General features: G+C 45.9%; 32 protein-coding genes and 3 pseudogenes. 25 read left to right on the forward strand and 10 right to left on the reverse strand.

Annotation, left to right across the window (positions count from 1 at the left end):
• The 3 genes from RIM23_RS01235 to RIM23_RS01245 form a co-directional block, all read right to left on the reverse strand.
• Positions 1-236 (reverse strand): hypothetical protein (locus RIM23_RS01235; RefSeq protein ID WP_446363754.1); only part of this gene is annotated, 236 nt, incomplete at its 3' end.
• A 314-nt stretch (positions 237-550) separates the two neighbouring features.
• Entirely contained in the window at positions 551-4,636 is a 4,086-nt protein-coding gene (cobN, locus tag RIM23_RS01240) for a cobaltochelatase subunit CobN (protein WP_446363756.1), read from the reverse strand.
• 85 nt (positions 4,637-4,721) lie between these two features.
• Positions 4,722-6,092 (reverse strand): RNA-guided endonuclease InsQ/TnpB family protein, encoded by a 1,371-nt coding sequence (locus RIM23_RS01245; RefSeq protein WP_446363758.1) that lies wholly within the window; start codon positions 6,090-6,092, stop codon positions 4,722-4,724.
• A gap of 261 nt (positions 6,093-6,353) precedes the next feature.
• On the opposite strand from RIM23_RS01245, the gene RIM23_RS01250 reads away from it, so the two are divergent.
• The 3 genes and pseudogenes from RIM23_RS01250 to RIM23_RS01260 form a co-directional block, all read left to right on the forward strand.
• A complete protein-coding gene (locus tag RIM23_RS01250) occupies positions 6,354-8,723 on the forward strand; it encodes a hybrid sensor histidine kinase/response regulator (RefSeq protein ID WP_446363760.1) in 2,370 nt (789 codons plus the stop codon).
• Positions 8,724-8,793: 70 nt separating this feature from the next.
• Positions 8,794-9,132, forward strand: coding sequence for an antibiotic biosynthesis monooxygenase (locus RIM23_RS01255; protein WP_446335019.1), 339 nt, complete (start codon positions 8,794-8,796; stop codon positions 9,130-9,132).
• 2 nt (positions 9,133-9,134) lie between these two features.
• Positions 9,135-9,395, forward strand: a pseudogene (locus RIM23_RS01260) (AAA family ATPase); the annotation flags it as partial.
• Between the two features lie 783 nt (positions 9,396-10,178).
• Here the strand turns inward: RIM23_RS01260 and RIM23_RS01265 are convergent.
• The gene (locus RIM23_RS01265) at positions 10,179-11,528 is read right to left on the reverse strand and encodes a proton extrusion protein PcxA (protein WP_446363762.1); all 1,350 of its coding nucleotides are present in this window, start codon (positions 11,526-11,528) and stop codon (positions 10,179-10,181) included.
• A 64-nt stretch (positions 11,529-11,592) separates the two neighbouring features.
• Between RIM23_RS01265 and RIM23_RS01270 the strand changes: the two genes are divergently transcribed.
• The 5 genes from RIM23_RS01270 to RIM23_RS01290 all read left to right on the forward strand — a co-directional run bounded on the left by RIM23_RS01270 (position 11,593) and on the right by RIM23_RS01290 (position 20,637).
• Complete coding sequence (locus RIM23_RS01270) at positions 11,593-13,836, forward strand: recombinase family protein (RefSeq protein ID WP_446363764.1); 2,244 nt, start codon at positions 11,593-11,595, stop codon at positions 13,834-13,836.
• Between the two features lie 26 nt (positions 13,837-13,862).
• Positions 13,863-15,002 (forward strand): tRNA (guanine-N1)-methyltransferase, encoded by a 1,140-nt coding sequence (locus tag RIM23_RS01275; protein WP_446363766.1) that lies wholly within the window; start codon positions 13,863-13,865, stop codon positions 15,000-15,002.
• Between the two features lie 125 nt (positions 15,003-15,127).
• Positions 15,128-15,865 (forward strand): peptidylprolyl isomerase, encoded by a 738-nt coding sequence (locus RIM23_RS01280; protein ID WP_446363768.1) that lies wholly within the window; start codon positions 15,128-15,130, stop codon positions 15,863-15,865.
• A gap of 57 nt (positions 15,866-15,922) precedes the next feature.
• Complete coding sequence (locus tag RIM23_RS01285) at positions 15,923-18,973, forward strand: peptidase domain-containing ABC transporter (RefSeq protein WP_446363770.1); 3,051 nt, start codon at positions 15,923-15,925, stop codon at positions 18,971-18,973.
• Positions 18,974-19,095: 122 nt separating this feature from the next.
• Complete coding sequence (locus RIM23_RS01290) at positions 19,096-20,637, forward strand: HlyD family efflux transporter periplasmic adaptor subunit (protein WP_446363772.1); 1,542 nt, start codon at positions 19,096-19,098, stop codon at positions 20,635-20,637.
• 169 nt (positions 20,638-20,806) lie between these two features.
• On the opposite strand, the gene RIM23_RS01295 is transcribed toward RIM23_RS01290, so the two are convergent.
• Positions 20,807-21,163, reverse strand: coding sequence for an element excision factor XisI family protein (locus tag RIM23_RS01295; protein WP_446359917.1), 357 nt, complete (start codon positions 21,161-21,163; stop codon positions 20,807-20,809).
• Complete coding sequence (locus tag RIM23_RS01300) at positions 21,154-21,564, reverse strand: XisH family protein (protein WP_446359918.1); 411 nt, start codon at positions 21,562-21,564, stop codon at positions 21,154-21,156. Before RIM23_RS01300 ends, RIM23_RS01295 begins: the two co-directional genes overlap by 10 nt.
• A 388-nt stretch (positions 21,565-21,952) precedes the next feature.
• Here RIM23_RS01300 and RIM23_RS01305 point away from each other — a divergent pair, with 388 nt between their 5' ends.
• Entirely contained in the window at positions 21,953-23,779 is a 1,827-nt protein-coding gene (locus RIM23_RS01305; protein ID WP_446363774.1) for a protein kinase domain-containing protein, read from the forward strand.
• A 173-nt stretch (positions 23,780-23,952) separates the two neighbouring features.
• Here RIM23_RS01305 and RIM23_RS01310 read toward each other — a convergent pair whose 3' ends face one another.
• The 3 genes from RIM23_RS01310 to RIM23_RS01320 all read right to left on the reverse strand — a co-directional run bounded on the left by RIM23_RS01310 (position 23,953) and on the right by RIM23_RS01320 (position 26,273).
• Entirely contained in the window at positions 23,953-24,189 is a 237-nt protein-coding gene (locus RIM23_RS01310) for a hypothetical protein (protein WP_446363776.1), read from the reverse strand.
• A gap of 483 nt (positions 24,190-24,672) precedes the next feature.
• Positions 24,673-25,080, reverse strand: coding sequence for a hypothetical protein (locus RIM23_RS01315; protein WP_446363778.1), 408 nt, complete (start codon positions 25,078-25,080; stop codon positions 24,673-24,675).
• A gap of 542 nt (positions 25,081-25,622) precedes the next feature.
• Positions 25,623-26,273: a calcium-binding protein gene (locus RIM23_RS01320; RefSeq protein WP_446363780.1), complete on the reverse strand. Its 651-nt coding sequence runs from the start codon at positions 26,271-26,273 to the stop codon at positions 25,623-25,625.
• Positions 26,274-27,019: 746 nt separating this feature from the next.
• On the opposite strand from RIM23_RS01320, the gene RIM23_RS01325 reads away from it, so the two are divergent.
• The 7 genes from RIM23_RS01325 to RIM23_RS01355 all read left to right on the forward strand — a co-directional run bounded on the left by RIM23_RS01325 (position 27,020) and on the right by RIM23_RS01355 (position 33,873).
• A complete protein-coding gene (locus tag RIM23_RS01325; protein ID WP_446363782.1) occupies positions 27,020-28,300 on the forward strand; it encodes a hypothetical protein in 1,281 nt (426 codons plus the stop codon).
• Between the two features lie 159 nt (positions 28,301-28,459).
• Positions 28,460-30,733, forward strand: a complete 2,274-nt coding sequence (locus RIM23_RS01330; RefSeq protein ID WP_446363784.1) for a heavy metal translocating P-type ATPase — start codon at positions 28,460-28,462, stop codon at positions 30,731-30,733.
• A gap of 219 nt (positions 30,734-30,952) precedes the next feature.
• The gene (locus tag RIM23_RS01335; RefSeq protein WP_446359925.1) at positions 30,953-31,249 is read left to right on the forward strand and encodes a DUF5132 domain-containing protein; all 297 of its coding nucleotides are present in this window, start codon (positions 30,953-30,955) and stop codon (positions 31,247-31,249) included.
• An 86-nt stretch (positions 31,250-31,335) separates the two neighbouring features.
• The gene (locus tag RIM23_RS01340; RefSeq protein WP_446363786.1) at positions 31,336-31,626 is read left to right on the forward strand and encodes a DUF5132 domain-containing protein; all 291 of its coding nucleotides are present in this window, start codon (positions 31,336-31,338) and stop codon (positions 31,624-31,626) included.
• A gap of 78 nt (positions 31,627-31,704) precedes the next feature.
• Positions 31,705-32,283, forward strand: a complete 579-nt coding sequence (locus RIM23_RS01345) for an HMA2 domain-containing protein (RefSeq protein ID WP_446363788.1) — start codon at positions 31,705-31,707, stop codon at positions 32,281-32,283.
• A 223-nt stretch (positions 32,284-32,506) separates the two neighbouring features.
• Positions 32,507-32,926: a hypothetical protein gene (locus RIM23_RS01350; protein ID WP_446363790.1), complete on the forward strand. Its 420-nt coding sequence runs from the start codon at positions 32,507-32,509 to the stop codon at positions 32,924-32,926.
• On the forward strand, positions 32,923-33,873 hold the full coding sequence (locus tag RIM23_RS01355) for a pentapeptide repeat-containing protein (protein WP_446363792.1): 951 nt from the start codon (positions 32,923-32,925) through the stop codon (positions 33,871-33,873). Before RIM23_RS01350 ends, RIM23_RS01355 begins: the two co-directional genes overlap by 4 nt.
• A 99-nt stretch (positions 33,874-33,972) precedes the next feature.
• Here RIM23_RS01355 and RIM23_RS01360 read toward each other — a convergent pair whose 3' ends face one another.
• The gene (locus RIM23_RS01360) at positions 33,973-34,938 is read right to left on the reverse strand and encodes a glycine betaine ABC transporter substrate-binding protein (protein WP_446363794.1); all 966 of its coding nucleotides are present in this window, start codon (positions 34,936-34,938) and stop codon (positions 33,973-33,975) included.
• A gap of 244 nt (positions 34,939-35,182) precedes the next feature.
• Here RIM23_RS01360 and RIM23_RS01365 point away from each other — a divergent pair, with 244 nt between their 5' ends.
• From RIM23_RS01365 to RIM23_RS01405, 9 genes and pseudogenes are all read left to right on the forward strand, one after another.
• Entirely contained in the window at positions 35,183-36,064 is an 882-nt protein-coding gene (locus RIM23_RS01365; RefSeq protein ID WP_446363796.1) for a DUF928 domain-containing protein, read from the forward strand.
• 89 nt (positions 36,065-36,153) lie between these two features.
• Positions 36,154-36,984: a metallophosphoesterase gene (locus RIM23_RS01370; protein WP_446363798.1), complete on the forward strand. Its 831-nt coding sequence runs from the start codon at positions 36,154-36,156 to the stop codon at positions 36,982-36,984.
• A gap of 47 nt (positions 36,985-37,031) precedes the next feature.
• Complete coding sequence (locus tag RIM23_RS01375; protein ID WP_446363800.1) at positions 37,032-38,153, forward strand: histidinol-phosphate transaminase; 1,122 nt, start codon at positions 37,032-37,034, stop codon at positions 38,151-38,153.
• A 395-nt stretch (positions 38,154-38,548) separates the two neighbouring features.
• Positions 38,549-38,833 (forward strand): hypothetical protein, encoded by a 285-nt coding sequence (locus RIM23_RS01380; RefSeq protein WP_446363802.1) that lies wholly within the window; start codon positions 38,549-38,551, stop codon positions 38,831-38,833.
• A 66-nt stretch (positions 38,834-38,899) separates the two neighbouring features.
• Positions 38,900-39,421, forward strand: coding sequence for a hypothetical protein (locus tag RIM23_RS01385; RefSeq protein WP_446347008.1), 522 nt, complete (start codon positions 38,900-38,902; stop codon positions 39,419-39,421).
• The gene (locus RIM23_RS01390) at positions 39,421-39,951 is read left to right on the forward strand and encodes a hypothetical protein (protein ID WP_446351698.1); all 531 of its coding nucleotides are present in this window, start codon (positions 39,421-39,423) and stop codon (positions 39,949-39,951) included. Before RIM23_RS01385 ends, RIM23_RS01390 begins: the two co-directional genes overlap by 1 nt.
• Positions 39,951-40,085 carry a hypothetical protein gene (locus RIM23_RS01395; RefSeq protein ID WP_446363805.1) on the forward strand — a complete coding sequence of 45 codons (135 nt, stop codon included), beginning with the start codon at positions 39,951-39,953 and terminating at the stop codon, positions 40,083-40,085. The genes RIM23_RS01390 and RIM23_RS01395 overlap by 1 nt, the downstream gene beginning before the upstream one ends.
• Positions 40,086-40,189: 104 nt before the next feature.
• Positions 40,190-40,318, forward strand: a pseudogene (locus RIM23_RS01400) (IS607 family transposase); the annotation flags it as partial.
• Positions 40,315-40,718: pseudogene (locus RIM23_RS01405) on the forward strand (hypothetical protein); the annotation flags it as partial. The pseudogenes RIM23_RS01400 and RIM23_RS01405, both read left to right, overlap by 4 nt.

Consider the following 40,718-nt stretch of genomic DNA (forward strand, 5'->3'; position numbering starts at 1 on the left):
GCCTCACGTACTAGCATCACTTTACGTGATAAGTATCGATTACTCGATTGGCAATACTCACGAATTTTTGCCTGTGCTAGACTACCTTTATACTGTAGCACAATAAATACCACAATGCCAAGGGAAAAGATACTAAGGGTAAGGCTTTCAAATAGAGAGTTTGAGACACTTAAACAATATGCATTGCAGACGGATAGGATGATTTCAGAGGTGGTTCGAGATTGGATAAAGGACATAAAAAAGCCGTCCTTCCAGGACGGGGCTTGAGACCCACTAATTCCGGTCACACCGATAGATTGGGCAAAAAAGACAACTCTTCAAGTGAAATTAGAAACAAAAAGACGCTGCTGTGATTCAGTCCATTCAGCAACGCCTCAGCAATTGAGTTTTCTAATCCTGGATACATCCTAACCCCGTAAGCTGAGACTGTTGTCAATCCGCATTCCACCCATTGAAGTGTCACATCAGCTACTTCTGGAGAAAGAAACGTATGTTTTAGAATGGGCGTATTGTCTCATCATCACTCAAAAATCACTCAAAAGTCAGTCACTCAAGTTAAACCTTCAATCACGGCTTCTGCTTGCAGGGTGATCGCTCTTAATTGCTCCAGTATCTCAGGTTTAGCGGATTGCCACAACGATCGCTGATGCGCCTCTAGTAACCGTTCTGCCATATCCCGCATCGCCCAGGGGTTCTTTTGCTGGATAAACTCTTGTACCTTATCATCCAACAGATAAGCCTCCGTCACCCCTTGATACATATAATCTGCCACACAATTGGCTGTCGCATCATAAGCAAACAAATAATCCACAGTCGCCGCCATTTCAAACGCGCCCTTATATCCGTGGCGCATTACCCCTTCAATCCATTTGGGATTCACCACACGGGAACGGTAAACGCGGGCAATTTCTTCCTGTAGCCGTCGCACCTGGGGATTTTCAGGAATCGAATTATCGCCAAAATAGGTTTGCGGATTCTTACCCGTCAGCGCCCGTACCGATGCAGTTAATCCCCCTTGAAACTGATAATAATCATCAGAATCGAGTAAATCGTGTTCCCGATTATCCTGATTATGTAAAACAACTTGCAATTGCTTCAGGCGTTGTGCAAAGGCTTCTGGTGCTGCAACCCCCTCCTGATTTTGGGAAGACGTACCACAGTAAGCATAACTACTCCAATTCATATACGCCCGCGCCAAATCTTGTTCATCACGCCAGTTTTGCGCCTCAATCAATCCCTGTAACCCTGCACCATACGCCCCCGGTTTCGAGCCAAATATCCGATAGCGCGATCGCGCCTGGGCTTGTTCTTCACTCAATCCCGCCTGACACCAAAACTCTGTCTCCTGTTTCACTTGCGCCGCCAAGGGATTGTCCTCCGGGGATTCATCCAATGCGGCAACAGCGACCACGGCACTGTAAAATAAATCAATTAAATTGGGAAAAGCATCGCGAAAAAAGCCCGATATCCGCAGCGTCACATCCACACGCGGACGCCCTAACACAGACAGGGGAAGAATTTCAAAATCCACAACCCGACGTGACGGACGATCCCAAATCGGTTGCACACCCAACAACGCCAGCGCCTGAGCCATATCATCGCCCCCGGTTCTCATCGCTGACGTTCCCCATACGGATAATGCCAGTGTTTTGGGATACTCCCCATTATCCTGGGTATAGCGTTCAACCACCGCTTCCGCCGCCTTTCGTCCCACATCCCACGCCGTTTCGGTAGGAATCGCCCGGATATCAACGGAGTAAAAATTGCGCCCTGTGGGTAATACCTCCGGGCGTCCCCTCGTTGGCGCACCCGCCGCCCCACTCTCGACATAGCGCCCATCTAATCCCTGCAACAGATTAGTGAGTTCTTGGGATGTTTGGGTTAAGGCGGGTAAAAGGCGATCGCGAATCCAGTCTAATTCCTGTTGCGTTCGTTGTCCGATTCGGGCATTAAGTGTAGAGACGCGCCATGGCGCGTCTGTAGGGGCGGGTTTAGGAACATTCTTGTCGCTATTGAGAGTAACATTTGTACAAAACCCGCCCTGACTAAGTGTTGACTTCTCCAACCCTTGTGCCTTTGAGATCAGGGATTCCACCAATTCAGCAGCTTGGGCTTCTAATTGTGCGATCGCGTCTCTGTTATTGTCACCCTCCCGAATCAGGGGATCAAAGTCCCATCCCCAGTCTTGGGCGATCGCACGAGTTAACCCTAAGCGCCCCCTCCCCGGATGACGGGCAATTGCCACAATTAAGTCTCGCAATAGTCGTCCCTGGGGACACTGTCCTAATATATGCAACCCATCCCGAATTTGAGCTTCTTTTAATTCACACAGGTAGCTATCGATTTGAGTTAAAAGATTCGCTTCCCCAGCTTTCCCTAGAAGGGCGGGTTTAGTCAAGCTATCTGACATCGACACAATGTTATCGGTAAAACCCGCCCCTACAGCCCCTGCTTCCCCATCCTCAAATCCCAAATCCTGGTGCAGGTTTTCTTGGATAACCAATTGAGTAATGCGATCGCGGATCATCGGTAAGCGAGAGGGATCTAAGCTTTGCGCTTCGTAATATTCATCCACTAACCCTTCAAGCTGTTGCAAAGAACCATAGAGTTCAGCGCGAGTCATCGGTGGCGTCAGGTGGTCAATAATCACAGCCTGCGATCGCCGTTTGGCTTGCGAGCCTTCCCCCGGATCATTGACAATAAACGGATAGAAATGGGGCATTGTCCCTAAGGCGACTTCTGGATAACAGGTTTCAGAGAGTGCCAAACTTTTCCCCGGTAACCATTCCAAATTTCCATGTTTTCCCACATGTACTACCGCATGCGCCCCCAATTTCTGTCGCAGCCAATAATAAAAGGCTAAATAAGCGGGTGTTGGTTCTAAATCCGGCGCGTGATAATTTAAAGCTGGGTCACTATCATAACCCCGCGACGGTTGAATTCCGACAAAAATATTACCCAATTGGATTCCTGGAATGGGAATTGTTGAGTGTTGAGTGTTGATTGTTGATTGTGTAGGGGCGGGTTTAGGAACTTCCTTGTCGCTATTGATAATAACGTTCATCCAAAACCCGCCCTGACTGAGTTTTGACTCTTCGCTTCGCTCATCTGGAATCTGGTTTTGAGTTTCTTGATCCCAACGGTTACAGATGCCTTGCTGTACCGTTAATGGTAACGTATCAAAATAATCTCGATAATCTTGTTCAGATAACCCCTGTTGAACCGGACGTAATTCCCATCCTTCGGGATCATTTGTTACCCCCGTAGTTAAGCGTTGAATTAGTTCATCCCCTGTTTCTGGACTATCGTCTACCTGATACCCCGCCCCTTGCAACGCCTGAAGAATTTCCACACAGCTTGCCGGCGTATCGAGCCCCACACCATTGGCGAGGCGTCCATCTCGGTTAGGATAATTGGCTAAGATGAGGGCAATACGCCGTTGTGATGGGGGGGTTTGGCGCAATTTCACCCAATTCGCCGCTAACTCAGCGACAAAATTAATGCGATCGCGCACCGATTCATAAACCACTACATCCGTTTCCAGCAGCGGATTCCAGATTTGTACCGCCTTAAATGAAACCGCACGAGTGATAATGCGTCCATCCACTTCTGGCAATGCTACATTCATTGCCGTATCTCTAGGAGTTAATCCCTGAAATTGTTCCTCCCATTGTTCCTTTGTACCGCCACTAAAAATGACTTGTAGTACGGGTACATCCAAACGTTGCCATAACTCTAATCCGGATATTTCATTATCTATACTATTAAGTTTTGGGTGAGATAAATTTTCGTCCTTAGTTATCAGAGATAGTTCCTGAGAATCTAATTTAGCAACAGAGAAACTCGTCGTATTCAGCAAAACCTCAATTCCCGCACCATCTTTTGGTTGGAAATAGGATAATACCTCCGCTTGTACCTCCGGATCACGTAACGACGAGACAAATAGTGGCACAGGATGCAACTGTTGTTCAACTAACGCTTGACAAAGTGCATCAATAGGTGATGTATTTCCCGCCAAATAATGAGCGCGATAAAACAAAATCCCCACTTTAGAGTTAGTAGTCAGCGCTTTAGCGCTTTCGTCTCCCCACCCATAAACCCCCACACGCGGTATCGGTTTAGGAGGTAGAGGCTCATAGCTTCTTCCCAAGCACAAATCTGCTACAAATTTCAGGGCGTTTGTACAATTCTCTACACCTCCTTCAATAAAGTAGCGCCATAGCTGGTGAACGGCGGTTAACGGAATGGTAGAATGACTAATTAAATTGGGATCTGGGCGATCATCCCCTGGCAATAGGATTAAGTTAGCTCCTGTTTGTTGCACCATTGTTTGCACGACTTCTAATCCATAAGACCAGTAGGCAGATCCACCCAAAAGCCGAATAATAATAACATCTGCCTTCTCTAAAACCTGGTCTGAATAGGTATCAATCGTTAATTCCTGCTGCAATTGTAAGAGGTTAACGGCTCGAATCGCGGGAAAATCTGGGGGTAAATGAGCCATTGACGCCGCCAAGGTTTGAATATCAGTGTCAGCGGCTGTGATTAAAATAATCGGCGCAGGTGTCTGTTCAATAAAGATGACTCCTTCTGCTTGTGGGTTCCATCCTCCCGGTGTCGCAGCAATCCGATGCATAGTCTTTTTAGAGATCCTGTGGTATTTTATCTGTATTCATTTAGGTTGGGAGTGTATTGATTGTATGAGATTACGTGACATCCTCCTACACTGACCCTGCGGGTAAAGTGTAGGCTTCCCTAGTCGCAGCCTTACGATTGCGCTTCCGGCGTTTTATAGTTGGGAATATGCCCAGCCCAACTCTCTTGATATTGATCGCCGCGTTCCAGTCTCTATCCAAGATTAACCCACATAAACAGTGGTGAATTCGTACTGACAAATCTTTTTGAACTAGGCGATTACAACAAGAGCATATCTGGCTTGTGTTATGAGGCTTTACTTTCACCACCGACTTACCAGCTTTTGCAGCTTTGTAAGTGAGAATTGACAAGAATTGACTCCAGCCAGCATCATTTATTGATTTGTTTAAACCTGACTTGGCGCTTTGCCCATTGGCTACATACCTCCCTTGTTCATCCTGTTTAGGTTTGTTTTTCCGGGACAAGTTTCCTGGTTTTATGTCCTCCACAAAGAACACCTTCTCGTCCCGGCTCACCAGTCGTGTAGCTGATTCATAATGGAATTGTTTCCGCTTCCGTTGCAACTTTTGGTGATGCTTGGATATCTTTTTGGCTAGCTTCCGCCGTGATGCCGACTTATGCGGCTTCCCCTCTTTGCGGTTAGCTAATTTTGCCAATTTAACCTCGGACTTGCGGTAATGTTGTTGAATAGGATCAATCTCTCCATCCGATGCCGTCCAGAATTTTTCCAAGCCCACATCCAACCCCAAGGAGTTTTCTTCTGTTGCTTCTATCTCTGGTGGCTTCAGACTAGGGACGGATTTGTCTTCCAATGTTAGGGTTATGTACCATCCGTCAGCACGACGCGATATCAGTGCCGCCTTAATTGTGAATCCTTCCGGGATGGGGCGATGGTAGATTAGTTTCATCTGACCTACCTTGGGTAGGCTGATATAAGCAATATCTCGCCGTGTGCCGCCGTTTCTGCGCCGATGAGGATTAGCGGTAACACTCAGGCACTCCGGCTTCAACTGCGGGATTGAAAGCGTCCGGTATCGCCTCACTGACTTGAAGCGCGGTTTTCCGCTTCGCTTCCCGGTTGAATCGCCTTTGATCAACCGATTAAACGCATCTTCTACCCGCTTAACCGCTTCCTGTATTACCTGAGAGTGAACCCCTTTGTATAAGTCCTTATGGGATTCTCTTGACCAATGAGTAGCGCGTTTTTGACTGTAGTATGTTGGTTGGTCTTTGAGTTCTGGCAAATGGGTGATAAAAATTGGACAAGCATTGACTGGAGAGCGATTAAACTCCCACCAGTTAAACCGTTCTTCCAGCATTAGATTGTGTATCCTGCACAACTTGTACAGCCAGTCGTTTAGCTGTTTTGACTGTTGCTTATCCGGCACAATCCTATACTGGTAATTCAGTTTAAACGTGTCTTTAGTTCGCTTCAATTTCTATCACCTCCCTATTGCAATTATATATCAACCTCAGCCAAATACTATCCGGAAACATAAAAACAAGTTTTCTTTCAATGGCGATTCATCTCGACGCTGACCCTACTGGTACAGCGCGAGGCTTCTCGCCGATCAAGCTAAAAATTTTAAGAAAGATGTTATAAATAAACCGCTATATCTTGGATAGCATCGAATAGAGGCTCAGCTTACACCAAATCAGGGGTGAAGCATTGTCACTTGCTCAAACTAACCAAACTCATGGCGATATTGGGGAATCCAAGATTTAGCCGAACGTTGCCATTGTCAATGTTCGAGCGGCTGCAAGAGTTATTGCAGCAGATGCAGGTAAAAGTTGGTAGGAAAGCTGTACTCTTGCGATCGCAGGACTTACCCATTGTATCCGTGGGTCTAGATCAACAGGTGCAACGATTTACGGTGCTGGTGTCTCCAGTGTTCCGCGCCTTGCTCATCGCGGCTGCAATCGAGTCACCGGCGGAAACTGAGACAAATGCCCATTCAAGCCTGTATCAGGTTGGGTTAACCTTTGAGTCAGACGCGATCGCAGATTTTCTCGACGGGCTCACTCAACGCTTCACCAACTCCCCCCAGATTTTCCCTCTTTTCCAACTTGCCCAAACCTATCCAGAACCGAACCAAGGGGATATCCAGAGTGAATTTACCCTGTTGTTGATGGATGTACTCAGTGCTAATCCGATTAGCAACGAACCCATCTATCCTTACTGTGAGGTGGGTCAACCCATTGAAGCAGCACTACGCCAACAGGTGGAACAGGAACGGCTGATCAATCAGGTTACTACTCACATCCGTCAAAGTCCAGAATTACCCGTTATCCTCTCCACGGCTGTCGATGAGGTGCGTCATTTTTTGAACGTGGATCGCCTATTAATATATCAATTTGACGGTGATTTGGCTAACGTGAGCGAGGAGGGTAATAAAACCGAGGTTGACAATTCCACGGATATTGCCGATCAATTCGAGAACGCCAAATCTCTAGATTCACCACCCCTCTCTCAACAGGATGAGGGTTGTGTCACTTATGAAGCCCGCTGTTCTGATAAAATTGGTTCTGTCCTCAATTGGCGAGAGGAAAAGGACTGCGCCCTGCATATTCCTAACTGTCGCACCCGATATCACCAAGGATTTACTGGGGCGATTGATGATATTGAAGTCGCCTACAGCGATTCTCCCTGCTTACTCCAACTGCTGCGACAAACCCAAGTTAAAGCCAAGTTAGTCGCGCCGATTATCGTTCAAAATCGCCTGTGGGGATTACTGATTGCCCACCAATGTTTTGCACCCCGACACTGGCAAGAAAGCGAAAAACTATTTCTCAAGCAAATTGCCGAACACCTGGCTGTTGCTATTTATCAGGCTCAACTGTATGCCCAACTGCACCAGCAAAAAAGTAACCTAGAACAGCGAGTGATTGAGCGCACCCAAGAACTTCGGGATGCGCTGCAAGCGACACAAGCCGCTAACCATGCCAAAAGTGAATTTCTAGCGGCGATGAGTCATGAGTTGCGAACGCCCTTGACTTGTGTGATTGGACTATCGGCAACATTATTGCGTTGGTGCTGGGGAGATGGAAGTAGCAAAACTGTATCCCTTGAGAAGCAACGGCATTATTTACAAACGATCCAAGAGAATGGGGAACACCTACTGGAACTGATTAACGATATTCTCGATTTTTCCCAATTAGAGGCGGGGAAAGCCGTTTTAAATATCAGCGAGTTTTCCCTGTGGTATCTTGCCCAGCAAACCTTACAATCCTTAAAGGAAAAAGCCCGGAGTAGCCAGATAGAATTAACCCTGGATTGGCAAGTCCCCACCCAAAAGGATCGCTTTCAGGCTGATCCACGCCGACTCCGGCAAATTTTGTTTAATTTATTGGGAAATGCGATAAAATTTACTCCGGCTGGTGGTCAAGTCATTTTAAGAGGGTGGCGAGAACATAATCTAGCTGTATTTCAAATCGAAGACACGGGGATTGGTATTCCCCAAGAACAGATTCCCCTGATGTTTCAAAAGTTTCAGCAGTTAGAGACAACCTATCAGCGTACCTACGAAGGTACAGGTTTAGGGCTAGCTCTGACCAAACAATTGGTCGAACTCCATGGCGGTACGATTGAAGTTGAATCCACTGTGGGAAAAGGCTCTATCTTTACCGTTTGCTTGCCCATCCAATCCGTTGTTTCAGGCGCAACCAAATCAGCCGCCTCATCGGGAAAGGGAGCTCCGGTGCCAGGGAGTATCGTTTTAATCGAAAATAATGAAGCCAGTGCGACAGCCATTTGCGAAATTCTCACGGCGGCGGGTTATCATCTAGTTTGGCTGATCGAAAGTTCGACTGCCGTCAGGCAAATTGAACTGCTGCAACCCCATGCTGTGATTGTGGATTGGCAGTTATCAGCAATGGACGGATATGAGATCAGCTATTATCTCCACCATAAGACTACGACAGCACACATCAAAGTTTTGGCTTTGATTACATCCTCACTTTCAGCCGATGAACAGCAAGATCTTAACGCCCTCGTTGACGATTACTTACCCAAACCCGTAGAACCTGCCCAACTTTTGCACAAAGTTGCCACATTGATGGCAATATAAAGTTGTCATTTGTCATTTGTCATTTGTCATTGATACTTAGTTGTTGACTTAATCAATAAGGAGTGTAATAATGAGCGAATTTCTAGATTTTCTCAAACACAAGTATGCCTATGTGGCGATCGGGGAATTTAAGCCCGGTAAATTTGAAGAAGCCCAACAGCTTTATGAAGAAGCAGTCTCGACCTACACTCACGGATTCCAAGGGGCATACATGCTGCGAGAACCTGGAACGGATAAAGGAATTGCCGTTATCTTTTGGGATCATATCGAAGACATGGATGAAAATCAAAATGAGGCTTATCAACAGATTTTGGAGAAGATGTCTCATTTATTTATCAAGCCACCCACGACTACATTTTATGAAGTTTCTAGTCAAATACCGCCTTCTGTGAAAACAGCAGCAGAATAATCATGCTGCAACGAATCATTCTCAACGGCTTCAAGTCCATTAAAACGATGGATCTTGAGTTGCGCTCCTTAAATGTCTTGATTGGAGCCAACGGAGCAGGTAAAAGCAACCTGGTTGCGTTTTTTAAGCTGCTGAATGAGATGATGGCAGGACGACTTCAACAGTACATCGCCACGTCGGGACGCGCTCAATCTCTGTTGCACTTTGGCCCCAAGATCACACCGCAAATAGAGGCGCAACTAGAGTTTGAGGTTGAGAATGGAATGGATACCTATACCCTGCTGACATTAAACAAAGATGGAAAAATAACGAATAATAGCGATAATACGATAGAATACACCCTAAAAAAAGTGAATTAGGGCGATCGCTGCTCTTGTCGTGTCGTGGCACACCTAATTGGATGGATTAGAAGGACGTAAAAGAAACGGCAGGGGGGGTGTAGGGGCGCCAGGCGTGCGCCCAAATAAAATATATCAGTGCCCAGCCACTAAAGGGAGGACCCCACAAAAAATTGGGGGTAGATTTAATTTTTTATAAGGACGAAAACTAAACGGCAGGGGGGGTGTAGGGGCGCAAGGCTTGCGCCCAATTCAATTTTAGCTGTGCCACGCCACTACTGGACTGACACAGCTAAAATGGTGGGATAGATTTATGGTTAGATCGGGACACACAACCTGCGCCCCTACAATTCTAATCCACCAATTACAGCGGTTGGCAACCGGGTGAGGTACAGGCGTGAGGGCGCAAGCCTTGCGCCCCTACATTTGGGTGTACCATCAGCACTTGGGAACTGCTATAAGAAATTGGGAAAGCTCATTGTTGTTACTGTACCTCATAGCAGCGCGAAGCGCTGTAAGGTGTGCCACGTCACTACATTTGATTCCACATTTAGGCACAGAGAAATTCAGAGGTTTCTGGTAACCACTCAATAAACTCGTCAAACGTAATCGGTGGTTGAAATGCTTGAATCATGGATTCACCTCATTTTATTTGAACTAGTACAAGAAAGGAGGACGAATGACTAAGGACAAATGATATAAACAAAATTATTCATTCATATTTCGGTAAGTTGCTACCGCTGACGGTGAAATCCGGTTTAGATAGCGGAAAATCCAATATTTAATCACCGAATCGAGAATAACCGGAAACGTGGCAATGAACAAAAAGATAAAATCATGATTTTCGGGAATACCAAAATGTCGCGAAATTCCGGCTAGAATCACTTCCCAACCGTGGGGAGAGTGAAATCCGACAAACATATCGGTAAACAAAATAATGATAAAGGCTTTGGCGCTATCACTGAGTCCGTAGACAATATCATCAATAAAGGATTTTAGAACCACAAAATCTGCTTGACTGGTCACAATAACTCCCGCAAAACAAAGTAGAGAAATTAAGTCAGAAAAAATATTCTTAATCGCATCAGAACTGCGATATCGATAAGCTTCAGCTAGCTCTTCGGCTTTTGTCCTTAGCTGTTCTTCCATTTCTTTCGATGATAACTGAGGCGCCATTCCCAATAAGCTTTTAAAGTGCAGTTCCTCTTCAAACCGCTGGAGTTCTATGAAGGCTTCTTCCTTCATGTCGATGTTTAAGAAAATACCGGGTTCATTTTCTGGGCGAAATGAGTCAACAATGGGTCCAACGACGAAAGTTTTAGCCACCTGATGGGCTAAAATGGGAACAATGATCAGTGTTAAAATAAACTTGATCGAAATTAAGGTTTTGTCTCGAGACGTGCGAAACTTTTTGACAACTTCCTCTTCGGCTTTGGGATCAAGTTCCCGCTGAAGTCGATTGACCGTTCGCAGAATTGACCGAGGCACAACACCGGTTTTATCCGATACAGTTTCTAATGCATCATTTGGGGGATTAACGCTAACCTGCTTCAAGTTTGATAGGTTTTTGGCATTGGCTGTAGTTCTGGCATTGCCGTTGGGTTGAGCAACTTGATTGGTGGAGAGTGGAATTAATGAAAGGGAGGATGGATCGGGTTCTGAATATCGTTTTAAAATCTCATCAATAAAGTTGAGTTTTTCGATTATAATGGCTTGCCTTTCAGTTAATTCTAGGGAATCATACCGATATAATTTGTCTGGAGAACCGAGTAATTCATTCATTTTGGTCGGCTCAGAAACCCGAAAAATTGACCGACTGGTTCTAAATTCTTGTAAGCGAACTCTAATGGTATTTAAATATTTCTTTAAGTCAGCTTCAAAATAGGAAATAACACTATCACTATGTTGACTGGAGCGAGAATCAATTTTTTGCCCATTAAAATGCTCATCTTCAATCGATTTAATGGTTAACGCGGCTTTGTAAGCTTGATCTAAGGCTCTTTCGGGTGTATCCGAGAACCATTGGTTAGCCAGACGTAAAATAGAGGGTAGTTTCATCGAAATGGCTAAAAATCTCAATAAAAAATATTCTGGAGCAATCCTGGCTCTCAATTGAGTCAGAATGAATATAGTCTACTGTAGGTGGTATAGTAGCAGACTCACCCTAGGAGAACTCGTGGTTTCCGATTCAATTTGGATTAGTGGTGGCACTCGCACGGGCAAAACAACTCGCTTGGTGACTCTGTTTCGCCAATGGGTGGAAGCAGGATGGGGTAGATCGCGTCAGTTATCTTCTCCCATTGTCCGCAAAAAGCGGCGCGATCGCTATCAGACGCCAGCTCTTTTAATTTTGGCAGCAAATGCTGATAATCGTCGAGAGTTGACAGATCGCCTCACCACTACATTACAGGGGCGTTATCCAGTGCGTTGTCAGACACCCTTGGGATTCTTTCAGGACGAAGTGATTCTATTTTGGCCCCTTTTGATCCAACGGTTAAATCTCAGAGCCCAGTTTCCCCTGCGCTTGCGCCCAGAAACGGAACAGGATTTAGCTATGCAGTTGTGGCGCCCCCAACTCGAGTCAGGATTGATTCAGATACCGGGAAATAATGAGTCGGTTCGGGTGCGACGTCTGTTGGATTTGTTACAATTAGCCGCCCTGAGTGGGACTCGGATTGAAGAGATTCCCAGAATTCTAGAACAGGGAGTGGTGGAACTCGAAGCAACCCCGGATCAATGGGAATTGATTGGTAAACTGCTGTTGGATTGGCGGCGCTGGTGTCTAGATAAGGGGTTGTTGACATACAGTCTGATTTGTGATCTCTATTGGCGGGAAATGTTAGCCGATTCCACTTATCAGCAGTATTTGACCCAGCGTTATCGGGCGATACTGGCAGATGATGTAGATGAGTATCCCGCGATCGCGCGTGATTTGTTTGATGTACTCTTAGATCAAGGCGTTGTGGGGGCGTTTACCTATAATCCCCAAGGTCAAGTGCGCTTAGGCTTAAACGCTGATCCGGATTATTTGTCAGGATTAGCCTCCCGATGTCAAGTGGAATCCTTACCGCCACACCCGAATGATTCCTTAGCTGATGGGTTATCGCCGATGGCGGTAGACCTGCTCAACGACCCAATGGTATTGTCAGACTTACCTGAGTCTTTGCAGTCACTGCAAACTACGTCCCGCGCTCAGTTGTTGCGCCTAACCGCCGAGGTAATTGTAGATGCGGTGAAGTCGGGACAAGTGGAACCAGGAGATATTGCGATAATTGCACCCGGATTAGACGCGATCGCACGGTATACTCTGACGGATATTCTCACCAAACAGGGAATTCCTATAGAGCCTCTGAATGAACAGCGCCCTCTGATTAGTTCCCCCTTAATTCAGGCATTATTAACCCTGTTAACCCTTGTGTATCCAGGATTAGGGCGCTTAGTAGATCGAGAGGCTATAGCACAAATGCTAGTGGTTCTCAGTCGCCCACCTGAACCCGTGGCTACGACTGAAGCCGACTCCCCCCTTCCCCATCCCCATATTGACCCCGTGCGGGCGGGTTTACTGGCGGATTACTGCTATTCCCCTGATCCCGAATCCCCCCGCTTATTACCCGTCGAAGCCTTTGCTCGTTGGGATCGCTTAGGACATCGGGCGACTACAGCTTATACCCAGATTCAGCAATGGTTAGAGGGACAACGAGAACAACAACAACAGCGCCTGATTCCCTCCTGTGTGGTGATTCTCGATCGCGCCATCCAGAAATTCCTGTGGAATGGCTCTAATCTACCTTACGACCAAATTTCCGCTTTACGGGAACTCATGGAAACCGCCCAACATTATTGGGAAGTGGATGGACGATTGCGGAAAATCCCCGCCAACACTACTGATGAGGAAATAGCCAGGGGGGGAACACCACCACAGGCGACAATTTCCCAATTTATTCAATTATTGCGTCGGGGGACAGTCACAGCCAATTCCTTTCCCGTTCGTCGTCTCTCAGCTACAGCGAATTCGGCTGTTACCCTAGCCACCATTTTCCAATATCGAGCCGCCCGTGGCTATCACCGTTGGCATTTTTGGTTAGATGCGGGATCTCATCTTTGGAGTCAGGGAGGCGCCGCGACATTATTTGCAGCGCCCTTATTTCTCAAGGATTGGTTTGGACAGCCTTGGACAGAAGCCGATAAAATCAAAGCGGATGAAGAACGCCTGCAGCGAATTTTACAGGATTTGTTAGGGCGAGTTCGCGATCGCTTGTATTTGTGCCATAGTGATTTAGCTGTCAATGGGACAGAACAAACCGGTCCGTTGTTAACCTTAGTTCATTCCTCAATCGAGTTAACGGCACAGTCAGTGAGTCATTAGGGACACCTTTTGGTGAACCGCAAACGATGAACCAAAATTTAACTGAACATACCGAAGGCGAAGCCACATTTAAAGTTGGTCATGCATTCTATCGCCCCTCAACGCAAGTAGTGCGAGATTTAGGCGTTTTAGCGGCGGCGATTTATAAGTCCCAAATGGGTGGTTTGCGAGTGATTGATGCGATGAGTGGCTGTGGGGTGCGTTCCCTGCGCTATCGGTTGGAAAGTCTTGCCGATTGGATATGGGTGAATGAAGCAAACCCAGAGCTGAACCCGATTCTACAGCAAAATTTAGCCGGCGCGATCGCAACCCATACTGCCACCCTAACCCATCTCGACGCCAATCAAGTCTTTTTTGAATGCTATAACCGCCGAGACTACTACGATTTCATCGATGTCGATTGCTTTGGTTCCCCTACCCCCTATCTAGATACCAGCCTCTGGGCGCTGAAACTGGGGGGACTCCTCTATCTCACCAGTACCGATGGGCGCAAGTTGACAGGTCATGCTTCAGAAAGTAGTTTAGGCATTTATGGGGCGTATCCCCGCAACCATCCCGCCGCCCAGGAACAAGGATTGCGACTGGTAATTGGTAAACTCCAGCAGCAAGCCATCGCCAAGGGTTTGGGGATTACGCCGATATTCTCCCTGTTTACAGGTCAAACCTATCGCCTGATGGTGCGTTTGGTCAAATCTCAGCCGTTGACGTTGCAAAATTACGGTTTTCTGGGTTACTGTCATCACTGCGGTAATTATCAAACTGTGTCCTGGCGTCAGTTAGGGCGATCCTTTTGTGATCATGACCAAAAATCCCTCACCCTGAGTGGTCCACTGTGGCTGGGTGTGTTGCATAATAAATCTTGGTTAAAGCAAATGAGAGTATTAGCACATCACTGGCAATGGTCCAAACGGGTACAACTCCTCACTCTCATGGAAGCTGAAGCCGATTTCCCGCCCTACTTTTATACCTTGGCAGAAATTGGACGCCGAGGACGCGGGGATATCCCTAAACGAGATTATCTGATGCAAGCATTGCGCGATCGGGGATATCAGGCGAGTGCCACTCATATTACACCGGGAGCGATTAAAACCAACGCGGATATTCACACTTGTATTACCGCAGGGCAAAAAAATGATCAAAATCCTCCCCCTAAGGAAAAATCTTAACTTTCCTAAACTTTTAATTAATAGTGGCGCTGGAGTATAACACTCCCTTGAAGCAAGATGTTATCTTGGAAATCACCTGATCTATAAGTTCTTGAAAACACTACCTTGAGAGGCTTCTCACCACGATGACTGCCATTTTAAAGGTTGGCGACCAAACCATCACGGCTGAAGAAGTAATTCCCCTGTTAGCCAAATATCAATTACTCCCTCAGTTATTGCGAGAAATCATTATTGATCAAGCCATTGCCACCATAGATTGTACCGACGAAGAAAAAACGGCTGCCTGCGAGCAGTTCTATACTAAAAATCAGCTAACTTCCGAGGAAGAGCGTCAAGCTTGGCGTGACCGTCAAGGCGTAAGTCCTGAACAAGTTGAAGAGTTAGCGGTTCGGGGACTAAAACTGGAAAAATTTAAACAGGAGACTTGGGGACATAAGATCGAGTCCTATTTCCTCAAGCGCAAAGGACGATTAGATCGGGTAATTTATTCCCTGATTCGGACAAAGGAGGCGGCTATTGCCCAAGAACTCTATTTTCGTATCCAAGAAGGAGAACAGTCGTTTAATGAACTAGCGCGAGATTATTCCCAAGGACCAGAGGCGCAAACGGGCGGATTAGTAGGACCTGTGGAACTGAGTACACCCCACCCCACCTTGGCGCAAATGTTAACCGTTAGCCAACCCGGTCAACTTTTGCCCCCCACCCGCTTGGGCGACTGGTTTATTGTAATTCGTTTAGAAAAGTTTTTACCCGTTCAACTAGATGATGCGATGCGTCAGCGACTCCTGGAGGAAATGTTTACCACCTGGTTACAAGAACAACTGCGACAACAGATATCCTTTGGCACACCCGTTCAATCCTAAACCCTGTAAAGACGCGCCATGGCGCGTCTCTACAATGCTATTCCCTGAGGCTTGCCCATGACCTACACTAAGACAACAATTCAGGATTTTCTAGCGGATATATTTCCCTTCAATCAACTTGAAGCCTCGACGCTAACTAAGTTGTCAGAAAAAAGTCAACTGTTGCGCTATCGTATGGGTCAACCCATCCTGGTGCGAGAAAAAATGCCCTCTCAGATATCAATTATCTATGAGGGAAAAGCACGTCTTTTGAGTTACGAACAGACCACCCAAAAACCGGTCACCCTGGACTTGTTGAAACCGGGCGCGATTCTGGGTTGGGTGAGTCTGATGCGGGGTATCCCTTGTGAAACCGCAATTGCCTCCACGGAGTCGGTCTGCTTAACTATACCCACGGGTCAGTTTTTAGCCCTGATGGCACAGGAACCCACCGCTACCGCTGCGTTCCAAAACCATTGCAATATCATTGAAGCCTTTGAGTTAATCGGTGCAGAGCTAGTCCGCCAAGCCAGTGGGATCACAAATCTTAAAGAACTTGCCCAAAACGCTTACCAGGATGCCCAGGTGCGTTACCTCTATCCCATGACCGACGCCAGCGAACTCCTGACGCCTGACCGGGTGTGGTTTGTCAGTGGGGGGAGTGTCGTCCGAGATTTTCCCGTGGGGAGTCGTCTCTCTCAAGAGGCAATTTCTCAGGGGCTAGATATCCAAGGGTCTACCCCAGCCAGAATTATTGGGTTTCGCGAATCGGATTTAGTCGGGGAAACTCAAACCGAACCCCCCACCACCCCAGTTACGGTAATTGACACACAGACTCCCCTAACCACCGACGATGACCCGTGGCTGGATGATGATCACGACAGCATCCCTTATGCGCCCGATAAACCACCCGAACCGACAGAGGATGCAGACCAAACCTCCCAAAAACACCGCAAATATCCCCATGTCCGAGGTAAGGGACTTCTGGATAGTACCGTAGCCTGTTTCCAAATGCTGAGTAAGCATTTAGAGATGCCCTTTCGCCGTGATGTGATTCGTCGGGTACTCAATGATCAGATGCAGCGAACTGGGGGTCTTTCCTTACCCCTGTGTGGTGCGGTGGCGGATTTAATCGGCTTACATGCCCAATTGGTGAATGTACCGCCCCAATCGCTCAATCGCCTGCAAACCCCCGCTCTCGTCCCTTGGTATGAAGGCTTTGCTGTTCTCTATGAAGCCAAACCCCGGGAACTGGTGCTGGGTGTGCCGGAACTAGGGATTGTCCGCCGCAAACCTGCCGATTTACTCGATAGTTTACCGCAACCAGAAACTGAAGACGGGGAGTCGCCCGCCGCGATTCCGGTGCTGCTGGTACAACGGACGAAGCACACCCAGCAGCAACGCTTTGGCTTGCAATGGTTTCTCCCGTCTCTGGTGCGCTACCGCCAGGTCTTAATCTTGGTGTTTATCGCCTCCTTTTTTGTGCAGCTATTTGGACTGGCGAATCCGTTGATGATCCAGGTGATCATCGATAAGGTTATTGTGCAGAACAGTATTGATACACTGCATGTGCTGGGGTTTTTCCTGGTAATTATTGCCATTTTTGAGGCATTATTAACCAGTTTCCGTACCTATCTATTTGTGGATACCACGAACCGGATTGACATGCATCTGGGTTCGGAGATTATTGACCACTTAGTCCGCTTACCGTTGCGGTATTTTGAAAAGCGTCCAGTGGGGGAACTGGCGAGTCGAATTAATGAGTTGGAAAATATTCGTCAGTTTCTCACGGGAACGGCGTTGACGGTGGTGTTAGATGCGGTGTTTTCCGTGTTGTACATCGTGGTCATGTTTATTTATAGTTGGGTGCTAACAATTGTCTCGTTGGCGATTATTCCCTTATTTGTGTTGTTAACCGTCATTGTTTCGCCGATTGTCCGTCGCCAACTGCGGGTTAAAGCTGAACGGAACGCCCAGACGCAATCCTATTTAGTCGAAGTCATGTCTGGGATTCAAACGGTAAAAGCGCAAAACATTGAGTTGCGAACGCGCTGGCAATGGCAGGAACGCTATGCTCGGTATGTATCGGCGGGGTTCAAGACGGTGCTAACCTCCACAACTGCGGGTTCAGCGAGTAATTTCTTGAATAAACTCTCGGCGTTGTTAGTGCTGTGGGTGGGTGCTTATCTGGTTTTAGATGGACAATTAACCCTGGGGCAATTAATCGCGTTTCGGATTATTTCTGGCTATGTTACCAGTCCCTTACTCCGATTAGCCCAACTGTGGCAAAATTTCCAAGAAACGGCGCTATCTTTAGAACGGTTGAGTGATATTGTGGATAGCCCCCAAGAAGCGGATGAGGCAGATCGCTTAAATATTCCCATGCCTGCGATTAAAGGGGAAGTGGAGTATGAAAATCTTTCCTTCCGCTTTGGCACCAGTGGTCCTTGGCAATTAACCAATATTAACCTGCATTTTCCGGCGGGCGTATTTGTCGGGATTGTCGGTCAAAGTGGTTCGGGTAAGAGTACGTTAATGAAACTACTGCCCCGCCTCTATGATGTTGATGCAGGGCGAATTCTGATCGACAACTACGATATCTCCAAAGTTGAACTCTATTCCCTGCGTCGTCAAGTGGGAATTGTACCCCAGGATAGTCTGCTGTTTGATGGTACGGTACAAGATAATATTGCCCTGACCAATCCCGATGCTAGCGCCGAGGAAATCATTGAAGCCGCCAAGGTAGCCGCCGCTCATGATTTTATTATGGGGTTGTCCAGTGGTTACAATACAAGAGTGGGGGAGCGAGGATCATCGCTATCAGGGGGACAACGCCAGCGGATTGCCATTGCCCGCACGGTACTGCAAAATCCGCGACTTTTAATTCTAGACGAAGCGACTAGCGCCCTCGACTATGACACCGAACGACAAGTTTGTTTAAATTTAATTGAAGCCTTCAAAGGACGCACTGTCTTTTTCATTACCCACCGTTTAACTACCATTCGCAACAGCGACATCATTTTAATGATGGATAAAGGGTCAGTCGTTGAACAAGGAACCCATGACGAACTGATGGCAATGCAAGGGCGCTACTACTGCCTCTATCAACAGCAAGACGCTCAACTTTAATGGTCATTCGTCTTTTGTCATTCGTCTTTTGTTTTTTCCAAGTCCTCAATATGACAAAAGTTCTTTGACTCTAAACAGTGACTCAATGACCAATGACCAATTGACGAAGGAGTAATTACATCATGAATCAACGCAACGGATCTAAAGCCAGCCAACCCGTCGCCTTATCGCCTTCCCAGTCGGTGAAAACCGCAACCAAAGCCGGAACGACTCGTCGGACGAATAAACTGCCGGAATTTGATCAACCCGTTATCCTGCAACAATCTCCCCTGTGGCCCCGAATGATTGTCGTAGCGATTATTGGCGTGACAGCATTAAGCGTCGGTTGGGCTTGTGTGGCGCAAATCGAAGAAGCCATTCCCGCCCAAGGGAAACTCGAACCCAAAGCCGCTGTAAAGGAAGTGCAAGCCCCCCAGGGTGGGGTTGTCGGGGTGGTGGACATTGAAGAAGGCGATCGCGTCGAAAAAGGGGATACCCTGCTCACCTTTGACCAAACAGCGGCTCAAGCGCAATTTAAATCACTCCAGCAAATTCGCGCCGCTTTAATTCAAGAAAATCAATTTTATCAAGCTCAGATGACGGGCAAAGCCGTTCCCATTGACCCGGAAAATCTACCGGAGAAACTCCCCCCCCAAATTGCCTCACTCACGAAAAATCGGGCGGCTTTAGTGGAAGAAAAGAACTACTATCAAGCCCAACTCACCGGAGATCCTACGGGTTTAACCTTGGCACAACGGCAACGCTTACAGGCAAGCCAAAACGAGTATAACTCTCGTGTCGCGGCAGCAGATTTAGAAGTCGAACAACTCAACCGCCAACTGACTCAAACCCAAATCCAACTGGCTGATGCTGAACAAGTGTTAGTGCTTAATCGAGAAATTACCGATCGCCTCGAGAATCTGTTCAAAGAGGGCGCATTCGGGGAACTCCAGTATCTGCGCCAGAAACAACAAACTGAAAGCAGCGCCGCTGAGGTAGAGCGTCTCAAGAAAGAACAGGAACGGTTAGACAAAGCGATCGAGCAAGCCCAGGAACGTAAACAAAACACCATGGCGCTCTCGGAAGAAGAACTGCGAACGCTGATTGCTCAAAACGAACAACGGATTGCCGAAATTGACAGCCAACTCACCAAAATTATTGTTGAAAACCAAAAACGCCTCCAAGAAATTGAGAGTCAACTCAGCCAAACCCAGTTAACGTTAACCTATCAAAAATTACAAGCCCCTGAAAGTGGCAAAGTCTTTGACCTCAAAGCCCATACCGGATTTGTCGCCAATACCAGTGAGCCGGTGGTGAAAATTGTACCGGATGATACCCTTGTTGCCAAAGTTTATATCACCAACAAAGACATTGGTTTTGTCAATGAAGGAATGCCCGTGGATGTCCGAGTTGATTCCTTTCCCTATAGCGAATTTGGAGATGTCAAAGGCGAGTTAGTCCAGATTGGTTCTGATGCTTTACCCCCTAATGAAGTCTACCCATTCTACCGTTTTCCAGCGGAAATTCGCATGGATAGACAAACAATATTGATCAACGGCAAAGAAGTTCCCTTGCAATCAGGGATGTCGGTGAGTACCAATATCAGGGTACGCAAGCGTCCTGTGATTAGTATTTTCAGTGATTTGTTTATGCGGAAAATTGATAGTGTGAAAACTGTACGGTAGCCGTTTGTTGGGGTGGTTTTGACGATTAACTGATATTACCACCCAGACCCCTATTGGCTAACCACAGCAACAGGTTTTATGTTTTTTTAATTCCTGCGTTAATGCTCTGTAATCTTTCCGACAAAGCACTTTTTATTCAGCAAGCCCTAATACTAATACAAGGATTGGATTAATGGGCGATCGCATCACCTGTACCAAAATCTGTCAACTGACGCACTTCGGGTTCATGGAAGGCTAAAACGATATCTTGTTTCGGTACTCCCATTTTGACTAATCGGTTGGCAATACCCTCTTCCGTACCATCATGCTGAATCCAAATTTTTCCACCTTTGATATCAACATGCAGAATACAGCCAAAATCACGCTTATTCCCACGCCACCCCACATATAGCAGTTGGTAGTGATCCTGCTGTGTATCAAAAACAGTCTGAACCTCATATTCTGGAGCCGTTCTTTGCCGCGCCGCCCGCTCAGCACGTTCTGAGAGCAGATGTTGGATATACTGGCGATATTGCTCTATAGCCATTGAACAATTACCTCCTGTTTCACATCGTAAATTACCAATCGTATTTGATACCGCTCAACTGCTGCTGTAATAAAGCGTCGCTGGAAAAAACTTTCATAAACTGGCACTCGCACAGCCAGATAAAGTTGGCGATCGGGTTCAATCCTTGCCAGTGCATCTCGATAGTTGAGGAATTGACCTAATGCTGTATGAAACTCTGAAACATTAGACGAACCGATAAAGCTTTTGACTTCTACAGCAATTTTCTGATTTTCTCGTTCTGCTGCTAACAACTGCTCCGCTGCCAAATCAATCTCAAAATCTACATCGTCGATACTAACTTCGTAAGGATCAGCCGTAATTTCCCAGTCGTCCTTTTCTAGAGCAGTTCTAACAACATCATGAAATCTATCTTTTACCATATTATACAAATGATTCAGACGCGCTTTAGTACTGGAGTGCCTTGATTGTGAAAAGCCCCTTTTGATAAAGCAACCTGTGTTCGTATGTCTGTTGGGGAGAGAGGAGGACTTTCCTCTCGATAATAACAAACTCTCTCGTTCGACAAAATCCCCGAAGAAGTGATCTGTACAATTAAGCATCCGATTAAAATTGGCAAGGGTTGTGGCTTAAGTTGACACCGATGGGTGGGCATTACCCACCCTACTCGATCAATCCCCAGGATTTGTGCCATTCATGTTACGCAACCTGCCCCGACTCAATTTAACCAGTGATCCCTGGCGTTAGTATGGGAGGCAGAGCCTAGGAATGAGGCTAATAACAAAGGACGAATGACATGACAAATAACCAATGAGTTACTGCATCAACCTCACCTGTCAGTCTCCCCAAAACCAGAATGGGACTAGGGTTTGCCAAAGCTGTGGGGCAAAATTACAGCTCGGCGATCGCTATAGACCCATTCGCCAAATTGGTCAAGGGGGTTTCGGCAGAACCTTCTTGGCGGTAGATGAATATAAACCCTCGAAACCTTATTGCGTAATTAAACAAGTTTTTCCCCAGGTTCAAGGGAGTCAAAACAGGCAAAAAGTTACAGAACTCTTTGAACAAGAAGCCGTGCGCCTAGATGAATTGGGTAAACATCCCCAAATTCCGGAACTCTTGGCGCATTTTGAAGCAGAGGGCTGTCAATATTTGGTGCAAGAGTTTATTCAGGGAAAAACTTTAGCCGAAAAACTGGCGCAAGGAGGTAGCTTTGGTGAAGCTCAAATTATTGACCTGTTGCAGGATTTATTACCCGTCTTACAATTTATCCACAACCAACAGGTGATTCATCGAGATGTTAAACCCGAAAATATTATTCAACGTCTTCCCTCTTCATCGTCTCAACTGACTCAAATTCCCACAACGGCGGCTGCGCCAAAACTGGTACTGGTGGATTTTGGCGCGTCCAAGTTTTCTCCGAGAACCGCCTTATCTGTTACCGGAACAATTATTGGGAGTGCAGGATATACCGCCCCAGAACAAGCCGCTGGGAAAGCCGTATTTGCTAGTGATATCTATAGTCTAGGTGTCACTTGTATTCACCTTTTAACCCAAACTGATCCCTTTGAACTCTATTCCTTCGATGACGGGATTTGGATATGGCGAGACGTTCTGAAAACTCCCATCAGTGAACGGTTAGGTCGTATTCTGGATAGAATGTTGCAGGGTGCGACGAAGCAGCGTTATCAGTCGGCGACAGAGGTTCTTCAAGACTTAGAGGCGATGACAAATCCGTCTTCTTTATCCCTATCGGGAACGGTTTCCTTACTCCCGATCAAAACAGAAATTATTGTCGCTAAACTGGGTGACGCTGATTATCGACGTATCCGGGATGCGATTAAACAGGCGGAACCTCAGACACGCATCGTGGTGCGTCCGGGTTTCTATCAGGAAAGTCTGGTGATTGATAAGGACGTTGAAATTGTCGGCGAGGGACAGCCAGAGGATATTATAATCGAAAGTCGATACCAACCTTGTCTGCAAATTCAGACCGAACAAGCCGTGATTCGGGGGTTAACCCTGCGCCATCAGGATTGGTTTAATCTGCAACAGGCAAATGGGATTGGGCGTCTGGTGAGTGAACCGTTGCTGAAGCCTTATGGGATTGATATTCCTCAAGGACAATGCATTCTGGAAGGTTGTACGATACTATCCAATGGTATTGCCTGTATCTATATTCACGGCGCGATCGCGAATCCGCAAATCCGCCATTGTCAGATCCAGGGAGGGGCGATGTATGGGATTTTGGTGAGTCACAAGGGTCAGGGATTAATAGAACACTGTACCCTATCGGATCATAATACAGGCGTGTATATCCTCAAAGGCAGTCATCCGACACTACGGCACTGCAAAATTTCTAGAATGCAGCAAGATGGCGTATTTATTGGTTCTGATTGTAAAGTGATGTTAGCCGCTTGCGATATTGCTGGAAACGGGGGAGTCGGCGTTACGATTCAAAAAGAGGGTAATGCCAAGATTTGGCAATGTCAGATTAATCGGAATCAAGCACAAGGAATTTATGTAGAATCAAATGGTGCAGGTCCGATTGAAGCCTGTGATTTAAGTGGGAATCGGGGTGGGGCTTGGTATATTGCGTCCCAGTGTTCCGTCAATCGGAGTGGAAATCGAGAATAGAAGACGCGCCATATTTATGCAGCAAGCCATTACCTCTTGCTTTTTGCTTTCCCTGCTTCCCTTAGAAGGGCGGGTTTAGTCAAGCTATCCGACATCAACAGAACGTTATCTGTTAAACCCGCCCCTACACCCCCTATTCCCTACCCCCACCACAAAACTTATTCAGCTTTCCCCTAAGTTTCGTAAGAACGCCCGCCTCTAGACAGGGCTGTTGCCAAGGCGATTCCGGGTAAGGTGAGCAAGATAGCCCAAGGCGATCGCAACCAGTCTAGCTGTGCCTCTTTTCGGTGATAAGACTTATACTTGCTATAGCTACAGGCTTGGGCAGAACTGGCTGAACTTAGCGCCACACCTGCTGCGATCGCGCTCGTTGCCAAAATAGCGGCGACTACTACTTTAGGTTTCATCATCTTAAGTGACGTCCTCCTACACCGACCCTACGGGTACGGTTGTAGGCTTCCTTTGTCGCCGTTGTAGAACGACGCTTCCGGCGTTTTATAGTGGGGAATACGCCCAGCCCCACTTCTTGCTTCTCGCAAGAGAAACTTGGACGATATGATATGAGGTTTGACTTTCACCATCAACTTACCAGCATTCGCAGCTTTGTAAATGAGAATTAAAAGAATTTGTCCTCCTTAGTGAATTATACCTTATACCGAACTTGTTGTCAGAAAAAATCCAAACAAGTTTCGATAGACTGGCAATTCATCTCACGCCTCCCTATCGGGTAGGACGTGAGGCTTCTTGCCAAATGAGCTAAATCTTAAAGGAGTTTGCTGGAATCTGTGTTTGCACCCAACTTGTCTAGATTTTATCGCGGTTTTCACTAAATTAGATCCCCGACTTGTTCAACAAATCGGGGATCTGAGGGAATGTTGGCAGAGGTTTAGGGATTAATGGAGATTGTCCTTAAACCAATGCTGATGTTTTATCCGTCTATAGGTCACTTCTGTGATCCTGTGAACGCCATTGATCTGAATACCTAGATTCAACAGCATCTCCCAACCTTCACCTAAAAGATTCAGTCCCAGTAATTCTCCTTGATTAAAGCAAATACTGTGTTCTTGAAAATTACTTAATTCGATCAGTTTCCCATTCCATACTAAAGACTCTAAAAGTACGGACTTCGTATTATTTCCGTTCAGGAAAGAATCAGAGTAACTAAATGTCCCTCTACCAACTCCACGCACCTGAAACTCATAGCAGAGGGAATCATGTGAGCCAAACCTGGTATTAACTTTGGCTAAGGGCTGGGAATCGCTAGGGGCAGCAACAGAAACGGTTGAGTAATTTTGATTCATTGGAAGTCTATAGGTAAAGGACAATCCTCTTGCTTCAGACAACACCCCGTCAAGCTTGAGTATTTACTATTCTATGTATTGCGCTTAATTAATATTTATAACATTCCGTTTACAAACTGTCTAGCATTCTCATTAAAATTGATGATAATTTTCAGAAAATCGGTCAATTAATTAATTTTTAATTGTAAAATTAAGCTTAGGTAAATTTATTTCTGTAAATATATTAAAAAAGATAAATTCAAGCCGCAAAGGTTTATTCACAAGCATAATGCGCTAATCTGAATGAAGAGTGTACATGCAACCTACTTCCACCCAGCGATCTCTCACGCTTGGGTTTCTTTTTTGCCACCTGGCGCGATCGCGAAATATCCGATTCATATTTTTGTAGGTGTCAAGATATACCTGTAGAGACGTTGCCTGTAACTATACCTGTAGAGACGTTGCCTGTAACGTCTCTACAAGGTTTTTGCGGTTGGCATAAAAGGGGATAGTCAACCCGGACCCGGATTTGGTAAGAGCTGGGTGATTATGGCTTGACGGGTTTAACTGGAAAACACAGTAAGTTCTGCGCCAAAAATATCAGTTGAATGAGCCGCCACAGTCTGAACATCAACATTATGCAGCGTTGCCATAATCGAACGATGAGCTAAACCGATCATCGTATTATTGCCTTGTCCCATCAAAACTACACCGCGTAGATCGGAGAGTCCCAAGTCAATTTGATCTTGATAGGGGTTAAAGTTATTAATCTCACTAAATCCCCACATTTCTAAGCCAATGGTATCCTGTCCACCACCCAGCCAGATTTGATTTTTACCTCTACCTGCATTAATTACATCATCACCTGAACCACTATAAATAATGTCGTTCCCATCTCCGGTATTAATCGTGTTTACCCCTTCACCCGCGTAGATGGTATCATCACCTGAGCCCGTGGTAATCCAATCAGCAGCCGAACCACCATAAATCAGGTTATCGCCACCTCCAGCATCAATTATATTTTCCCCTTCATTGGCATAAATAGTGTCATTGCCATCTCCAGCCGTAATCCAATCAGCAGCCGAACCGCCGTAAATTTGATTATTGCCATCTCTCGCTATAATCCTATTGGTTCCTTCACCTCCATAAATGACATCATCACTGGATGTGCCTTCTAGCCAATCATCACCAACTGTGCCAAAAATGTAATTCATCGACTTGCTCCAAATGTGATTGTTTGATATTGGGTTACCTCTTGGATATCTTGGCTAATAAGGCAACATCCCACTTATCTATTAATTCTTGCGGAAATTAAATCGCGTTAAGCCTCTTCCTAAAAACAATATGAATACGATATTTTTTAGACAGAGTAAAATTTAATTCAACTTTATTTTATAAACTTTTGCCTTACTTTTTGTAAAGTTTTAATAAAGAAATTGTCAGAACTTTATGAAGTTTTGGTCAAGACACCACCTAACTTATGGGCATCCCAATGTCAGCAATGTCTTGACGCCTAAATGCTGCTGTACTGTCCAGTTCGTCTTAAGTCGGGCTGGCTGAATCAGTGTGGTGGTGAGGGTAGGGAACGGGGAACAGTTAGATAGATAACGTATCCCAGAATACAAAGAATGAGTGAATACTCAACTTACGCATCAGCCCAATACTGTTTGGTTAAGGGAAGTAGGGGGAGCTTGTAGAGAGGTTTGAACCTCCAGAAAACATTCAACTAGAGCTTATCTGAGCAGTATGGCGAATCAGCTAAGCTTCTATCTGCCAAAATCTCAAGGGATCATCCGATATATGTATTCCTCTATACATAGAGTATAAGGTTAGGTTAAGAGATTCTCGAAAATTCATAATCTTTTTTTCAGATAAAAAATTATAGATAGGGTGTATGCTTAGATATGGAGGTTAACCTGTTCTTAACCAGAGAAACTCCACACTACTGTTACGAGGGTCAATGCCAATGGTTGGTGTGGTTTCACCTCGCCCAGAGCGGGAGGTCGAAATTTTACATCTGGTTCCGGGTCGTCTGAGACTCCGAGTCTTAGGAGAGGAACCGGGAACCGTATTGAGATCCGTTACACCCCACCTGCGAAAGCGGGATGGCGTGCGAGAGATACGAACCAATGAGCAAATCGGAAGTTTACTCATTACCTTTGATACGAATCAGTTATCTCTAGCTCAACTCTTTGAGAGCCTGCGGGATTTAGGAATTGCCGAAATTAAACAGCCACCGAGTCAGGAACCCTTAGACTCAGAGGCTTGGAAAAAAGCGGGAACTCAGCTTCAATCATTCATTCCCTTATTAATTGGACTATTGACCACAAGGCAACTGGGACTTCAAGGATGGCGGTCAATTGCAGTTTATCTACTGACAGCCAATGTCGTCCGTCAGATAATGCAGAACTTGGATTTGGCAGAAGGGAAGACAGAAGAAAAAGTAGAGGAAACAAGGCAGAAGGCAGCAGGAAATAATGCCGATTTAGATGGGCATGATATTACCAATTCAACAGCTTATGAACTCAATGACAAGCATCCAATAGTCGCACTTAATACCAATTCAACGGTTGTCTATAGCCTGGTTCACGCGGTTCCTGGACGGATGCGTTTTCGTGTCCCTAAAGTTGCCGAAGAGCCAGCTTATCTGCGGCGATTGGAATTGTTAGTTAAAAAAGATGACTGGATTACCCAGATGCGCTGCAACAGCACCGTCGCATCTGTGGTGATGACATACAACCCAATGGAGGTTTCCGAAGCTGAAGCTGGGTTACATTTCATTAGTCTGATTCAAATCGCCGCTAATCCTGATTCCAGGGATGTAGAGACGTGCCATGGCACGTCTCCAGGCACGTCTGGGAACCCGGTGGTCGGGGCGGGTTTTACCGATACCGTTCGGGAGACAAAAGATAACTTGACTAAACCCGCCCTTCCAGATGAACCAGAGGAAGGATCTGAGGAAATTGCAGCAGAGCCGGATTTGCCGCCACCGGAGACAAGTTTAGCTCCTCCTGTGCAGGTAGAGGAAGAGGATCACAGGAGCGAGGGATGTAGAGAGAGTTCTGTTGATCAGGATTTACTACCACCGAGCACTGATGATTCTGTTGCTGATGAGCCAGAACCAACGCCAGAGTCTCAGCCCGCGATCGCAACTTCCGTGAGTCCTTGGTTGGAATTTAAGTCAGCCGCGCTTTTAACCCTGCTCAAATTGATGGCAAAAACGCCAATCGTAGGCGTTTGATCTGGGTTTTGAGGCAAAAAGCGTAGGTTTCACAAGACATATTCCTCAACCTACCCCAACCGAAAGTTTGAGTTGCAATTTTCATCCTAGGGAGAGTGTTAACTCCCTGTATTGCTCACCAAAATTAATTGTATTGACAAAAAAAAGAGGGTGGTGATAATGAAGCAAGTGGTTTTGAAATCTGGCAATGTTTCCCAGAAACAGATAGCAGCCGTGGAACCTAAACCTCCAACTGTTGTAGAGCGGACGAAGCCAAAAACACGACAGATTCAGGTAACCTATCGAGTGGTTCACTCCACACCTGGACGAGTGCGGTTTCGGATTCCCCGCATTGCTCATGATTCTAACTATGCTCAGCGGCTGCAAAGGCTTTTAGCCGCAGAACCCCAGGTAACGTCTGTGCGGTTAAAACCAGCCGCCGCATCGGTGGTGATTCGGTATCTTCCCGGTGAAACTGATAGCCAGATGCGCTCCCGTTTAGGGAAAGTGATTCAGCTAGCTACCAATGCGGCGCTAACGATTCCAGGAAATATTACATCGACTCAGCCAGAAAACTCTGCAAAACCCGGAGATTGGTCTAGATTAAAATTACCGACGTTAGCCACACTAATTTCTCTAGTTAGTGGTCCATTGGGGTTATCGTTCCATCCCTTAATTTTGGGCGGTACAATCGCACTAGCCACAGTCCCAGTTGCTCGACGGGCGCTGGAAAGTATTACTCAGGAACGCCGCCTCAATGTTGATTTTCTTGATCTAGCCGCGATTACAATTATTACCGCTCAGCGTCACTTCCTCACCTCCTGTAGTATGTTAGGGCTAATTGAACTGGGTGAGGCAATTCGAGAACGTACAGCGCGTTCGTCTCGCAATCAAACCTTAGACTTACTCAGTTCCTTGGCGCAGTTTGTTTGGGTGGAACGCAATGGCGAAAAACAACAAATTCCGATTGAACAGGTACAGCCAGAGGATACGGTAATTGTTTATCCGGGGGATCAGATTCCCGTCGATGGGCAGATTCTCCAAGGCAAAGCCCTGATTGATGAGCAAAAACTCACGGGTGAAGCTATGCCGGTGGTGCGAAGTGAGGGCGATAGCGTTTATGCGTCTACGTTGCTGCGGGAAGGACAACTTTATATTTTAGCTGAACGCATCGGTGCGGATACCCTAGCTGGGCGGACATTAAAGTTACTGCAAGATGCACCTGTTCATGATACTCGTGTAGAAAACTATGCCGCGAAAATTGCCGATCGCATGGTAGTGCCCACATTATTATTAGGTGGGGTTATTTTTGCCCTGACTCGGAATGCAGCGAGGGCGGCGTCGATTTTAACCATTGACTTTGCTACGGGGATTCGGGTATCGGTACCCACAACCGTGATGGCGGCGATGTTAAGTGCAGCACGTCAGGGGATTCTATTGCGGAGTGGGCGGGCGTTAGAACAATTGGCGCGAGTTGATGCGATCGTTTTTGATAAGACGGGGACATTGACACAAGGCGATGTGGCAATAATTGGGATTACAACCGCTGATCCGGCTATTTCTGAATTGGAGGTGCTGCGACTTGCAGCAGCAGCAGAACAACGGATTACCCACCCCGTTGCGGAAGCGGTGATGCGTTACGCCAATTATCAGGAGGTGATTATACCCCAGCGTGGTGAGTGGGATTACCAAGTCGGTTTAGGGATTCAGGCGCAAATTGAAGGACAGACGGTTTTAGTCGGGAGCGAACGCTTCTTGGTGAAAGAGGGAATTGACCTAGAGTCATTCTATACCGCCTATCCTGAGGTGAAGACAACTGGATATCCGACAATTTATGTGGCAAGTAATGGCAGATTGCTGGGTATATTGCAATATACCGATCCCTTGCGCCCAGAAAGTGCGGAAGTGATTGCCATTTTGCGAGATGAGATGGGGGCAGAAATTCATATACTAACCGGGGATAATTGTCAACGGGCGGCGGTGGTAGCGGCTCAATTGAATATTCCTCCCAGTCACACTCACGCTGAAGCCTTCCCCCAACGCAAAGCCGAAGTGGTGCAGCAGTTACATGAAGCGGGGAAAACGGTGGCGTTTGTTGGCGATGGACTGAATGATTCAGCCGCGTTAGCCTATGCTGATGTATCGGTATCCTTCCGGGATGGTTCGGATATTGCCCGTGAAACCGCTGATGTGGTGCTGATGCAGAATAATTTGCGGGGTTTAGTGGAAGCCATTGCGATCGCACGCGATGCTAAACAGATTATCCGCCAGAATACCAATATTGTCGCTGTACCTAATTTATCTGGTTTAGCGATCGCGGCTACGGTGGGATTAAATCCAATGACAGCAACTTTAATTAACAATGGCTCTAGTGTCATCGCTGGCGTCAACGGATTACGCCCTGCACTCAAAAGAGATAAAGCGGCGATTGATGTTGAAGCCACGAGCGACTAATTGGAGTTTTTCCGACTGTAGGGGCGGGTTTCACAATTATCTTATATTGTCACCCAAATGTGACTAAACCCGCCCCTATATTCCCTCATCCGGGCAGGTTTGTGTAGGGGCGGGTTTCACAATTATCTTATGTTGTCACCCAGATGTGACTAAACCCGCCCCGATAACCAGACGCGCCCTGGCAAAAAGTTTCAATTGACTTACTTTTGGAGGTGTTTTATGAGTTTATTCGATCTCGAAGATTTAGTCGAAGACATTGGTATTCCCGGTGTCCTCATCGGTATTGGTGCAGTGGTTCTGGCACCGATTTTTGGTCCGGCGTTGGCGAAAGCAGGCAAACCCGTTGCCAAAGCCGCGATTAAAGGTGGCATTGTGTTCTATGAAAAGAGCAAAATTGTCATGGCAGAAGCTGGCGAAGCTTTGGGCGATTTAGTGGCACAGAGTAAGGCAGAACTGGCGACGGAACAAGACGGGAATAGCATTGTTCAAGTGTCCAATCATCCGGAAACGAACTAATAGTGTATCCCTAGCGTCATGCGTTTCCCTAGGGCGGTTGCTAGAATAACAGTTCCGGAAAAGTTTTTTGAATTAGGAGGTAGAGTATGGCTTTTAAAATAACTGATCTGTTTGAAGATCTGGGTGTTCCCGGTGTTGTGGCTGGTATTGGTGCCGTTGTTGCCGCGCCGTTGCTGATTCCGGCTGTTGCCAAGGTAGGTAAACCCGTTGCCAAGGCGATGGTCAAAGGTGGAATTGTCATTTACGAAAAAGGTAAAGGGATGATGTCAGAAACGGGTGAGGTTTTTGAAGACATCGTGGCGGAAGCGAAGGCAGAATTGGCTGAACAAAAAAGCCAAGCTGAATTAGAACCCGCGCCGAATAGTGAAATAGGTTAATTCCCATTAACCCTGTAGAGACGTGCCATGGCACGTCTCTACAATGCACGGTGCAAAATTTATAATTGAGAATTAATTATGCTGATCACCAATAATTCCAAAATGCCAAAATTAAGGGAAACGACGCCAGAAATGGGTAGTTCACCTATTTATGCTGAACTTATCAGTCAAACCCCAGGGCGAGTGCGATTGCGGGTGGCTCCAGAGTATCGCCAATCTCAGGACATTGAACCGCTGATTAAGTTGTTGAATGAACGTCTAGAGATTTATCGGGTACGAGCTAATATCCAGAGTGGCAGTATTACGATTTTTTACGCCCAAGATTACATTAACTTTGAGGGAGTTTGGGCGATTTTACAGGATTTAGGGGTCACGTTTAGCCCGATTCCTGAACAACCGAGAAATTCAGCAAACGGTCAATCTGATGCGGCGGCTAGCGTAACTTACGCTGTCACTCATCTCAACCGTCGCGTGAGACGGGCAACCGATGGGATAATTGACATAAGATTTCTGATTCCGCTGGGATTTAGTGTTTTAGCGATAAGACAATTAATCGTTAAGGGATTGATGATCGAAGCGATTCCTTGGTATGTTTTAGCTTGGTATTCCTTTGATAGTTTTATTAAGCTGCATTATACCAGCGAATCACAGGAATAGTTGCTCTTTAGTTTGTAGTAAGGGCTTTAGCCCATTAAGCCTTGAACTAAAGTTCCGGCTAAAAGCTTAAACCCGTTAAAACGGGTTGCAAGATTTAACCAGTAAGCTAAAGCTTAATTGAGCTTAAAGATAAGAAATTTATTTCAGGGCGTCCAAGTTGGCTACTACGAACGTGGGTGCATTCAGGTTATCGTGTAAGGGAGAGTCTAATGCTTGAGTCACGGTGAACAAAATTAAGCAGGTTTGGCGGCAATTTCTCAATCCTGATGAGTGGTGGAAGCTTCTCAACACCGATGTTCGGGAATTAGGGAAACCGGGAGAAATTGCCGAGGCTGGCGCAGAGGTTTCCAAAGCTGGGTTAGAATTAGCGATCGCGCTAGGTTTATTGGGAACGCCAGCCGCACCTGTGGCGGCGGGGTTGTCGTTTGTGGGGCTTGCTCGCAAAGGGGTGAACCTGTATCGCAATAAGGGAAAGACAAGCTTAGAAGAGTGGGCTGCGATCGCGTTTCCTTTAGCCTATCTGGAAAGCTTCGATACGTTGGTGCGTGAGAATGATTGGCTAAAGCAAAAAATCGGTTCTGGGATATCAAATCAAGCAGCTAAATCACAACTGGATCAGCTTGGAGAACTTCAATTGCCATGATTGAGGAACGTCTAAAGGGAGATGATCAAGCCAGAAAATTGTTAGAAAAGGCACGAGAACGCATTGGTGATAATCCGTTGAGAAATGCGCTATCAGCGTTTTATTTACGACCTGCTTCGGCTGCTGACGCTACAGAAGGAGCGGTAGAATTTGTCCATAAAAGTTTTGCTGAGTTTTTAGGCGCTCAGCGGTTAGTTGAAAGCTTGAAAAAGTGGGTTTTGGAAGAACCGCGCCGCAAACGTGGAGGTTTTCTAGTTAGCAGGGAAAAGTTAGCCGAGGAAGTGTACGATTTACTGGGTTATGGGGGACTGACGTGGGAAATTGTCGAGTATATGATGGTGTTGCTTGATGTCAGTCAGGAAGAATTTGTGCAATTATTCGAGCGTTTGGAAGAGTTCTACCTCGATTGGTGCAATGGGGAGTTTATTGATGCAGAACCTACGAGTAATCTGCCTCAGAAAACGATGCTGCAATTAAGAAAGTATGGCAGTTGGATGGGATTGCGAGAGGTGGATATCTATGCTGGGATAAATGTGATGATTCTGCTGTTAGCATTGAATCGTTACGCTCAGAACACGGATGAACTGAAGGGTAAAATTAGCTTTAATCCTTGTGGTCAGCCAGATAGTGACAGTTTTGAGCCAACTCGATTGCTTCGCATTATTAGTTATAGTAATAGTGTTAAGCTTGACACCTTTATAAATACGGTTTATCTGTTTTTGAGTAACGTCAATCTTAAGCAGGTCAATCTCAGAGGTGCTAAACTCAGTGGGGCTGACCTTTGTGGTGCTACATTCCAGGATGCAAATCTAAGCAGCGCCAAATTCATGAGCCGCTCAAATGCTGACCTATCCTACTATTCAGACAACAGACTGGAAAGACGCGATCGCAGGCTGTGGGAGGGCGGGTTTTGTACGAAAGTTATCGGTTATGTTTTGATATGTTAGTCCCTAAACCCGCCCCTACAGATTAGGTTTACGATAGTGCGATTAATTTAGTCCGCGCAGGCGGACTTTGTTTGTGTAGCTGCGATTTCCAATCGCCAGCTAAGATATAACCTGATTAAGTTGTTTAACCACCCACTTCCGCACGACTTGATGCACCTCGGCGGCTACTTCGTCTAAAAATCCCTCTTGCATGAGAAACTCTTTAGCCACCTCAGCCGGTTCGCGTTTCTTACCACTCACTTCATAATTCAATCGTCGCATCGTTTCATTAGTCAACTTGGGCGCTAACTTATTCAGCGCGTCTCGGATTCCTGGATACTTCTCCAATGTTTCTTGACGCACCACTGGCGCAACTTGATAGGGCGGAAATAAGTTTTTATCATCCTCCAATACAACTAAATTCAATGCACCGATTTCACCATCGGAACTAAACCCCACCACGACATCAGCTTGTCCTTCGGTTAAGGCTTGATATCTTAATCCCGGATCAGTGGGAATAAATTTTTTAAGTTGAAAATCCCCATACACTTGTTTTAACCCCGGTAATCCATCCTCACGCATCTCAAATTCCGGTGGACCAATCAAAGTTAATTGATTTGCCTGAGCTACCATATCGGAAATTGTTTTAATATTGTATTCTTTCGCGCCCTCCTGAGTCATCGCCAAAGCATTCGTATTATTCATCGGTGCAGGTTCTAGCCAAACCAGATTATATTTCTCTTGATAACTATCCGCCACCGTTTGATAAACCTGCTGTGGATCACTATTGGTAGGACGCTTTAACACCGTTAATAAAGCCGTCCCCGTATACTCTGGATATAAATCAATTTGACCACTTTCCAAACCCGCTTGCGCCACGGGTGTTCCGCCCAAGTTTAGCTTCCGTTCGACTTCAAACCCTTGATTTTCAAGTACCAAAGCATACATTTCTCCTAATATAAATTGCTCAGTAAAATCTTTCGAGCCTACCTTAATCGCACTCCCACCCCCCTGACAGGCGATCGCGAATACCATCGTCAACAGGGCAAGTCCAATCAGGGTAACAGTTCGACGCACTCGGGGCATAAATCTACCAAGTCTCAACATTCTTGTATGGTATCAAGAAATGGAGATAACTTCCTCAACTTATTACCGACAACTATCTATTTCAACACATTGACACAATGGTAGAACAGATCAGTTCCAGACTAAGCGGCTACTGATCCAAAACTGAGAGTGACAATCTCCCCTGAGCATCTTGTTTATGTACAGTCCTGATGATAAATGAGAAATGAGAAAGAATTGAAAAAGCTATACTGAATTTATAGTCATGCTGAACGCGATCGCGAATACTATGATTTGTCCTAAAAATTGGATTGCAGCTTCTTTAACCTCCTGGATAAGCCTAGTTTGCTTAAGTATTTCACAGCCAGCTCAAGCCGAGTCTTCATTTGTCACAAATTTTAATAGAGAAACTAAAAATGAAGATTTGGTAAAGTGTGGCTATACCAAAGAAGAAATTACGTTAAAGATTCCGGATAAGGGAGTGTTGAATCAACTAGACATTACGCCAGGAAATCGGATAGAAAACTATGCCGCAACTCGTTGTCAAGGATATCGCCCGCCGATTCCGTTAATGGCGTTAATCCCTCAATCCACATTTGGCACAACTATCGCTGAATATCCCACCTTGTATTTTTATATTCCAGATGTAAGTGTAAAGAATGTTAAAGCCGAGTTTAGTTTCTATGATCAAACCTTAAAAACCATCATTTATGAAAAGGAAATTCCGCTACAAGCCAGTGATAGCATTATTGCCGTTGATCTAGCCAATGCTCCAGATTTACCTCCCTTAGAGGTGGGCAAACCCTATTTCTGGTATTTCAGTATTATTTTCGATCAGTATGACCGGAGTGACAGCACCTATGTCGCCGGGTGGATACAACGAGTCACGCCAAATTCCCCCATTAATCAGGAATTAGACAGGGCTGCACCTAAGGCGAAGCCTGCTATCTATGCCCATCATGGGATTTGGTATGAAACCCTCGAAAGTCTAGTCCAGTTGCGTTGTGCGGAGCCGGAAAATTCTACTGTAGCATCAAATTGGCAATACTTATTGCAGCAAGTTGGATTATCCGACATTGCTAGAAAACCTTTAGCGCAATGTCATTCAGCCTTAATAGCGGATCAGTTTTCGGAATCTACAGAGTAACCTGAGTATAGGGGATCACAGGGAATGAATCCAATGAAGCGCTAAGCTAATCTGGAATCATTCTTGCCAGATTTATTAAAATTAATACTATGGCTTGGGTATTTTCAGGACGATTAAAGGTTGAGCGGATAACGGTTGCGATCGCGAATTTGCCACCGTCATTACAAGGAACTAAACTGGTACAGCTTAGTGATTTACATTATGATGGTTTTCGCCTGTCGGAAGCGATGTTGGCTGAGGCGATTGAGGTGAGTAATCAGGCTCAACCGGATTTAGTTGTGTTAACTGGAGACTACATCACCTATCAGCCAGAACCGATTCATCAACTGGTACGGCGATTAAAATACTTGGAAAGTCGTGCGGGAATCTATGCGGTACTAGGAAACCACGACATTTACCACCACCAAGCCAAAACCACAGTTACCGAGGCGCTAACCCAGATTGGCGTGCGCGTTTTATGGAATGAAATTGTCTATCCTTTAGGCAAAGGATTAGCCTTGGTAGGATTAGCGGATTTTTGGTCCCGTGAATTCAATCCCACCCCGGTGATGAACCAAATCGATCCTCAGATACCCCGTATTGTCTTATCTCATAACCCGGACACGGCTGAACCCTTACAGAAATGGCGCATCGATTTACAGTTATCAGGTCATACCCACGGAGGTCAAGTGGTGATTCCTGGATTTGGACCTGCGGCGTTATTGCTACCCATCCTGCGACTACTTATTCCTCGACCCCTGCACAAGTGGATTCCCTTTCTGAGAGAATGTTATCGAGTGGTCGATCATTGGGAATGGGGACAAGGAATGCATCAGGTTGGTGCAAATCGCCTGTATGTGAATCGTGGGTTAGGAACTTATGCACCCGGACGTCTATTTTGTCCGCCAGAAGTTACTATTATTACTTTAGAGAGGGAATAGGCAAGAGGGAACAGGGAAACCAGTATCAATAGAAACAGGTAACTAATATGTTGGGGTTCATCCGGTCAGATTTGGCTCAATTTACGGCTTACACTCCTAATCCAGGGGGAGATTCGGGTAAGCCAATCCTATCGTGCGATCGCGTGGATGCGAATGAAAGTCCTGATGATTTGCCCGTTGAGTTAAAAGAAAAGCTAGCATGGACCTATCAACAGGAGATTGAGGCGAACCGCTATCCCGATGGTTCTCATCAAGCCCTAAAAGATGCGATCGCGCAGTATGTGACTGAATCGGCTGATCTAGAAATACCCGTAACCTCTAGCCAAATCTCAGTGGGTAATGGTTCAGATGAACTGATTCGTTCTCTATTAATTACCACCTGTTTACGGGGAGAAGGTTCAATTCTCGTCGCCAATCCCACATTCTCCATGTACGCGATTCTGGCGCAAACCTTGGGTATTCCGGTGGTAACAGTTGGACGTTGTTCGGATAACTTTGAGATTAACCTAGGCGAAGCCCAACGCGCGATCGCCCAATCAGAACATCCCCCTATCCGTGTAGTTTTCGTTGTTCACCCCAACTCCCCCACAGGCAATTCTCTCACACCGGCTGAACTCAAATGGTTGCGAAGTTTACCTGATCATATTCTCGTGGTGATTGATGAGGCATACTTTGAATTTAGCCAAACCTCTGTCGTTAAAGAATTAGCGCAGCATCCCAACTGGGCAATTCTGCGAACCTTTTCCAAAGCCTTTCGCTTAGCCGCCCATCGGGTAGGGTACTGTATCGCCCACCCAGAATTAATTGCCGCATTAGAAAAAATGCGCTTACCTTATAATTTACCCAGCTTTTCCCAAGCCGCCGCCCTTATCGCCCTGACTCACCGCGATCAACTCTTAGCCACGATTCCCCGAATTATTACCGAACGCGATAAATTATTAGCTACATTATCAGAGCATCCCGGCTTACAGGTTTGGTCAAGTGCTGCCAATTTTATTTATATTCGCCCTCGCCAACTGGAACAAAATACCCTAAGCCAGATTGTTCAACAGATGAAAGCCCAAGGTACTGTAATCCGAAATACAGGTGGCGGATTACGCATTACTGTGGGTTCTCAACAAGAGAATCAGCGTACCTTAAAGCGATTGCAAAAAGTTCTGATCCATTGACTTAGTTTTTTATTCTTTAGGCGATTGGATAAGTATTAATACTGCTCGAAAAGATCTGGGTATTAATACTTGATTGACATTCCTTTGAATAATGAACTATACTGACTCCATCAAGACAAAGGGAATACAGATCAGCTAAATCATCTTACAAAAGTTATATTCTGCACAATGATCAGCCAAGCAAGTTAGTAATCTAAGAGTCTTGGGTTGACTCAAGATTATTAACTTGCTTTAAATCAGCCATATATGCCTGTGCAAAGTATCACTTGATGCAAATGATCGATGCAGCTAAGGCTATTCTCACCCATCCTATCCTGAGGTTGAAAAGCTTTGGGAGCTTGACTGCAAGTGTGATTTTTTCAGACTAACAGCAGAGTGAGAGTGAGGATACACAAATGATTGACAAAGTAGCCAACAGTTTTGGGGCTAAGATTAACCTACAGATTCCCCAGTCGAATCAAAACCAAACATTTTTGGTCAAATCGGCTTATCCCCAAGTCAATCTTCCCGCTCTCATCTCCTCCCAGGGAGGGCAAATTTTAATTGATGGCAGAGTATGGGTAATTGCCCAACTTATGTTCCATCAGGCTATGGAATTACGCAAGCTTCGTGAAATTGCTTTCGTTGGAGGTATCACCTTAGATCCTCAGCGTTTTACCGCCTTTTCACAGCCTTTATAAAACTCGCAGGGTTCATCTTCTAACTAAGGTCAAACTAACATTCTAGTTTTAGAAGAGGAATAAATCATGCCCAGCGTTGGACAAGAACTTCTCGATGTGCCACTTCCCGAAATGGTAGCCAAGCTAGCAATGGGTATTGCCACCGCCCAAGCTGCCTTAGACGAGAATTCGGTTAACACGGCACAGTTACTGGCAGAAACAGAAGTTCCGGTTGTGTTCGGTGTTAGTCAGATTATTGCTGAGGATGGCACAGTCAGCTTTACCCAATCACCTCCTATCGATGTCTCACTTTTACAAATTGGTCTATTGCCGACATTTTACCAGTTTTCTGAAGCCACTATTGAGGTTTCAATGGACATTAAAACGACAACCAGTCGGCAGACTAATGTTAACGTATCCGCCAAGGCAAAAGTTGGCTTTGCCTTATGGAGTTCATCGGTAAGAGTTGATGTCTCTCATAACCGCAAATTTGGCAAGGAAGTGCAGGGGACAAGTCGCTTGTTTACTCGCCTCGCTCCCGTCCCCCCACCCGAACGGATTGCACCTATATTGACAGTGGTAGATAATCGTCCTGATGGAGGTGCATAATGGCATTCGATCTCACACCCAAAGATCCAAATGAGCCAATTCAGGAACTGGCGGGTGCGTCATTAGCGGAAGTCCTTACTCAACTTGCAGAAGCAATTGCCGAAGGACAGGCGAGGCTTGATCTATCATCCGCCCAAGTTGTTCAGGAGTTAGCACAAACTCAAGTTGATATTGTCCCCAGTATTCGACAGATTATCCGAGAAGATGGGACGGTAGAATTTCAACAAGCTGAACCTGTCAGGGTGAGCTTACTCGATTTGGGCATATTGCCGACGTTCCTTGCCTTTTCTGAAGCAACAGCAGAGGTAGCCATGGATCTGAAAGTGGTGGAGAATGTCACTCAATCTGGCAATACCAACAAACGCAAGTCTCTGTTTGCGGCGACTCAATCCCTAAGAACAGAACGACGTTTGAATCGGGACGTTAGCGTACACACAAAATTGACGGCTAAATTAGTGCCAGTACCCGTACCCGCTCGTTTACAACCGATAATCACCGTGGAAGATCAACGCGAGGGAGGGGGTGTCTGATGGCGAAGGATAAGATGCGTATTGATGCCTTTCTTAGTGAGTTTGGCAAGTCGATGATCCAAGCTCAAGCTCAGATCAATGCTGAGGTACTGGAGCATCCTGTTGGTTTTGAAGGGTTAACTAACAGTCCGTAAATATCTAGACAATTAGTGACATAACTGGACATTTTCTATGATATAATCAGGCAATGTCTAGTTTAACCCCCCAAGAAGCAGCTACTCTACTTGATGATAGTACATTCGAGGAAGACTTAGCGGCAGATGTATTAGAAATTATCACAGTATTTTCCGCTCGTCTATATGGGAGTAGAAGTCATAAGAACAAAAAAATAGTGGACGAACTGAGGGAGGTAGCCAAAAAGCTATGACGACGATAACTTATTGCAAAGGCTTGCCAACTCCCGCCGATGAACTTAACCCCATCGGTTTCACCGACTTGGAGATGTTTTTAACTTCATTGTCCGATATATTTTATCAAGCAACAGTTGAAACAGTTAACCATTTATTAAATAAAGAAATAAAATTTAATCAAGCCAGTTGGAATAGTTATATTCAAGAGAAATACGGGTTCAGTAAGCGTTATGCTAACGGAGTAATTGCATTATCTAGAGGAAAAACTGACTCGGCTAAAGAATGTAGAAAAATCCAAATAAAGCAATTAGAATCACGAGTTCAGTCAGGGAAAGATTGGGTAACCAGAGCCACTAATAAAATTAAGTTAGCGCGGAAGTTCTATGGGAAAAAGAACTGGATAGCCTCCAAAAGCGG

The organism is Coleofasciculus sp. G3-WIS-01 (genome assembly GCF_040223135.1).
In the GTDB taxonomy this organism is placed as follows: Bacteria; Cyanobacteriota; Cyanobacteriia; order Cyanobacteriales; family Coleofasciculaceae; genus Coleofasciculus.

Bases quoted from the DNA above. Each gene is read 5' to 3' on its own strand.
- RIM23_RS01310 (WP_446363776.1), bottom strand. From the start codon at position 24,189: ATGATGAAACCTAAAGTAGTAGTCGCCGCTATTTTGGCAACGAGCGCG.
- RIM23_RS01275 (WP_446363766.1), top strand. From the start codon at position 13,863: ATGAACCAAAATTTAACTGAACATACCGAAGGCGAAGCCACATTTAAA.
- RIM23_RS01320 (WP_446363780.1), bottom strand. From the start codon at position 26,273: ATGAATTACATTTTTGGCACAGTTGGTGATGATTGGCTAGAAGGCACA.
- RIM23_RS01340 (WP_446363786.1), top strand. From the start codon at position 31,336: ATGGCTTTTAAAATAACTGATCTGTTTGAAGATCTGGGTGTTCCCGGT.
- RIM23_RS01280 (WP_446363768.1), top strand. From the start codon at position 15,128: ATGACTGCCATTTTAAAGGTTGGCGACCAAACCATCACGGCTGAAGAA.
- RIM23_RS01370 (WP_446363798.1), top strand. From the start codon at position 36,154: ATGGCTTGGGTATTTTCAGGACGATTAAAGGTTGAGCGGATAACGGTT.
- RIM23_RS01360 (WP_446363794.1), bottom strand. From the start codon at position 34,938: ATGCCCCGAGTGCGTCGAACTGTTACCCTGATTGGACTTGCCCTGTTG.
- RIM23_RS01315 (WP_446363778.1), bottom strand. From the start codon at position 25,080: ATGAATCAAAATTACTCAACCGTTTCTGTTGCTGCCCCTAGCGATTCC.
- RIM23_RS01305 (WP_446363774.1), top strand. From the start codon at position 21,953: ATGAGTTACTGCATCAACCTCACCTGTCAGTCTCCCCAAAACCAGAAT.
- RIM23_RS01335 (WP_446359925.1), top strand. From the start codon at position 30,953: ATGAGTTTATTCGATCTCGAAGATTTAGTCGAAGACATTGGTATTCCC.
- RIM23_RS01365 (WP_446363796.1), top strand. From the start codon at position 35,183: ATGCTGAACGCGATCGCGAATACTATGATTTGTCCTAAAAATTGGATT.
- RIM23_RS01295 (WP_446359917.1), bottom strand. From the start codon at position 21,163: ATGGCTATAGAGCAATATCGCCAGTATATCCAACATCTGCTCTCAGAA.
- RIM23_RS01395 (WP_446363805.1), top strand. From the start codon at position 39,951: ATGGCGAAGGATAAGATGCGTATTGATGCCTTTCTTAGTGAGTTTGGC.
- RIM23_RS01290 (WP_446363772.1), top strand. From the start codon at position 19,096: ATGAATCAACGCAACGGATCTAAAGCCAGCCAACCCGTCGCCTTATCG.
- RIM23_RS01380 (WP_446363802.1), top strand. From the start codon at position 38,549: ATGATTGACAAAGTAGCCAACAGTTTTGGGGCTAAGATTAACCTACAG.
- RIM23_RS01285 (WP_446363770.1), top strand. From the start codon at position 15,923: ATGACCTACACTAAGACAACAATTCAGGATTTTCTAGCGGATATATTT.
- RIM23_RS01300 (WP_446359918.1), bottom strand. From the start codon at position 21,564: ATGGTAAAAGATAGATTTCATGATGTTGTTAGAACTGCTCTAGAAAAG.
- RIM23_RS01325 (WP_446363782.1), top strand. From the start codon at position 27,020: ATGCCAATGGTTGGTGTGGTTTCACCTCGCCCAGAGCGGGAGGTCGAA.
- RIM23_RS01330 (WP_446363784.1), top strand. From the start codon at position 28,460: ATGAAGCAAGTGGTTTTGAAATCTGGCAATGTTTCCCAGAAACAGATA.
- RIM23_RS01375 (WP_446363800.1), top strand. From the start codon at position 37,032: ATGTTGGGGTTCATCCGGTCAGATTTGGCTCAATTTACGGCTTACACT.
- RIM23_RS01390 (WP_446351698.1), top strand. From the start codon at position 39,421: ATGGCATTCGATCTCACACCCAAAGATCCAAATGAGCCAATTCAGGAA.
- RIM23_RS01265 (WP_446363762.1), bottom strand. From the start codon at position 11,528: ATGAAACTACCCTCTATTTTACGTCTGGCTAACCAATGGTTCTCGGAT.
- RIM23_RS01270 (WP_446363764.1), top strand. From the start codon at position 11,593: ATGAATATAGTCTACTGTAGGTGGTATAGTAGCAGACTCACCCTAGGA.
- RIM23_RS01355 (WP_446363792.1), top strand. From the start codon at position 32,923: ATGATTGAGGAACGTCTAAAGGGAGATGATCAAGCCAGAAAATTGTTA.
- RIM23_RS01345 (WP_446363788.1), top strand. From the start codon at position 31,705: ATGCTGATCACCAATAATTCCAAAATGCCAAAATTAAGGGAAACGACG.
- RIM23_RS01250 (WP_446363760.1), top strand. From the start codon at position 6,354: ATGGCGATATTGGGGAATCCAAGATTTAGCCGAACGTTGCCATTGTCA.
- RIM23_RS01385 (WP_446347008.1), top strand. From the start codon at position 38,900: ATGCCCAGCGTTGGACAAGAACTTCTCGATGTGCCACTTCCCGAAATG.
- RIM23_RS01255 (WP_446335019.1), top strand. From the start codon at position 8,794: ATGAGCGAATTTCTAGATTTTCTCAAACACAAGTATGCCTATGTGGCG.
- cobN (WP_446363756.1), bottom strand. From the start codon at position 4,636: ATGCATCGGATTGCTGCGACACCGGGAGGATGGAACCCACAAGCAGAA.